The 55471-nt window shown below is 68.3% G+C and carries 59 protein-coding genes, 3 tRNA genes and 1 pseudogene; 49 read left to right on the top strand and 14 right to left on the bottom strand.

The window, feature by feature from the left end; translation table 11 throughout:
• The 3 genes from ACFVDM_RS17935 to ACFVDM_RS17925 form a co-directional block, all read right to left on the bottom strand.
• Window positions 1–1343, bottom strand: a 1343-nt coding sequence (locus ACFVDM_RS17935; RefSeq protein WP_383640109.1) for an ATP-binding protein, incomplete at its 3' end; no start/stop codon positions are given.
• A 2-nt stretch (window positions 1344–1345) separates the two neighbouring features.
• The gene (locus ACFVDM_RS17930; protein WP_383640106.1) at window positions 1346–2173 is read right to left on the bottom strand and encodes a bifunctional DNA primase/polymerase; all 828 of its coding nucleotides are present in this window, start codon (window positions 2171–2173) and stop codon (window positions 1346–1348) included.
• Window positions 2170–3255 (bottom strand): DNA cytosine methyltransferase, encoded by a 1086-nt coding sequence (locus tag ACFVDM_RS17925; RefSeq protein ID WP_383640103.1) that lies wholly within the window; start codon window positions 3253–3255, stop codon window positions 2170–2172. Before ACFVDM_RS17925 ends, ACFVDM_RS17930 begins: the two co-directional genes overlap by 4 nt.
• Here ACFVDM_RS17925 and ACFVDM_RS17920 point away from each other — a divergent pair.
• Window positions 3152–3964 carry an endonuclease domain-containing protein gene (locus tag ACFVDM_RS17920; RefSeq protein WP_383640101.1) on the top strand — a complete coding sequence of 271 codons (813 nt, stop codon included), beginning with the start codon at window positions 3152–3154 and terminating at the stop codon, window positions 3962–3964. The genes ACFVDM_RS17925 and ACFVDM_RS17920 overlap by 104 nt on opposite strands.
• Window positions 3965–4045: 81 nt before the next feature.
• Here the strand turns inward: ACFVDM_RS17920 and ACFVDM_RS17915 are convergent, their stop codons facing one another.
• Window positions 4046–4465, bottom strand: coding sequence for an NUDIX domain-containing protein (locus ACFVDM_RS17915; protein WP_383640098.1), 420 nt, complete (start codon window positions 4463–4465; stop codon window positions 4046–4048).
• On the opposite strand from ACFVDM_RS17915, the gene ACFVDM_RS17910 reads away from it, so the two are divergent.
• The gene (locus tag ACFVDM_RS17910; protein ID WP_383640095.1) at window positions 4464–4790 is read left to right on the top strand and encodes an AAA family ATPase; all 327 of its coding nucleotides are present in this window, start codon (window positions 4464–4466) and stop codon (window positions 4788–4790) included. The two genes, ACFVDM_RS17915 and ACFVDM_RS17910, sit on opposite strands and share 2 nt — an antisense overlap.
• A gap of 46 nt (window positions 4791–4836) precedes the next feature.
• On the opposite strand, the gene ACFVDM_RS17905 is transcribed toward ACFVDM_RS17910, so the two are convergent.
• Both ACFVDM_RS17905 and ACFVDM_RS17900 read right to left on the bottom strand, forming a co-directional pair.
• Entirely contained in the window at window positions 4837–5877 is a 1041-nt protein-coding gene (locus ACFVDM_RS17905; RefSeq protein ID WP_383640092.1) for a ComEC/Rec2 family competence protein, read from the bottom strand.
• 2164 nt (window positions 5878–8041) lie between these two features.
• Window positions 8042–8665, bottom strand: a complete 624-nt coding sequence (locus tag ACFVDM_RS17900; RefSeq protein ID WP_383640090.1) for a hypothetical protein — start codon at window positions 8663–8665, stop codon at window positions 8042–8044.
• A 140-nt stretch (window positions 8666–8805) separates the two neighbouring features.
• On the opposite strand from ACFVDM_RS17900, the gene ACFVDM_RS17895 reads away from it, so the two are divergent.
• Window positions 8806–9255 (top strand): DUF523 domain-containing protein, encoded by a 450-nt coding sequence (locus ACFVDM_RS17895; protein ID WP_383640087.1) that lies wholly within the window; start codon window positions 8806–8808, stop codon window positions 9253–9255.
• A gap of 34 nt (window positions 9256–9289) precedes the next feature.
• Here ACFVDM_RS17895 and ACFVDM_RS17890 read toward each other — a convergent pair whose 3' ends face one another.
• The gene (locus ACFVDM_RS17890; protein ID WP_383640084.1) at window positions 9290–9946 is read right to left on the bottom strand and encodes an SDR family oxidoreductase; all 657 of its coding nucleotides are present in this window, start codon (window positions 9944–9946) and stop codon (window positions 9290–9292) included.
• 34 nt (window positions 9947–9980) lie between these two features.
• Window positions 9981–11246: an amidohydrolase family protein gene (locus tag ACFVDM_RS17885; protein ID WP_383640081.1), complete on the bottom strand. Its 1266-nt coding sequence runs from the start codon at window positions 11244–11246 to the stop codon at window positions 9981–9983.
• Between the two features lie 278 nt (window positions 11247–11524).
• Here ACFVDM_RS17885 and ACFVDM_RS17880 point away from each other — a divergent pair.
• The 8 genes from ACFVDM_RS17880 to ACFVDM_RS17845 all read left to right on the top strand — a co-directional run bounded on the left by ACFVDM_RS17880 (window position 11525) and on the right by ACFVDM_RS17845 (window position 16306).
• Window positions 11525–11597 (top strand) — tRNA-Thr (locus ACFVDM_RS17880).
• A 45-nt stretch (window positions 11598–11642) separates the two neighbouring features.
• A tRNA-Met gene (locus ACFVDM_RS17875) sits at window positions 11643–11715 on the top strand.
• 88 nt (window positions 11716–11803) lie between these two features.
• Window positions 11804–11968 carry a 50S ribosomal protein L33 gene (gene rpmG, locus ACFVDM_RS17870; protein ID WP_003956487.1) on the top strand — a complete coding sequence of 55 codons (165 nt, stop codon included), beginning with the start codon at window positions 11804–11806 and terminating at the stop codon, window positions 11966–11968.
• A 117-nt stretch (window positions 11969–12085) separates the two neighbouring features.
• The gene (locus ACFVDM_RS17865; RefSeq protein WP_383640078.1) at window positions 12086–12538 is read left to right on the top strand and encodes a MaoC family dehydratase N-terminal domain-containing protein; all 453 of its coding nucleotides are present in this window, start codon (window positions 12086–12088) and stop codon (window positions 12536–12538) included.
• Window positions 12538–12966: a MaoC family dehydratase gene (locus ACFVDM_RS17860; protein ID WP_383640075.1), complete on the top strand. Its 429-nt coding sequence runs from the start codon at window positions 12538–12540 to the stop codon at window positions 12964–12966. The genes ACFVDM_RS17865 and ACFVDM_RS17860 overlap by 1 nt, the downstream gene beginning before the upstream one ends.
• 128 nt (window positions 12967–13094) lie before the next feature.
• Window positions 13095–13652, top strand: coding sequence for a TetR/AcrR family transcriptional regulator (locus ACFVDM_RS17855; protein ID WP_383640072.1), 558 nt, complete (start codon window positions 13095–13097; stop codon window positions 13650–13652).
• 75 nt (window positions 13653–13727) lie between these two features.
• On the top strand, window positions 13728–15173 hold the full coding sequence (locus ACFVDM_RS17850; RefSeq protein WP_383640068.1) for a DHA2 family efflux MFS transporter permease subunit: 1446 nt from the start codon (window positions 13728–13730) through the stop codon (window positions 15171–15173).
• Window positions 15174–15250: 77 nt separating this feature from the next.
• Complete coding sequence (locus ACFVDM_RS17845) at window positions 15251–16306, top strand: UDP-N-acetylmuramate dehydrogenase (RefSeq protein ID WP_383640065.1); 1056 nt, start codon at window positions 15251–15253, stop codon at window positions 16304–16306.
• Between the two features lie 16 nt (window positions 16307–16322).
• Here the strand turns inward: ACFVDM_RS17845 and ACFVDM_RS17840 are convergent, their stop codons facing one another.
• A complete protein-coding gene (locus ACFVDM_RS17840) occupies window positions 16323–16958 on the bottom strand; it encodes an NAD(P)-dependent oxidoreductase (protein ID WP_383640062.1) in 636 nt (211 codons plus the stop codon).
• 88 nt (window positions 16959–17046) lie between these two features.
• Between ACFVDM_RS17840 and ACFVDM_RS17835 the strand changes: the two genes are divergently transcribed.
• On the top strand, window positions 17047–17652 hold the full coding sequence (locus ACFVDM_RS17835; protein ID WP_383640059.1) for a TetR/AcrR family transcriptional regulator: 606 nt from the start codon (window positions 17047–17049) through the stop codon (window positions 17650–17652).
• Between the two features lie 22 nt (window positions 17653–17674).
• Here ACFVDM_RS17835 and ACFVDM_RS17830 read toward each other — a convergent pair.
• A pseudogene (locus ACFVDM_RS17830) lies at window positions 17675–18696 on the bottom strand (adenosine deaminase).
• A 130-nt stretch (window positions 18697–18826) separates the two neighbouring features.
• Window positions 18827–20053 (bottom strand): pyridoxal phosphate-dependent aminotransferase, encoded by a 1227-nt coding sequence (locus ACFVDM_RS17825; protein WP_383640056.1) that lies wholly within the window; start codon window positions 20051–20053, stop codon window positions 18827–18829.
• Between the two features lie 236 nt (window positions 20054–20289).
• On the opposite strand from ACFVDM_RS17825, the gene ACFVDM_RS17820 reads away from it, so the two are divergent.
• From ACFVDM_RS17820 to tuf, 14 genes are all read left to right on the top strand, one after another.
• Window positions 20290–20362 (top strand) — tRNA-Trp (locus tag ACFVDM_RS17820).
• Window positions 20363–20468: 106 nt separating this feature from the next.
• Window positions 20469–20756 carry a preprotein translocase subunit SecE gene (secE, locus tag ACFVDM_RS17815; protein WP_383640053.1) on the top strand — a complete coding sequence of 96 codons (288 nt, stop codon included), beginning with the start codon at window positions 20469–20471 and terminating at the stop codon, window positions 20754–20756.
• 76 nt (window positions 20757–20832) lie between these two features.
• Window positions 20833–21711 carry a transcription termination/antitermination protein NusG gene (nusG, locus tag ACFVDM_RS17810; RefSeq protein WP_383640050.1) on the top strand — a complete coding sequence of 293 codons (879 nt, stop codon included), beginning with the start codon at window positions 20833–20835 and terminating at the stop codon, window positions 21709–21711.
• Between the two features lie 177 nt (window positions 21712–21888).
• Entirely contained in the window at window positions 21889–22323 is a 435-nt protein-coding gene (gene rplK / locus ACFVDM_RS17805; RefSeq protein ID WP_073786749.1) for a 50S ribosomal protein L11, read from the top strand.
• Between the two features lie 82 nt (window positions 22324–22405).
• Window positions 22406–23128: a 50S ribosomal protein L1 gene (gene rplA, locus ACFVDM_RS17800; RefSeq protein ID WP_383640045.1), complete on the top strand. Its 723-nt coding sequence runs from the start codon at window positions 22406–22408 to the stop codon at window positions 23126–23128.
• Window positions 23129–23288: 160 nt separating this feature from the next.
• A complete protein-coding gene (locus ACFVDM_RS17795) occupies window positions 23289–24215 on the top strand; it encodes a hypothetical protein (protein WP_383640042.1) in 927 nt (308 codons plus the stop codon).
• Between the two features lie 272 nt (window positions 24216–24487).
• Window positions 24488–25018 carry a 50S ribosomal protein L10 gene (gene rplJ, locus ACFVDM_RS17790; RefSeq protein WP_383640039.1) on the top strand — a complete coding sequence of 177 codons (531 nt, stop codon included), beginning with the start codon at window positions 24488–24490 and terminating at the stop codon, window positions 25016–25018.
• A 111-nt stretch (window positions 25019–25129) separates the two neighbouring features.
• A complete protein-coding gene (gene rplL, locus ACFVDM_RS17785; RefSeq protein WP_383640036.1) occupies window positions 25130–25513 on the top strand; it encodes a 50S ribosomal protein L7/L12 in 384 nt (127 codons plus the stop codon).
• A 595-nt stretch (window positions 25514–26108) separates the two neighbouring features.
• Complete coding sequence (gene rpoB / locus ACFVDM_RS17780; RefSeq protein WP_383640032.1) at window positions 26109–29594, top strand: DNA-directed RNA polymerase subunit beta; 3486 nt, start codon at window positions 26109–26111, stop codon at window positions 29592–29594.
• Between the two features lie 128 nt (window positions 29595–29722).
• Window positions 29723–33622, top strand: a complete 3900-nt coding sequence (locus ACFVDM_RS17775; protein WP_383640029.1) for a DNA-directed RNA polymerase subunit beta' — start codon at window positions 29723–29725, stop codon at window positions 33620–33622.
• Between the two features lie 464 nt (window positions 33623–34086).
• Window positions 34087–34458: a 30S ribosomal protein S12 gene (rpsL, locus tag ACFVDM_RS17770; protein WP_003948652.1), complete on the top strand. Its 372-nt coding sequence runs from the start codon at window positions 34087–34089 to the stop codon at window positions 34456–34458.
• 2 nt (window positions 34459–34460) lie between these two features.
• Window positions 34461–34931: a 30S ribosomal protein S7 gene (rpsG, locus tag ACFVDM_RS17765; RefSeq protein ID WP_014154599.1), complete on the top strand. Its 471-nt coding sequence runs from the start codon at window positions 34461–34463 to the stop codon at window positions 34929–34931.
• A gap of 38 nt (window positions 34932–34969) precedes the next feature.
• Window positions 34970–37099, top strand: coding sequence for an elongation factor G (gene fusA / locus ACFVDM_RS17760; protein ID WP_383640024.1), 2130 nt, complete (start codon window positions 34970–34972; stop codon window positions 37097–37099).
• A gap of 162 nt (window positions 37100–37261) precedes the next feature.
• Window positions 37262–38455, top strand: a complete 1194-nt coding sequence (gene tuf, locus ACFVDM_RS17755; RefSeq protein WP_383640021.1) for an elongation factor Tu — start codon at window positions 37262–37264, stop codon at window positions 38453–38455.
• A 95-nt stretch (window positions 38456–38550) separates the two neighbouring features.
• On the opposite strand, the gene ACFVDM_RS17750 is transcribed toward tuf, so the two are convergent.
• From ACFVDM_RS17750 to ACFVDM_RS17740, 3 genes are read right to left on the bottom strand one after another with little or no spacing between them, the layout of a single operon-like run.
• Window positions 38551–39018, bottom strand: a complete 468-nt coding sequence (locus tag ACFVDM_RS17750) for a GNAT family N-acetyltransferase (RefSeq protein ID WP_383640018.1) — start codon at window positions 39016–39018, stop codon at window positions 38551–38553.
• 13 nt (window positions 39019–39031) lie between these two features.
• On the bottom strand, window positions 39032–41305 hold the full coding sequence (locus tag ACFVDM_RS17745) for an RNA repair domain-containing protein (RefSeq protein ID WP_383640015.1): 2274 nt from the start codon (window positions 41303–41305) through the stop codon (window positions 39032–39034).
• Window positions 41305–42966 (bottom strand): RNA ligase family protein, encoded by a 1662-nt coding sequence (locus ACFVDM_RS17740; protein WP_383640012.1) that lies wholly within the window; start codon window positions 42964–42966, stop codon window positions 41305–41307. Before ACFVDM_RS17740 ends, ACFVDM_RS17745 begins: the two co-directional genes overlap by 1 nt.
• 506 nt (window positions 42967–43472) lie before the next feature.
• On the opposite strand from ACFVDM_RS17740, the gene rpsJ reads away from it, so the two are divergent.
• The 23 genes from rpsJ (at window position 43473) to ACFVDM_RS17625 (ending at window position 55355) form a co-directional block, all read left to right on the top strand.
• On the top strand, window positions 43473–43781 hold the full coding sequence (rpsJ, locus tag ACFVDM_RS17735; RefSeq protein WP_003948644.1) for a 30S ribosomal protein S10: 309 nt from the start codon (window positions 43473–43475) through the stop codon (window positions 43779–43781).
• 13 nt (window positions 43782–43794) lie between these two features.
• Complete coding sequence (gene rplC / locus ACFVDM_RS17730) at window positions 43795–44439, top strand: 50S ribosomal protein L3 (protein WP_383640009.1); 645 nt, start codon at window positions 43795–43797, stop codon at window positions 44437–44439.
• A gap of 4 nt (window positions 44440–44443) precedes the next feature.
• Complete coding sequence (gene rplD, locus ACFVDM_RS17725; RefSeq protein WP_383640005.1) at window positions 44444–45094, top strand: 50S ribosomal protein L4; 651 nt, start codon at window positions 44444–44446, stop codon at window positions 45092–45094.
• Window positions 45094–45417 (top strand): 50S ribosomal protein L23, encoded by a 324-nt coding sequence (rplW, locus tag ACFVDM_RS17720; protein ID WP_003966958.1) that lies wholly within the window; start codon window positions 45094–45096, stop codon window positions 45415–45417. Before rplD ends, rplW begins: the two co-directional genes overlap by 1 nt.
• A 38-nt stretch (window positions 45418–45455) precedes the next feature.
• On the top strand, window positions 45456–46292 hold the full coding sequence (gene rplB / locus ACFVDM_RS17715) for a 50S ribosomal protein L2 (protein ID WP_383640002.1): 837 nt from the start codon (window positions 45456–45458) through the stop codon (window positions 46290–46292).
• Between the two features lie 12 nt (window positions 46293–46304).
• On the top strand, window positions 46305–46586 hold the full coding sequence (gene rpsS, locus ACFVDM_RS17710; RefSeq protein WP_093540761.1) for a 30S ribosomal protein S19: 282 nt from the start codon (window positions 46305–46307) through the stop codon (window positions 46584–46586).
• A 42-nt stretch (window positions 46587–46628) separates the two neighbouring features.
• Window positions 46629–46976, top strand: coding sequence for a 50S ribosomal protein L22 (gene rplV, locus ACFVDM_RS17705; protein WP_004571827.1), 348 nt, complete (start codon window positions 46629–46631; stop codon window positions 46974–46976).
• Entirely contained in the window at window positions 46976–47812 is an 837-nt protein-coding gene (rpsC, locus tag ACFVDM_RS17700) for a 30S ribosomal protein S3 (RefSeq protein ID WP_148020233.1), read from the top strand. Before rplV ends, rpsC begins: the two co-directional genes overlap by 1 nt.
• 5 nt (window positions 47813–47817) lie before the next feature.
• Window positions 47818–48237 carry a 50S ribosomal protein L16 gene (gene rplP / locus ACFVDM_RS17695; protein ID WP_018101222.1) on the top strand — a complete coding sequence of 140 codons (420 nt, stop codon included), beginning with the start codon at window positions 47818–47820 and terminating at the stop codon, window positions 48235–48237.
• The gene (rpmC, locus tag ACFVDM_RS17690; protein ID WP_014047786.1) at window positions 48237–48461 is read left to right on the top strand and encodes a 50S ribosomal protein L29; all 225 of its coding nucleotides are present in this window, start codon (window positions 48237–48239) and stop codon (window positions 48459–48461) included. The genes rplP and rpmC overlap by 1 nt, the downstream gene beginning before the upstream one ends.
• Window positions 48461–48745 carry a 30S ribosomal protein S17 gene (gene rpsQ / locus ACFVDM_RS17685; protein ID WP_383639998.1) on the top strand — a complete coding sequence of 95 codons (285 nt, stop codon included), beginning with the start codon at window positions 48461–48463 and terminating at the stop codon, window positions 48743–48745. The genes rpmC and rpsQ overlap by 1 nt, the downstream gene beginning before the upstream one ends.
• 109 nt (window positions 48746–48854) lie before the next feature.
• Complete coding sequence (gene rplN / locus ACFVDM_RS17680) at window positions 48855–49223, top strand: 50S ribosomal protein L14 (RefSeq protein ID WP_003966950.1); 369 nt, start codon at window positions 48855–48857, stop codon at window positions 49221–49223.
• A 2-nt stretch (window positions 49224–49225) separates the two neighbouring features.
• Window positions 49226–49549, top strand: coding sequence for a 50S ribosomal protein L24 (rplX, locus tag ACFVDM_RS17675; RefSeq protein WP_111337423.1), 324 nt, complete (start codon window positions 49226–49228; stop codon window positions 49547–49549).
• Window positions 49549–50106 carry a 50S ribosomal protein L5 gene (gene rplE, locus ACFVDM_RS17670; RefSeq protein WP_018550615.1) on the top strand — a complete coding sequence of 186 codons (558 nt, stop codon included), beginning with the start codon at window positions 49549–49551 and terminating at the stop codon, window positions 50104–50106. Before rplX ends, rplE begins: the two co-directional genes overlap by 1 nt.
• 2 nt (window positions 50107–50108) lie before the next feature.
• Window positions 50109–50294: a type Z 30S ribosomal protein S14 gene (locus tag ACFVDM_RS17665; protein ID WP_003948630.1), complete on the top strand. Its 186-nt coding sequence runs from the start codon at window positions 50109–50111 to the stop codon at window positions 50292–50294.
• Between the two features lie 224 nt (window positions 50295–50518).
• A complete protein-coding gene (rpsH, locus tag ACFVDM_RS17660; protein WP_005313538.1) occupies window positions 50519–50917 on the top strand; it encodes a 30S ribosomal protein S8 in 399 nt (132 codons plus the stop codon).
• 21 nt (window positions 50918–50938) lie between these two features.
• On the top strand, window positions 50939–51478 hold the full coding sequence (gene rplF / locus ACFVDM_RS17655) for a 50S ribosomal protein L6 (protein WP_383639993.1): 540 nt from the start codon (window positions 50939–50941) through the stop codon (window positions 51476–51478).
• A 2-nt stretch (window positions 51479–51480) separates the two neighbouring features.
• On the top strand, window positions 51481–51864 hold the full coding sequence (gene rplR / locus ACFVDM_RS17650; RefSeq protein WP_111337428.1) for a 50S ribosomal protein L18: 384 nt from the start codon (window positions 51481–51483) through the stop codon (window positions 51862–51864).
• 46 nt (window positions 51865–51910) lie between these two features.
• Complete coding sequence (rpsE, locus tag ACFVDM_RS17645) at window positions 51911–52516, top strand: 30S ribosomal protein S5 (protein WP_018101216.1); 606 nt, start codon at window positions 51911–51913, stop codon at window positions 52514–52516.
• Entirely contained in the window at window positions 52516–52698 is a 183-nt protein-coding gene (gene rpmD, locus ACFVDM_RS17640) for a 50S ribosomal protein L30 (protein ID WP_003966943.1), read from the top strand. Before rpsE ends, rpmD begins: the two co-directional genes overlap by 1 nt.
• Window position 52699: 1 nt before the next feature.
• A complete protein-coding gene (rplO, locus tag ACFVDM_RS17635) occupies window positions 52700–53155 on the top strand; it encodes a 50S ribosomal protein L15 (RefSeq protein ID WP_383639990.1) in 456 nt (151 codons plus the stop codon).
• Between the two features lie 224 nt (window positions 53156–53379).
• Window positions 53380–54699, top strand: coding sequence for a preprotein translocase subunit SecY (gene secY, locus ACFVDM_RS17630; protein WP_383639987.1), 1320 nt, complete (start codon window positions 53380–53382; stop codon window positions 54697–54699).
• Window positions 54699–55355 carry an adenylate kinase gene (locus ACFVDM_RS17625; RefSeq protein WP_383639984.1) on the top strand — a complete coding sequence of 219 codons (657 nt, stop codon included), beginning with the start codon at window positions 54699–54701 and terminating at the stop codon, window positions 55353–55355. The genes secY and ACFVDM_RS17625 overlap by 1 nt, the downstream gene beginning before the upstream one ends.
• Window positions 55356–55471 lie beyond the last annotated feature (116 nt).

Raw genomic sequence — 55471 nt, 5'->3', positions numbered from 1 at the left:
CGGTCGGAGAGCACCTTGCCGGTGGTCGGCCACCCCTTGGGCAGGGGACGGAGTTCGTCGCCGCTGTAGAGGCGGCTGAGGTGGTGCAGCCACTCCGTGGACGTCATCCGCTGCTCACCGCCCGGGGCGATGTCCTCGGCGTGCCTGAGGACCGTCTGCGCGAGCAGGTCGCCTTCGATGACGTCGTCGTTGAGGTCGTCCAGGCTGGCCCGGTATGCGGCGAGCGCTCCGAGGCCGGTGGCGGTGTCGAGCTGGGCGCAGAGGTGCGCGAAGTCGGCCATCCGCAGATCGGTCGGCGTCTCGGCCTCGGCGGCCCGGACGTTGACCGTGAGGTCGAGGAGCGAGCCGAGGATGACCGGCAGGGCCTCTTCGAACTCGCTCCACAGCTCCGCCTCGGTCCGCCGCACGGTCGGGCGTTCCAGCCGCAGGGGCAGGAGGCGTTCGGCGAGGTCGGGGCGGATGACGCCGACGTCGATGCCGGTCAGGAGCAGGGGGCGGCGGTAGCGGGCCCGGTGCACGTCCCCGTCGGTGAACAGCGCGCGCTTCACGGACTCGGCTCCGGTGACGATGCAGCACATCGCGTCGGAGAGGTCCGGCGTCATGTGGGAGAGGTTGTCCAGCGCGGTCACCCAGCCCGCCGCGACGGCGGCGATCAGGTTCTCCTCGTCCTTCGGGGCCCGGCGCAGGTCCCCGCTCATGCCCTCCACGATGCGTACGAGCATCCGCCCGCCGGTCGACTTCCCCGCCCCCTGCGGCCCGGTCAGGAACGGTGCCGGGACGGGCACGGAGGGGCCGAGGCAGCCGACGAGCCAGGCGATGGCCAGGCACTCGGTCTCGGCGGTGGCGAAGTTGCACAACCTGAGCAGGAGGTCGATGCCCTTGCCCTGCGTGTCCTTGGCCGGTAGCGGGAGTTCGCCGGTGAGCTGGGTGCGCCGCCAGCACACCTCCCGGGGGTCGGGGACGGTGATGTCCCAGCCGGTGGGGTGGATGCGGACGGACTTCCCGTCGGCCCGTCCGAGGTCCAGCCACGTGGCGCCGTCGAAGCCGGGGGCGACGCGGATGTGCACGGGCTGGGTGGTCTCGGTGAGGGCGAGTGCTTCGATCAAGTCGAGTGCCTCCTTGAGGGCGGTGCCGTTGAAGACGCCGGTTCCGTCCTTGAACATGCCGACCATGAGTTCCTGGCGGTGGCTGCCGGTGGTGCCCTGGGAGCGGATGGGGCGGGCGACGGGATGGCCGTTGCGCTGGGCGTAGACGGTGCCGTCGGCGGTCCGGAAGTACCGGAAGTGGGACTGCGCGTAGTCGGTGATGACCTCGCGGGCGGGGTTCTTCTCGTCGTCGGACACGGTCACATCCCCAGTCGGGCGAGGGCGTTGCCCCAGGCGTCAGCGCAGTGCCGGGCGGACTCACCCTTGGTCTGGGCGGCGGTGAACAGGCGCTGCATGTGGGAGTCGGTCAGGCAGCCGCACCCGCCGTGCGTGGAGAGCACGGCGAGGAAGGTGCGGTAGACGGTGGCATGCACGGCGGTGGTGGCGGCAGTGATGCGCTGCTCGGCCATGGCGATGCCGCGGTCCAGGTACGCGGGGGAGCGGTGACGGCACTCGCCGCCCCTGGCTGGCACGGGTGCGGTGACGGGCCGAACCGGCGACGGCTTGCTTGCGACCAGGGCACGGACGGTCTCGGGGAGCGGGACCGCGGTGCCGATGCCGGGACCCAGCCACCGGGCATAGGACATCGTGGACTTGATGTCGACGCCGGGCCGCACACCGTTCGCGGACTGCATAGCGCCCCGGTAGATCCAGTGTTCGCCCCGCGTGGTGGACACGGTGTGGGTGGCGGGGAGCGTCGCACGGGCCCACGCGATGGCGCTGGTGTCGTCCAGGTCGACCACAGTCAGTTCGACGCCACCAGGGTGGTAGGCCACGGCACCGGCCTGCCGCCAAGCCGACGCCCATCCGGCCCCGGTCAAGGTGGTGCGGTCGGTCGTGGCGGCGGCCCAGGCGTGGCACGGGCGCGAGCACTCGCAGGGGCCGGGGGTCTTCATGCTCGGCCGGCCGCCGCAGGCGTTGTTCCGGCAGGCTCGGCAGTTCCCGAATGGGACCTTTCCTGCTCGCAGCGGCAGTACCGGAACGCCGCGTGCGGCCAGGCCGAGGGCTGCGGTCAGGTGGGTGTTCATGCGGCCTCCACCAGGGGGATGGTGGTGTTCCACGGGGCCGGTGCGGCTCCGAGAAGTTGGGCGTAGGCGTAGTGGGCCTGGCGGGGGATGACACCGTTGCCGAGGATGCGGAGCTGTTCCTTGCGAGGAATGCCGGGGACAGCGGTGACCCAGCCGGCCGGCAAGCCCATGAGCCATTCCGTGAACAGCGGCGACAGGCGCCGGTTGCCCCGGGTGCCGGGTTCGGTGGGGCAGGGCGCCGCCCGGCCGGTGATCTGCTCCCAGCGGCGGATGGCAGGCCCGTAGTCGATGCCGTCCGTGGAGACCCAGTGCTCGCTGTAGGGGAGCCGGTTGACGACGAACTCGTTGAGCGGGCGTGCGTTGCGGTCGAGCAGGTTGGAGGCGCCCGATCGCCAGTCCCGAGCAGCCGGTGTCGGGACCAGGCTCAGGACTCGGGCGGGGGCGCCGGCAGCCGGGTCACGGCGGTGCGCAGGTTCAGCCCGCCCCGTCGTTTCGGGCTGGTGCCAGGTCCGCCAGTGCCGTCGGAGGTGGTGGGGGTCGGCATCAGCGGGATGGGCGACGGCGAACCAGCGGTCGCGTTCGTGCGGGGCGCCGGTTTCGGGGTCACCAGCTCGTAGACATGTCCACCGGATGTCATACTCGATCGCGGCCAGGTCCTGGGCGACGACGTCCAGCCCCCGCGAGCGGAGCGCCGCCACGTTTTCCAGGAAGACGTAGCGGGGTCGAACGACGCCCACAGCTTCAGCCACGTTCTTCCAGACCTTCGACCACTGGCCACTGATCCCGTCCTTCCGTCCGGCGTTGCTGATGTTGCGGCAGGGAAAACCGGCACCGATCACGTCCGGCGCGTACAGGTCCCGCACCTGCTCCCAGTCGGTGCGGGTGATGTCACCGAGGTTCGGCACCCCGGGGTGATGCGCGGCGAACACGGTCGCCGCGTAGGGGTCGTTCTCGGCGTAGGCGACCGGCACCGCGCCGATGCCGGCACCGAGCGCGGTCTCCAGACCGCCGTACCCGGCGCACAGGGCAACAGCCCGCACGGCTTGGCCCGGCACTCGCCGGATGGGGATGGGTTGGGTCATGCTGGATGCCTCCAGTTCTGCGTTGAGTGCTGGCAGACGAAGGCGGCCCCAGACTTTGGCGAGCGGGGCCGCTTTCGGCGTGTCTGCGTGGGATCGCGATAAGACGTCGACCGGCTGGTGTGACGGCCGAGGGCGAGTGGCCGTGAGCGGTCGAAGCGATGTCAGAGCTTCCGGCTACCGTCGTGGGATGAGCAGTTACGGGATCCCCATATCGCGCGAAACGCTGTGCGCGTGTGCAGGGTGCGGTGTCACCGTCACGTACCGAGAAGAAGGTGGACGCAAAGGGGGGCACTGCCCTAGCTGTAGCCGGATAGCTCGCCAAGGCCGCCGGTACAACCTCACAGCGAGCGACGTGATAGCCATCCTGGATTTCCAAGGAGGCGTTTGCGCCCTATGCGGGAGCGGTCCCCAGGGACAATCAACCGTCTCCTACTGGCACATCGATCATGATCACAAATGCTGTTGGCCTTCTGACGCAGCATGGGCCATTGGTGGCGGGTGCGTCCGGGGCCTGCTGTGCAACGGATGCAATTCCCGGGGCGTTGCTTGGTACGAAGACCTTCCCGAGGACCGCATGGACTGGCAGCGCATGAACGACTACTTGAGCGATCCACCGGCCCGTCGCCTGAACGCTGCCGGACGGCTGAAGTTCCTCATATCTGACTTCGCACTTGACTGTGAGGAGCGCAGGCGTCTCGAACTCTCGTGAGTACTGGTAGACGACGGCGGCCCCGGTTCTTGGTCGGATGGGGGCCGCCGTCGGCGTGCTGGCGGGGTGTTCTCCCGCGCGCTACTGGGTGTGGGTGGTGGTGCGGATGATGTCGGCGTGGTCGAAGGCGAGCGGGGGCAGGGAGTTCAGGGGCCACCACTGGGCCTGGCGGGCGTCGGTGCCGGCTTTGATGGGCGTTCCGGGGAGGACGGTGAGGTGGTAGGCGACGGTGACGTACCGGCCGCGGGGGTCGCGGCCGGGCTGGTCGAACGTGCCGACCTGTACCAGTTCCTGCGGCGAGGCGTGAACGCCGGCCTCTTCCGCGAGTTCGCGGGCGGCGGCGGTGCGGCTGGTCTCGCCGGGGTCGACGTGTCCGCCGGGCAGGGCCCAGTGGCCCTCGTAGGGGTCCCAGCCCCGCTGGATGAGGAGGACGTGCCCGTCGGTGGTGGTGACGACGGTGTCGGCGGTGTAGCGGATGGTCTCGAACACCTCGGTGGTCATGGCTTCCTCAGCCGGACACGATGTCGTAGTCGACCACGGCTTCTGGACTCCCGAGGACCGCGCCAAGTGGCAAACCATTGCCACCGACGCTGGCGCGGCCCCCGTGCTCGTCTACCTCGCAGCCACCCATGAAGAACTCTGGGAGAGGGTCAGCAAGCGAAACGAGTTCCACGCGAATGACCCGAACGCGATCTACTTCGCGGAAAGCGACCTCCAGCGCTACCGCACCAGGTTCGAGCCGCCCACGCCTGAAGAGCCGCACTTGCTCTACGAGGGCGACCCGGTCACCGTCCTCGCAATCTTGCAAGCGTCTCACCGCGCATAAATGAATGCCCTGCGGCGAGGCGACTCTACTAGCCATTATGCGATGGCTAGTCGTCATCCTCGGCGAGGGGGGCGAACGGGACCAAGGCCGTCCAGTTCTGTCGTGTTGGGGCATCGTTCGAGTGATGCGATATGGTGCGACCCTCAGTTGCGAAAACCTGGCAGCCTCGCCGACTGAGAGCATTTACCACCTTAGGTGATGGGTGCTTCTCTGAAATCTTCGCCGAACTAATGAACGAAGTGACTTCAGAGTGGGGCGCCCCGCGCTCCCCGAGGATTCTGTCTAGCGCCGATGGGCTAAGGTTCCTGCGACTTCCGTGGTGTGGTGCTTGAAAAAAGTTGAGCGGCATGGCGGAGAAGGCCCCCACGAGACGTTCGTACTCCGTGCATGCCGCACCGAGGGCCGAGATGCCGGCATCTCCTGTGAACATCAGCCTGTCGCCCCCTGCGCGTAGAAGGCTGATTACGGAAGTGTTGTTCCGTGGGCTTGTCTCCCCGTCTTCACCCAGCGTCTCAATCGGCAGGTAAGACAGCGTCTTCGAGAGTAGGCCCCGGACCGCTGAGCTGAAACTCGTCTTTGAGGAGTGAGATAGGCCGCCTTGTGCCTCGGCCAAGTGCTGCTCTAGTAGCTCCTCGTAGTAGTGAAGCGTAGGGCCGAGTACTGAAAACTGCCCGTCGAATCGACTTAGACCAGTGAACGGCTCAGTGATTTTAACACCGCGAGATTTGGCCAGCGAAATCAAGGAGTCCAGGGCCTCCAAATTGCTGAAATCGCTCACATCGCGCGTATGCACCCTGGGTTGATGGATCAAAAGCTCTTTTGCCTGCACTTTTTCAATCAGTGTTGAGAGCCCGTTTAGGTGGTCAGCGTCCGGGTGGGTTGAGATCACGAGGTCGACAACGTCTGTTTCGTAGTACTTGTTAATGTGGTTGGCCAAGTTTTCGCCAATATGAGAGAAGCCGCCGTCGATCACTACCACGGCGTTTCTCTGCTCGGATTCTACGGTGAATCGTGTGGCGATGGCGTCGCCACTCTTTGATCCGGGCCCCGATTCACTTTCTACTGGCAGGAAATCAACTTCGTACATACTGAATGCCCCTTTCTCGTTTCAGCTAGGTGACCTGATTTAATTGCTGCCCGGTGGGTCCTCTTGTATGGAAAGTGGGAGTACGTCTAGGGCGTCAAGAAGGCGTTCGGCGTAATCATCGGCCGCCGACCTGACCCACTTAGTGCTTACGATCTTCCACCAGAACAAGGTAAGCACCAGACTGGCGCAAGACACCAGGGCAAAACCGGGTTGCCAAATCAGTAGTCCGTAACGCGAGGCCGCGACTCCGGCTGATCCTGCGACGCAGACGGCCAATGAGATCGACAATCCGATTGTGCGCATGCCAAGCATGTTGCGTCTGAATCCGTAGTGACAGTTTTCGAGAAATATGAGCCGAAACTTGGTGGTGTCTCGGGTCTGGGATATCAGGTACCTGATGGCGGCCTCGTATACCTCATCCGCCTTGGCTGGATTGCGGACTTCCTGCCTCTTGGAGGGCATTTGTTGGTCTAGAAGGGTGCTGAGTTTCTGGTGTCGGCGGATCAGCAGAGTATTATTCTTCGCCCCGTTATGCCGCAAGGCCAGGGTTGTTGGAGGGCCGCCCCAAGAGGACCAAAGGGTGGGCTGGATGGCGCGTCCGCGATCCCTCACCAACTGGTCCACGAGAATCACTACACCGCTGGCCACCACGATGAGCCATAGCCTTTTCCAATTCACCAAATTCGGGGTTAGTGCAAGGCATACGAGTATCAGTGGAAAGGAGCCTATGAGTGCCGGGGTGAGGCGCGCTTTGCGGCTGTACCCGTCAAAAATATGTCCTATGTTAGAACCCAATCCGGACAAGGGACCCCACATTTCGAAGATAGCGCCTATCATCTGGGGGAACTGGTGTTCCCGCGTCAGAGAGTCACCGGTGGGGCGGCAGCTTTCCGGACTCACATGCTGAAGCATCGGACCAGCAATTGGTAGTCGTTTGCGTGACTTCGATCGCGGGGACTGCCAGTCCGCGGCCAAGATCAGAGGAAGTGCGCAGTACCGGTCCGCGCACCCAGCAGGATGCCTAGCTGTCCCGGCGCGCGGACTGAGGTCGGAGTGGGCGCTCCAGCGAGGTAGTTCTGGCCAGGCTGGGGCGCTGGGGCTTCCGGCGGAACAAGGGGCTGCCGATGCTCTGTTGACGGTCTAGGTGCGCCCTGATGTCCGCCAGCACTACGGGGGTATACCTTGGCGGCGCTGATGGTCGCGTCCCGCCCGGCGGCTGGGCTAGGAGCGGAAGCGTTGGGCCTGGAGACAGGGCTGAGGGCCTGCCTCAGACTGACGCAGGTGAAGGATGAACCGCTGGAAGATGCGTACCACAGTTGGAGGACATCGCTGGCAAGGCTGCTAGCCGATGCCTCGCTTCTGGCTCGTTGGCAGGAGCGCCGGTTTCAGTTCGCGCACCGAGTCGGAGGTCTCCTGACCGAGGCTCATGCCGGGGAGCCTCCGATAGCTGGGCCCGTGCTATACGGGGTGTTCGCCTCTGGCGTGGGGCTTTGCTACGTCGGGCAGACGCAGGAGGCTGAGCGTCGTTTGAGGGATCTCCCTGTAGGCGAAAGCCATCACTTGGCCAACACAGTGCCGCCCGAACTCTGGGAGCGAGTGGTCGTGCTTCGCTGGCCCCTGTTGCTCCCCGCGGCTCCCGAGGAGGAGCAGTCGCTGGCCGCGGCAAGGGGCTCGGGAGTCTGCGGACTCGCCTTGGAACATGCATTGCAGATCGAGACCGCCCCGCCCCTGAACAGCCGCCGGCGACACGCTACGGGCGACTGGCGGCCGCGGAACCTCGCGCAAAGCCGCTCACGTGGCGCGGTTCACTCACGATCCATGCCTGGCCTGAGCCAGCTGGCCCTTGCGACTTGGAAGGAACTCTCAGAGGTGCCTTCGCCGGAAGACTCGGCAACCGTTGATACCGGAATCGGCAGGGTGGTGTTCCCGTCGACGCTGCATGAGTCGCCCGCCAGCTGAGGAGATCACTTCAGAGACTTCCCCCGGGTGTGCCCCAACGCCGCCCATGTGCGGGAAAACACCAGGTGAGACGGGGCAGACGCGGCCCGCTGTAAATCTGCCGGCTTCGCCTACCCAGGTTCGAACCCTGGCGCCGCCACTGGAAGTGAAACCCCTTCCGATCTGCTGTAACAGCAGATCGGAAGGGGTTTCACTTTTGTCCGGGTCAGCAGTCGAACCAGACGACCAGACGGACTCCCTCGTCGCCGTGCAGGTCCGCCAGCGTGCGCATGACCGACCAGACGGCGCGCCATTCGCTGTCGGGTACGGCGTCCTTCCGGCGCAGGCGGCCAACGCGGAAGAGGCGGTCGCCGTCCGGCCACTCGGTGTTCTCCGGGTAGGCCGTGCCCGCCCAGTGGAGCCGCTGGGCATCGGTGAAGCCCGAGAGTTCGACAAAGCGGGTGAGGTCGGTGTTCCGCCCGTGCATCTTCCAGCTGCCGTCAGTGTTCCGGCGGTACTCGTGAATGCAGCTGTCGACCTCGTTCGCGACCTCGTCCCAGTCGGCGGCCGTCAGCTCCGCCCAGGTGATCCAGGACTCGCTGTGCAGCTCATCACTCCACGGCTCGAAGTCGGCGCGGACTTCCTTCGACACGTCAGGGGGGAGACCGCGGTGATCGGCGAGTGGGCGGAACGAGGTGGTGTCCCGAACGCCGAACAGGGATCCGAAGGCGGTGTAGTCGCGCCCGTTGTAGAGGTGCGTGAGGTCGATGGCCGGAAACCACACGCGATCGTCCTCGTCCAGCCAGCGGTCCCAGCGGCACTCGATGAAGCCGTGAATGTCTGTCCCCATGCCCGGCATTGTTCGCCGCCGGCGCGAGTGGAGGCGAAGGATTTTCAGGCCTCGTGTCCGGCTCCCGGCGCCGCCACAATAGAAGGCCCCCTTCCTTCGGAAGGGGGCCTTCTCTGTTTCCGTACGACGAGGAACACGCCATGGAATCCGTACTGGTCAGCGCCTGTCTGCGCGGTGTGCCCTGCCGTTTCGACAGGCGGGGCAAGGCCTCGGCGGGGGTGGCGGAGGCGCTGGAGGGACGGCGGGTGGTGGCGTTCTGTCCGGAGGTCGCCGCCGGGCTGGCGACGCCGCGGCGGCCCGCCGAGATCGTCGGGGGCGACGGGCACGACGTGCTGGACGGGCGGGCCCGGGTCGTGGACGACACCGGGCGGGACGTGACCGACGCGTTCCTGGACGGGGCCCGCAGGGCGCTGGCGGCGGCACGGGCGGGCGGGTGCGCGGAGGCGGTGCTGATGGCGCGCAGCCCCTCGTGCGGGCGCGGCGCGGTCTACGACGGGACGTTCGGCGGGGTGCTGCGGGAGGGCGACGGGGTCACCGCGGCGCTGCTGGAACGCCACGGGATCACCGTCCGGCCGGCCACGGGGGACTGACCGGACGCCCTCCCGGGACTCCGCCGACGCGGAGTCAGTTCCCGGCCACGTCCTTCACCGCGACGGTCACCGGCACGTTGCCCGCGATGAGTTCGAGTGTCAGACCGGCCGTCGCCGGGGTGTCCAGCAGCTCCACCAGGGCGGCCGCCACGTCGTCGCGCGGGACCGGACCGCGGCCGGTGGACGCCGCCAGCAGGACCTGTCCGGTGCCCGCGTCGTTCGTCAGCATGCCGGGGCGCAGGATCGTCCAGTCGAGCGCGGGCCGGGAGCGTACGTACGCGTCCGCCGCACCCTTGGCCCGCAGATAGACGTCGAACACCTCGTCGCCCGGGTGGTCCGGGTCGGCACCCATGGACGAGACGACGACGTAGCGTCGCACCCCCGCCCGCTCGGCCGCGTCCGCGAACAGCACCGCGGCGCCCTTGTCCACGGTGTCCTTGCGGCCCGCACCGCTGTCGGGGCCCGCGCCGGCCGCGAACACCGCCGCGTCCGCGCCGCGCAGCACCTCGGCGGCCTCCTCCACGGTGGCCGATTCGAGGTCCAGGACCACGGCCTCGGCGCCCGCCTCCCGTAGGTCCTCACGCTGTGCCGGATTCCGGATGACGCCCACGGCTTCGTCCCCGCGCGCGGCGAGCAACCGCTCCAGCCGCAGCGCGATCTGACCATGTCCACCTGCGATGACAATGCGCATACCGCCGACGGTACGCCGGACGGAGCCCGGACGCTCACGGCCCGCCGGGGGAGTCCGGTCTTCCCTGGCGCGGCAGCCCGAACGGGCCGCCGGTCCCCGGTGCGTCGTGGTCGCGGTACTCGCGCACGGCGCTGGTCCTGGCCACCACCCGGCCCCGGTGCACGACGACCCGGCTGTACCCGAGCGACAGCACCCCGGCGAGCGTCTCGCCGCGGACCGCGAGCAGTTCGGCGGGGAAGCCCGCCTCCACCCGCACCTCGGGCAGCCCCATCGCCCGTCTGGCCTCCGCGGCGACGGCCTCGTAGGCCTGCCCCGGGGACAGCCCTACCTGCGAGGCGAGCAGGTAGGCGGCCTCCAGGGGGTCGCCGCGGCCCACCGGGTTGCCGGGATCGCGCAGCGCCCCGCTGCCCGCCGCGACCCGTACCCCGGACGCGCGCAGCAGCCGTACGGGGGCGGTGCCCCGCAGCCCGGACCCGCAGCAGCCCCCCTGCGGCAGGCAGACGACCGTCACACCGGCCTCCGCGAGCCGGTCGGCGGTGCGGGCCACGACGTCCTCCGGAAGCCGCGAGAGGCCCGCACAGGGGCCCATGGCGACCTCCTGGCGCAGCCCGCCGGCCATCGCGGCGAACCGCGCGAGCCGGCCGGGGTCGTCGCCGTCGGTGTGCAGGTCGACGGGGCAGCCGTGCTCGGCCGCGACCTCCAGGACGGCCTCCGTGTAGCCGGTGGGGTCCGGATCGAGGTCCGGGCGGCCGCCGACGGCGTCGGCACCCATCTTCAGCGCGTCCCGGAGCATCGCCAGGTTCTCGGCGCCGGCGACCCCGGTGAGCAGCCGGGGGACGGCCACGGCGGTCAGATCGGCGAGTCCGCGCAGCGAGCGGCGGGCCTGGAGGACCGCTTCGAGGGCGGTGAGGCCCTGTATGTCGCCGATCCGGATGTGCGAGCGCAGGGCGGTGGCGCCGTGGCCGAGCTGGAGCAGCGCCGCCTCCGTGGCGCGGCGCCGGATGTCCTCGGGGCGCTGCGAGGCGGGTCCGGCGCCGTCGGCGGTGAGCGCGGTGTCGCCGTGGGCGTGCGGTTCGGCGGGGGCGGGGAGCAGCAGATGGCCGCGCAGGTCCACGCGGGAGCCGGGGGCGACCAGGCTGCCGGCGGTACCGACGGCCTCGATGCGTCCGGCGCCGAGCCGTACGTCCACGAGGCGGCCGTCGGTGAGACGGGCGCCGCAGAGGGTCAGCGCGGCCTGCTCGGGGCCGCCCGCCGTACCCGCCGGGCGGTCGTCCGGCGGCCGCGGCTGGCTGTCGGGCATCGCGGCTCCTGGGAGGGGAGGAGGACCGTGCGGAGATCACGCGGAGTGGGTCGAGCCTAGGGGCGTGCCCGGCCGCCTTCGAGGAGGAGCGCAATAGTCGTACCGGCGTGGCCGTACGGGGTCCCGGGGTGCGGTGGCCGGGGCGGACGCGTCGCTGATCAAGGGGTGTGCGGCGGTCCGGGACGCGGGCCCGGGGCCGTGCCGGACAGGGGCCGGCGAGGGGGTGCCGAAACGGATTTGGGCGATCGGCGACAGACCGTGTAATGTCTTCATCGCTCGCCCCAATAGCTCAGTCGGTAGAGCGTCTCCATGGTAAGGAGAAGGTCTGCGGTTCGATTCCGCATTGGGGCTCTGGTGATCGGGAAACCCCGCTTCGGCGGGGGGACTCGTCATCAAAGCGGTGTAGCTCAGTCGGTAGAGCAAGCGGCTCATAATCGCTGTGTCACCGGTTCAAGTCCGGTCACCGCTACTAACAGTAGCCGATTGTGGGGTCGGTCCTTCGATCGGCTACTCTTTTTTGCGTTCATCCGTCCATCGTCCGTCCAAGGAGCACTCACGTGGCTGCCACCGACGTCCGCCCGAAGATCACGCTGGCCTGCGTGGAGTGCAAGGAGCGGAACTACATCACCAAGAAGAACCGGCGTAACAACCCGGACCGTCTTGAGATGAAGAAGCACTGCCCGCGCTGCAACTCGCACACTGCGCACCGCGAAACGCGCTGAATCAGGCTCGTACACGAGGCCGCCCCCGTTGGGGGCGGCCTCGTGTCGTTGTACAGGTCGGTATGTCGTACCGGGCCGCGCCGGCCCATTCGTCTTTCCATAGGAGGTTGCGAGCTCATGGCGCTCGACCAGTCCTTCGTGGGGCGGACCTATCCGCCCACCGCGCCGTACGAGGTCGGCCGGGAGAAGATCCGCGAGTTCGCCGAGGCGGTGAACGACGCGAATCCCGCGTACGTCGACCCCGAGGCGGCCAAGGCGCTCGGGCACACCGATGTGATCGCTCCGCCGACCTTCGTGTTCTCGATCACCTTCAAGGCGGCCGGGCAGGTCATCGAGGACCCGCAGCTGGGCCTGGACTACAGCCGGGTGGTGCACGGCGACCAGAAGTTCGCGTACGTGCGTCCGGTGCGGGCGGGCGACCGGCTCACGGTCACCTCGACCATCGAGACCGTCAAGACCATGGCGGGCAACGACATCCTGGACATCCGCGGCGAGGTCCACGACGAGTCCGGTGAGCTCGTCGTGACGGCGTGGACGAAGCTCGTGGCGCGCGGCGCCGAGGAGGCGTGATGGCGGCGAAGGTGAGCTACGACGCGGTCGAGGTCGGCACGGAGCTTCCGGCGCAGTCCTTTCCGGTGACCCGAGAGACCCTCGTGCGGTACGCGGGCGCCTCCGGCGACTTCAATCCGATCCACTGGAACGAGAAGTTCGCCCGTGAGGTCGGTCTGGAGGACGTGATCGCCCACGGCATGTTCACCATGGCCGAGGCGGTCCGGGTCGTCACGGACTGGGCCGGTGACCCGGGCGCGGTCGTCGAGTACGGCGTGCGGTTCACGCGTCCCGTCGTGGTGCCCAACGACGACAAGGGCGCGCTGATCGAGGTCACCGGCAAGGTGGCCGCCCTGCTGGACGACCGGCAGGTGCGGGTCGACCTGACGGCGACGAGCGACGGCAAGAAGGTGCTGGGCATGTCCCGCGCCGTGGTGCGGCTCGGCTGAGACGCCGACGGCACGGAGTGCGCGTAAGGGGCACGGTCCATGGGGCCGTGCCCCTTACGCATGCGCCCTGCGAAGGCGGTCGCGCGGACCGCTTGCGCAAGTTAGTGATTGAGTACTAACTTATGGGCATGGCAAGGATGAGTGCGGACGAGCGGCGCGGTTGCGTCATCCGCGAGGCGGTCACGAAGTTCGCCCGCGGTGGGTACAGCGCGACGTCCACCGAGGCGATCGCGAAGGCCGTCGGTGTCTCGCAGCCCTATCTGTTCCGCCTCTTCCCCAACAAGAAGGCGATCTTCCTCGCCGCCTCCGAACGGTGTCTGCGTGACATCCGGCAGGTGTTCGAGGAGGCCACCGAGGGGCTGGAGGGCCAGGAGGCGCTGCACGCCATGGCCACCGCCTACCAGAAGATGCTCGTCTCGGACCCCGACAAGCTGCTCATGCAGATGCAGATGTACGCGGCCGTCGCCGCCGCGGAGGCGGCCGGGGACCACGAGTTCGGCGCCACGCTCCGGGCCGGGTGGATGGAGTGGTTCGACTCGGTCCACCTCGCCCTCGGCGCCGACGTCAGCGAGACCACCCAGGTCCTCGCGTACGGCATGCTCGTCAACACGCTCACCTCGATGGGCTTCCCGGCCGACCACCGCATCTGGACCGGCCTCTACGACTCGGCCAGGCCGACGACCTGAACGGCACCACCCGGGCCCGGCCCGGTTTTCTGCGCACGAAAGTTAGTCATCAATTACTAACCCGCAGGGGGAGCAGTGGACCAGCACACCACAGGCCGCCGGGGGGCGGCCTGGGCCCTCGTCATCACCAGCGTCGCCGGCTTCATGGCGGCCCTCGACAACCTCGTCGTCACCACCGCCCTGCCGTCCATCCGCACCAGCCTCGGCGGCGGACTCGAAGAGCTCGAATGGACGGTCAACGCCTACACGCTCACCTTCGCCGTCCTGCTGATGCTCGGCGCCTCGCTCGGCGACCGGTTCGGCCGCCGCCGGCTCTTCCTCGGCGGGCTCGCCGTCTTCACCGGCGCCTCCGCCGCGGCCGCCCTCTCCTCCGGCATCGGCGAGCTGATCGCCTTCCGCGCGCTCCAGGGGGTCGGCGCGGCCGTCATGATGCCCCTGACCCTCACCCTGCTCACCGCCGCCGTACCGCCGGCCCGGCGCGGCGCCGCCCTCGGCATCTTCAGCGCCGCCACCGGGATCGCGGTCGCCAGCGGCCCGCTCATCGGCGGCAGCCTCACCGAGCACATCTCCTGGCAGTGGATCTTCTGGCTGAACGTCCCGATCGGACTCGCCCTCCTGCCGCTCGCCCGGACACGCCTGGCCGAGTCGTACGCCCCCGACGCCCGGCTCGACATCCCCGGCACCCTCCTGGTCAGCGGCGGACTGTTCGGCATCGTCTACGGACTCGTCAACGCCAACGCCAAGGGCTGGACCAGCGCCACCGTCCTCACCGCGCTCACCGTCGGCGCGCTGCTCATCGCCGCGTTCGTCCGCCACGGCTTCCGCGCCTCCCACCCGATCCTGCCGATGCGCCTCTTCAAGGACCGGGCCTTCTTCGGCATCAACATGGCCAGCCTGCTGATGTTCCTCGGCATGTTCGGCTCGATCTTCCTGCTCAGCCAGTACCTCCAGGGCGCCCTGGGCTACTCGCCCACCGAGGCCGGACTGCGGATGCTGCCGTGGACCGGGATGCCGATGCTCGTCGCCCCCGTCGCCGGGGTGCTCGCCGACCGGTTCGGCGGTCGGCCCGTCGTCGTCACGGGGTTGGCGCTCCAGGCCGCCGGACTCGCCCTGTTCGCCCTGGCCCTCGACCCCGGCGCAAGCTACGCCGCCCAGCTGCCCGGACTGATCGTCAGCGGCACCGGCATGGCCCTGTACTTCGCACCCGCCGCCGGACTGGTGATGTCGTCCGTCCGCCCGGCCGAACAGGGCATCGCCTCCGGCGCGAACAACGCCCTGCGGGAGGTCGGCGGCGCCCTCGGGGTCGCCGTGCTCGCCACCGTCTTCTCGGCGCAGGGCGGCATCGGCAGCCCGGACGCCTTCACCGACGGAACCGTGCCCGCCGTGTGGATCGGCGCCGGCGTGGTCGGCGTGGCCGCACTCGTCGCCCTGATGATCCCGGGCCGGCGCACCGTCCCGGCCGCCCCGGAGAGCGCGGCGGCCGCCGGACCGGCGGAGGCCCGCGTGGCCGTGCCCGCCTGAGGCCCGTACGACCCGCGCGCGACCACGGTCCGCGGCCCCGCCCGGGAGGCGGGGGCGCGGACCGTAGTCTTGTTCCCGTGCAGGAACTCCACGACGCGCCCCTCGCCCCCCTGACCACCTTCCGGCTGGGCGGCCCCGCCACCCGTCTGATCACCGCGACGGCCGACGCCGAGGTGATCGACGCCGTCCGCGAGGCCGACGACAGCGGCACCCCGCTCCTCGTCATCGGCGGCGGAAGCAACCTGGTCATCGGCGACAAGGGCTTCGAAGGCACCGCCCTGCGCATCGCCACCCGCGGTTTCGCGCTCGACGGCACCCGCCTCGAACTGGCCGCCGGCGAGGTCTGGACGGACGCCGTCGCCCGCACCGTCGAGGCCGGGCTCGCCGGACTCGAATGCCTGGCGGGCATCCCCGGCTCCGCCGGCGCGACCCCCATCCAGAACGTCGGCGCGTACGGGCAGGAGGTCTCCGCCACCCTCACGGAGGTCGTCGCCTACGACCGGCGCACCCGCGAGACGGTCACCGTCCCGAACGAGGACTGCGCCTTCTCCTACCGCCACAGCCGCTTCAAGGCCGAACCCGACCGCTACGTGGTGCTGCGCGTCCGCTTCGCCCTGGAGGACGCGGGCGGGCTGTCCGCCCCGCTCAAGTACCCCGAGACCGCCCGCGCCATGGGGGTGGGGGAGGGGGAACGCGTTCCCCTCGCGGAGGCCCGCGAAACCGTGCTCCGGCTCCGGGCGGGCAAGGGCATGGTGCTCGACCCCGAGGACCACGACACCTGGTCCGCCGGCTCCTTCTTCACCAACCCGATCCTGGACCCGGAGCAGTTCGAGGCGTTCACCGCCCGGGTCGCCGACCGGCTCGGCCCGGACGTCGCGCCCCCCGCCTTCCCCGCGGGCGGGGGACGCACCAAGACCTCGGCGGCCTGGCTCATCGACCGGGCCGGATTCACCAAGGGATACGGCTCGGGCCCGGCCCGCATCTCCACCAAGCACACCCTCGCCCTCACCAACCGGGGCGAGGCCACCACCGAGGACCTCCTCGCCCTGGCCCGCGAGGTCGTCGCCGGCGTCCACGAGGCCTTCGGCGTCACCCTCGTCAACGAACCGGTGACCGTCGGCGTGAGCCTGTAGGACTGCCGGCCCCGGTTCAGTACGCCACGCCCACGCCCTGCTTCACCGACGCCGGATCGTCGATCAGCGCCAGCATCGCGTGGGCCACGTCCGCGCGGGAGATCGAACGGCCCGCGCGCGGGCTGCCGCCCACCACCGTGCGGTAGCGGCCCGTCAGCGGGCCGTTGGTGAGCTTGGGCGGCCGTACGGACGTCCAGTCCGTCGCGGAGGCCGCCAGAGCCGCCTCCATCGCCGTGAGGTCCGCGTAGACCTCCTTGAGGACCGCACCGATCAGCGAGAGCATCATCCGGTCGAGCGCCCCCGGGTTCTCCGGCGGCGGTCCCACCGGGGCCGCGCTCACCACGAGCAGGCGCCGCGTGCCCTCCGCCTCCATGGCCGACAGCACGCCCCGGGTCAGCCGCTCCGCGATCCCGTCCGCCTTCCGGCCGCGCGAACCGAGACCGGAGAGCACCGCGTCACGGCCCGCCACCGCCTCGCGCAGCGATTCGGGCTCGTCGATCCGCGGCGCCGTGTACACCGTGACGTCCTTGAGCGGGACCGACAGCCGCGCGGGATCGCGCACCACCGCCGTCACCTCGTGCCCCGCCTTCACCGCCTGGGCGACGATCTCCTGCCCGATGCCACCCGTCGCGCCGAACACCGTGAGTTTCATGGCACACCCCTTCTAGAGTGGGTAAGTATTCACTCACCTCTAGGGTGAGTGGGCACTCACTCACCCGTCAAGCTTTGTTGGAGAGCACATGGAACAGAAGCCGGCCCGCGCCCGCATCATCGACGCCGCCCACCGGCTGATGCTCACCATCGGCCTGGCCCGCGCCACCACCAAGGAGATCGCACGGGAGGCCGGCTGCTCGGAAGCCGCGCTCTACAAGCACTTCCCCAGCAAGGAAGAACTCTTCGTCGTCGTGCTCAGGGAACGGCTGCCCAAGGTGGAGAGCATCCTGGAACGGCTGATGACCGCCCCCGGGAACGGCGAGCGCACGGTGGAGGAGAACCTCACCGAGATCGCCCGCCAGGCCGCCCTCTTCTACGAACAGAGCTTCCCGATCGCCGCCTCCCTGTACGCCGAACCGAAGCTCAGGGAGCGCCACAACGACGCCATGCGCGAACTGGGCGCCGGCCCCCACATGCCCATCAGGGGCGTCGCCGCCTATCTGCGCGCCGAACAGTCGGCCGGCCGCGTCCGCCCCGACGCCGACCCCTACGCGGCCGCCTCCCTGCTCGTGGGGGCCTGCGCCCAGCGCGCCTTCGCCTACGCCGCCACACCCACCGGCGCCCCGCCGCAGTCCCTCGACGACTTCGCCGCCTCCGTCGCCCGGACGCTGCTCGGGGGACTCACCGGATAGCCCCCGCCCCGCCGGGGCCGGGTCAGGCCACCGGAGAGGCCAGCCAGGCGTCCACGCCCGCCAGCAGCTCCGTCCTGACCGCCTCGGGCGCCGCCGAGCCCCGCACCGACTGACGCGCCAGCTCCGCCAGCTCCTCGTCGGTGAACGCGTGATGGCGCCGCACCAGGTCGTACTGCGCCGCCAGCCGCGACCCGAAGAGCAGCGGATCGTCCGCACCCAGCGCCATCGGCACACCCGCGTCGAACAGAGTGCGCAGGGGGACGTCCGAGGGCTTCTCGTAGACGCCCAGCGCCACGTTCGACGCCGGGCACACCTCGCACGTCACCCCGCGCTCCGCCAGCCGGCGCAGCAGCCGCGGATCCTCCGCGGCCCGCACCCCGTGCCCGACCCGGGCCGCGTCGAGATCGTCCAGGCAGTCGCGCACGCTCGCCGGACCGGACAGCTCCCGCCGTGCGGCGCCGCCAGCAGACCGCCCTCCCGGGCGATCGCGAAGGCCCGGTCGAAGTCGCGGGCCATGCCGCGCCGCTCGTCGTTGGAGAGCCCGAAGCCGACGACGCCCCGGTCCGCGTACCGCACCGCGAGCCGGGCCAGCGTGCGGGCGTCCAGCGGGTGCTTCATCCGGTTCGCCGCGATCACCACCCGGATCGGCAGCCCGGTCGACTCCGACGCGCTGTCCACCGCGTCCAGGATGATCTCGATCGCCGGGATCAGGCCGCCCAGCAGCGGCGCGTACGAGGTCGGGTCGACCTGGATCTCCAGCCAGCCCGAACCGTCCGCCACGTCCTCCTGCGCCGCCTCGCGCACCAGCCGCTGGATGTCCTCGGGCTCCCGCAGACAGGACCGGGCGATGTCGTAGAGGCGCTGGAAACGGAACCAGCCGCGCTCGTCCGTCGCGCGCAGCCGGGGCGGCTCGCCGCCGGTCAGGGCCTCGGGCAGCCGCACGCCGTACTTGTCGGCGAGTTCGAGCAGCGTCGTGGGCCGCATCGAACCCGTGAAGTGCAGGTGCAGGTGGGCCTTGGGCAACAGACGTACATCACGCTCCATTCCAAGATCCTGCCGCACGGACGGGGCCTCGCGGTAGCCGCTTTCCCCATCGGGTTGTCCGTCGAACGCGTACGCGAACAAAAAGCGACCCCCGGCCGGGCCGGGGGTCGCTTCTCGGGATCGGTGGCGCTTACGCCTTGGCCTCGCCCAGCAGCTTCTGGAGCCGCGAGACGCCCTCGACCAGGTCGTCGTCGCCCAGCGCGTAGGACAGCCGCAGATAGCCCGGCGTACCGAAGGCCTCGCCCGGCACGACCGCGACCTCGGCCTCGTCCAGGATGAGCGCCGCCAGCTCGACCGAGGTGGCCGGGCGCTTGCCGCGGATCTCCTTGCCGAGCAGCTCCTTCACCGAGGGGTACGCGTAGAACGCGCCCTCGGGCTCCGGGCAGAGCACGCCGTCGATCTCGTTGAGCATCCGCACGATCGTCTTGCGGCGCCGGTCGAAGGCGGCGCGCATCTCCGCGACCGCGTCCAGGCTGCCCGAGACGGCGGCCAGCGCGGCCACCTGTGCGACGTTGGAGACGTTCGAGGTGGCGTGCGACTGGAGGTTGGTCGCCGCCTTCACCACGTCCTTGGGACCGATGATCCAGCCCACGCGCCAGCCGGTCATCGCGTACGTCTTGGCGACCCCGTTGACCACGATGCACTTGTCACGCAGCTCGGGCACGATCGCCGGCAGCGAGGTGAACGTCGCGTCGCCGTAGACGAGGTGCTCGTAGATCTCGTCGGTCAGCACCCACAGGCCGTGCTCGACGGCCCAGCGGCCGATCGCCTCGGCGTCGGCCTCGCTGTAGACCGCGCCGGTCGGGTTCGACGGGGAGACGAACAGGACGACCTTCGTACGCTCCGTACGGGCCGCCTCCAGCTGCTCCACGGAGACCCGGTACCCGGTGGTCTCGTCGGCGACGACCTCCACCGGGACACCGCCTGCCAGCCGGATCGACTCCGGGTAGGTGGTCCAGTACGGCGCCGGGACGATGACCTCGTCGCCCGGGTCGAGGATCGCGGCGAAGGCCTCGTAGATGGCCTGCTTGCCGCCGTTGGTCACCAGGACCTGGGAGGCGTCGACCTCGTAGCCGGAGTCGCGCAGCGTCTTCTCGGCGATCGCGGCCTTGAGCTCGGGGAGCCCGCCCGCGGGGGTGTAGCGGTGGTACTTCGGGTTGCGGCAGGCCTCGACCGCGGCGTCGACGATGTAGCCGGGGGTCGGGAAGTCGGGCTCGCCGGCGCCGAAGCCGATCACCGGACGGCCGGCGGCCTTGAGGGCCTTGGCCTTGGCGTCGACGGCGAGGGTGGCGGACTCGGAGATGGCACCGATGCGGGCGGATACCCGGCGCTCGGACGGAGAAGTGGCAGCGCTCATGACCCCCATGCTCCCAGACCGGAATCCCCGTCGGCACACGGGTTTCAGGGACCGGACAGCACCTGGACACCATCCGGACAGGCAAGCGGACGCCATCGGTCAGGAGCGGTCGGGAGCTATCTGTTCGACGCCGGGCCGCTGAGCACGTACACTCACCTGTCGTTGGCCTTCACCAGCCGCACCGTTCCTGCACTCGGGACTTCCGGGAACATGCGGTAGGTTGGTGGAAACCACAAAGGGTCGTAGCTCAATTGGTAGAGCACTGGTCTCCAAAACCAGCGGTTGGGGGTTCAAGTCCCTCCGGCCCTGCTACACACTCCTTCGCCAGGATGTGTGCGCATGTACGTACTTCAATGCACTGCCGTGCGGCTCCACCGGGCGCGGCACGGCCATGACCCGGAATCAGGTGAGAAGCGTGACGGACGCCGTGGGCTCCATCGACATGCCTGATGCCGAGGATGAAGTCCCCGAGTCGAAGAAGAAGGCCCGGAAGGGCGGCAAGCGCGGCAAGAAGGGCCCCCTGGGCCGTCTCGCGCTCTTCTACCGCCAGGTCGTGGCGGAGCTTCGCAAGGTCGTCTGGCCGACACGCAGCCAGCTGACGACGTACACCTCCGTGGTGATCGTGTTCGTCGTCGTCATGATCGGCCTTGTGACCGTGCTCGACTTCGGATTCCAGCGGGTCATCAAGTACGTCTTCGGCTGATCCCCGCGGAGGGCGCCTCATGGGCGCCCCTTTCGCATGTTCCACCCATTTGTACATCCAGGAAGAAGCAGCCACCGTGTCTGACCCGAACCTGAACGACGCCGTCGAGCCGACGGCGGGCGCCTTCGAGTCCGCCGAGGACGAGCTCGACATCGTCGAGGCGGCGGACGCCGAGGAGCCGGACCAGGCCGAAGCTGCCGACGCCGCCGCGGGCGAGCCCGCCGAGCAGGCCGCTGTGCACACCGAGGACGGCGAGGACGCCGAGGACGCCTCCGACGAGGAGGCTGCCGAGGCCGAGGCCGAGGCCGAGGCGGAGGAGGCCGAGCCGGCCGAGCCCGTCGACCCCGTCACCGCCCTCCGCGAGGAGCTGCGCGGTCTCCCCGGCGACTGGTACGTCATTCACACCTACGCCGGTTACGAGAAGCGTGTGAAGGCCAACCTGGAGCAGCGCGCCGTCTCGCTGAACGTGGAGGAGTTCATCTATCAGGCCGAGGTGCCTGAGGAGGAAATCGTCCAGATCAAGAACGGCGAGCGCAAGAACGTCCGTCAGAACAAGCTCCCGGGCTACGTCCTGGTGCGCATGGACCTGACGAACGAGTCCTGGGGCGTCGTCCGCAACACCCCCGGTGTCACCGGCTTCGTGGGCAACGCCTACGACCCGTACCCGCTGACGCTGGACGAGATCGTCAAGATGCTCGCCCCGGAGGCCGAGGAGAAGGCCGCCCGCGAGGCCGCCGAGGCCGAGGGCAAGCCGGCTCCGGCCCGCAAGGTCACCGTCGAGGTCCTCGACTTCGAGGTCGGCGACTCGGTCACCGTCACCGACGGCCCGTTCGCGACGCTGCAGGCGACGATCAACGAGATCAACGCCGACTCGAAGAAGGTCAAGGGCCTCGTCGAGATCTTCGGCCGCGAGACCCCGGTCGAGCTCAGCTTCGACCAGATCCAGAAGAACTAGCTCTTTCGGCTCGTTCCTGGACACATGCCCAACGAGCAGGTCAGACCGGCTGTCGCAGCTGGTCTGACCTGCTCGGTTTTTGGTCGCGCAGCTATACCCGTTATCGTTGTGCGGTATGCCTGCATCCGGATGACCGGATGAAGGCGAAACACTCTCACTAGGACCCGGAGAGAGCACATGCCTCCCAAGAAGAAGAAGGTCACGGGGCTTATCAAGCTCCAGATCAACGCCGGTGCGGCCAACCCGGCCCCGCCGGTCGGCCCCGCGCTCGGTCAGCACGGCGTCAACATCATGGAGTTCTGCAAGGCCTACAACGCCGCGACCGAGTCGCAGCGCGGCATGGTCGTGCCGGTGGAGATCACGGTCTACGAGGACCGCTCCTTCACCTTCGTGACGAAGACCCCGCCGGCCGCCAAGCTGATCCTCAAGGCCGCGGGTGTGGAGAAGGGCTCCGGCGAGCCGCACAAGACCAAGGTTGCCAAGCTGACGGCCGCCCAGGTCCGCGAGATCGCCACGACGAAGCTCCCCGACCTGAACGCCAACGACCTCGACGCCGCGTCGAAGATCATCGAAGGCACCGCCCGCTCCATGGGCATCACGGTCGAAGGCTGATTCAGCCCCCACCCCTCTCAGTGGTAGGGCCAAGCGCTGGTCCGCACCACGACTCCACACTCTGAAACCATCAGGAGTAGAAGTGAAGCGCAGCAAGAACCTCCGCGCTGCGGACGCCAAGGTCGACCGGACGCGTGTGTACGCGCCGCTCGAGGCCGTCCGTCTCGCCAAGGAGACCGCCTCCACGAAGTTCGACGGCACCGTCGAGGTCGCCTTCCGCCTGGGTGTCGACCCGCGCAAGGCCGACCAGATGGTCCGCGGCACCGTGAACCTCCCGCACGGCACCGGCAAGACCGCCCGGGTCCTGGTCTTCGCGACCGGTGACCGTGCTGCGGCCGCGGAAGCCGCCGGAGCCGACATCGTCGGCGCCGACGAGCTCATCGACGAGGTGGCGAAGGGCCGTCTGGACTTCGACGCCGTCGTCGCGACCCCGGACCTCATGGGCAAGGTCGGCCGCCTCGGCCGCGTGCTCGGTCCGCGTGGTCTGATGCCGAACCCGAAGACCGGTACGGTCACCCCGGATGTCGTGAAGGCTGTCAACGACATCAAGGGCGGCAAGATCGAGTTCCGCGTCGACAAGCACTCGAACCTGCACTTCATCATCGGCAAGACCTCGTTCGACGAGACCAAGCTGGTGGAGAACTACGCGGCGGCGCTGGAGGAGATCCTCCGTCTGAAGCCGTCCGCCGCCAAGGGCCGCTACATCAAGAAGGCCGCGCTGGCCACCACGATGGGCCCCGGCATCCCGCTGGACGCCAACCGCACCCGTAACCTCCTCGTCGAGGAGGACCCGGCCGCCGTCTGAGCCCCCGTGCTCGTACGACCGCCGTGTCACGTGTGACATGGGACGGGCCCCGCAACCTTTCGAGGTGCGGGGCCCGTCCTCGTACACAGACAACCCGGCTGTCGGAGTGGTGCGTTAGCGTGCGCATGACGAGAGAGCCGAACGAGGGGTGGAAGCGGACATGAGGACCAGTACCGTACGACGCGTGGGTCTGGCCGTGGCTGTGGCAGCGGCGCTGACGTCGGTCGGGGCCTGCGGCGGGGCGGACGAGGACGGCGGGAGCGGCAAGCCGGCCGCCGAGGAGAAGAGCGGCGGCACCTCGGTGCTGAAGGCCGACACGATCGCCGCGCTGCTCGACGTACAGAAGAAGACCGGCTCGGCGAGCTCCGCCAAGGTCGAGGGCACCACGGTCATGGGCAGCACGATGTCCCTGAAGCAGACCGGGTCCCTGGACTGGAGCGACGGGATCACCGGCACCATGAGCATCACCTACACCGGTGGCGCCATGGCCGACACCCTGAAGCAGGCGGGCGGCAGCGGCACCATGGAGGCCCGCTACTTCAAGGACGGCTACGCGGCCGACATGGGCCCGGTGCTCGCCCGGCAGACCGGCGGGAAGCGCTGGATCAGCTACTCCTACGACGATCTGGCCCAGGTCGGCGGCGCCTCCGGCGCGGCGATGAAGGAGCAGATGCAGAACACCACCCCCGAGCAGGGCGTGAAGTCGCTGCTGGCCTCCGGGGACGTGAAGGAGGTCGGCAAGGAGCAGGTCCGCGGGGTCGCCACCACGCACTACTCCGGCACGGTCGACGTCGCCGAACTGACCGCCAAGACCTCGAAGCTCGACGCGGACCAGCTCGAAGCGCTGAAGAAGCAGCTCAACGACGCCGGGATCACCACCGAGAAGGTCGACATCTGGGTCGACGAGAACGATCTGCTGGTGAAGAAGACCGAACGCGGCCGGATGAAGACCGGCGAGCTGAACTCGACGGTGTTCTACAGCGACTACGGCGTCAAGGTCACGGTCGAGCAGCCGCCGGCCTCCCAGACCATCGGCTTCGCCGACCTGCTCAAGCAGCAGCAGTCGGCCGCCGGCACCGGCGCCTGACCGGCCCGGACCGTACGGAACCGGACGGATTTGCCCCGCGCGACCCCGGTCGCGTACTCTTCTGCAGAAGCCAAAGACCGCTGGTCGTTGCCCGGATCCCGCAAGGGGGAGGGCAACCGAAGGATCCGTTGAGACGGGCGACCTGCGCAGGTGACTGTGGAAAGCTCCCGACTCGTTTCGGTCGAGCTACGCCCTGGCGCCTGCGCCGGGGCGTTTCGTCTTTCCCGGCCCCTTGTGAGCGGTCCTCATCACCCGGAAGGAGGCCGACGCTCATGGCAAGGCCCGACAAGGCTGCAGCGGTAGCCGAGCTCGCGGACCAGTTCCGCAGCTCGAACGCCGCCGTGCTGACCGAGTACCGGGGTCTCACCGTGGCACAGCTCAAGCAGCTGCGCCGTTCGCTCGGTGAGAACGCCCAGTACGCCGTGGTGAAGAACACGCTGACCAAGATTGCGGCCAACGAGGCCGGGATCGACGCGCTGGACGACCTGTTCGCAGGTCCGACGGCGGTTGCCTTCGTCACCGGTGACCCGGTGGAGTCGGCGAAGGGTCTTCGTGACTTCGCCAAGGACAACCCCAACCTCATCATCAAGGGCGGTGTCCTTGACGGTAAGGCGCTGTCCGCCGATGAGATCAAGAAGCTCGCGGACCTCGAGTCCCGCGAGGTTCTGCTCGCCAAGCTGGCCGGCGCCATGAAGGGCAAGCAGACTCAGGCTGCACAGCTCTTCCAGGCTCTGCCGACGAAGTTCGTCCGTACCGCGGAAGCGCTTCGTGCCAAGAAGGCCGAGCAGGGCGGTGCCGAGTAATTCGGCTCGCGCACTGATCGCCGCCCCCTAGGGCGACGGTCACAGCGGGCCGAATGTACGCCCGCCTTCATATACACCCGGCACCTGCCGATTTAGTGGAAGGACGCCATCATGGCGAAGCTCAGCCAGGAAGACCTGCTCGCCCAGTTCGAGGAGCTCACGCTCATCGAGCTCGCCGAGTTCGTGAAGGCCTTCGAGGAGAAGTTCGACGTCACCGCCGCCGCGGCCGTCGCCGTCGCCGGCCCCGCGGGCCCGGGCGCCGTGGCCGAGGCCGTCGAGGAGAAGGACGAGTTCGACGTCATCCTCACCGGTGCCGGCGACAAGAAGATCCAGGTCATCAAGGTCGTGCGCGAGCTGACCTCCCTGGGTCTGAAGGAGGCCAAGGACCTCGTGGACGGCGCTCCGAAGCCGGTCCTCGAGAAGGTCGCCAAGGACGCCGCCGAGAAGGCCGCCGAGTCCCTCAAGGGCGCCGGCGCCTCCGTCGAGGTCAAGTGACCTCGCGAGTCGTCTGACTCGACTGCCGCGCCCTGAGGGCGTGGACGTCACATCGCGAAAGGCGATCACCCGTACGGGTGGTCGCCTTTCGGCGTACTCGCGGCGGGTGCCTTGCTCTTCCCGGCGCGACGAGTATGGTGATCATCGCCGTGCGCCTCTCCGGGGGCGCGGGCCGGTGGCCGGGTGACGGCGGGACAGGGGTCCCGGGGACCCGCACCGGCTGGGGGGCCTTGACGAACCGCAGCAGGCGCGCAATTCTCAAGGCGCGTCGTCACATCGATCCGAATCCGAGGCATGGATCGGCGGCGAAGAGGGCAGTAAAGAAGAGCGCAGCTCACGCAGGGCCAGACAAAGGTGTTGAGAACAGCTGTTGACAGCGACGCGGGTCTCTGAGAACCCCGACTGGACATCAGTGTGCCACTTGGCTACACTGACCCTTTGCGCTGCCTGTTAGCTGCCTCCTGCCCGTCACCAGGGGCATACCCATTTTGTGCACCGTGGATCGCAACGTCTCTCACCAGGGATTTTCTGTCCACCTGTCCAGTTTGGGACCGGTACGCGCGTAGTGAGTCCGAGCCCTCGGAAGGACCCCCTCTTGGCCGCCTCGCGCAACGCCTCGACCGCGAATACGAACAACGGCGCCAGCACCGCCCCGCTGCGCATCTCTTTTGCAAAGATCAAGGAGCCCCTCGAGGTTCCGAACCTCCTCGCGCTGCAGACCGAGAGCTTTGACTGGCTCCTCGGCAATGCCGCCTGGAAGGCTCGCGTCGAGGCTGCTCTGGACAGTGGACAAGACGTCCCCAGGAAGTCGGGTCTGGAGGAGATCTTCGAGGAGATCTCCCCGATCGAGGACTTCTCCGGGTCGATGTCGCTCACGTTCCGCGACCACCGCTTCGAGCCCCCGAAGAACTCGATCGACGAGTGCAAGGAGCGCGACTTCACGTACGGCGCCCCGCTCTTCGTCACGGCCGAGTTCACCAACAACGAGACCGGCGAGATCAAGTCCCAGACGGTCTTCATGGGCGACTTCCCGCTCATGACCAACAAGGGCACCTTCGTCATCAACGGCACCGAGCGTGTCGTGGTGTCGCAGCTGGTCCGCTCGCCGGGTGTCTACTTCGACTCGTCGATCGACAAGACGTCCGACAAGGACATCTTCTCCGCCAAGATCATCCCCTCCCGGGGTGCCTGGCTGGAGATGGAGATCGACAAGCGCGACATGGTCGGTGTCCGCATCGACCGCAAGCGCAAGCAGTCGGTCACCGTCCTCCTGAAGGCGCTCGGCTGGAGCACCGAGCAGATCCTTGAGGAGTTCGGCGAGTACGAGTCCATGCGCGCCACCCTGGAGAAGGACCACACCCAGGGCCAGGACGACGCGCTGCTCGACATCTACCGCAAGCTCCGTCCGGGCGAGCCGCCCACCCGCGAGGCCGCTCAGACGCTGCTGGAGAACCTCTACTTCAACCCGAAGCGCTACGACCTCGCGAAGGTCGGCCGCTACAAGGTGAACAAGAAGCTCGGCGCCGACGAGCCGCTGGACGCCGGGGTGCTCACCACCGACGACGTCATCGCGACCATCAAGTACCTGGTCAAGCTGCACGCCGGTGAGACCGAGACGATCGGCGAGTCCGGCCGGGAGATCGTCGTCGAGACCGACGACATCGACCACTTCGGCAACCGTCGTCTGCGCAACGTCGGCGAGCTCATCCAGAACCAGGTCCGCACGGGTCTGGCGCGTATGGAGCGCGTCGTGCGCGAGCGCATGACCACCCAGGACGTCGAGGCGATCACGCCCCAGACCCTGATCAACATCCGGCCGGTCGTCGCCTCCATCAAGGAGTTCTTCGGCACCAGCCAGCTGTCGCAGTTCATGGACCAGAACAACCCGCTGTCGGGTCTGACCCACAAGCGCCGTCTGTCGGCGCTCGGCCCGGGTGGTCTCTCCCGTGAGCGCGCCGGCTTCGAGGTCCGTGACGTGCACCCGTCCCACTACGGACGCATGTGCCCGATCGAGACCCCCGAAGGCCCGAACATCGGTCTGATCGGTTCGCTCGCCTCGTACGGCCGCGTCAACGCGTTCGGCTTCATCGAGACGCCGTACCGCAAGGTCGTCGACGGCCAGGTCACCGACGAGGTCGACTACATCACCGCCGACGAGGAGGACCGCTTCGTCATCGCCCAGGCGAACGCGACCCTCTCCGACGAGCTGCGCTTCACCGAGCCGCGCGTCCTGGTCCGCCGCCGCGGGGGAGAGGTCGACTACGTCCCCCCGTCCGAGGTCGACTACATGGACGTCTCGCCGCGCCAGATGGTGTCCGTCGCCACCGCGATGATCCCCTTCCTGGAGCACGACGACGCCAACCGTGCCCTCATGGGCGCGAACATGATGCGCCAGGCGGTTCCGCTCATCAAGAGCGAGGCCCCGCTGGTCGGCACCGGCATGGAGTACCGCTGCGCCACCGACGCCGGTGACGTGCTGAAGGCCGAGAAGGACGGTGTGGTCCAGGAGGTCTCCGCGGACTACATCACCGTGACGAACGACGACGGCACGTACACCACGTACCGCATCGCCAAGTTCATGCGCTCCAACCAGGGCACCTCGGTCAACCAGAAGGTCGTCGTCTCCGAGGGCGACCGGGTCATCGAGGGCCAGGTCCTCGCCGACGGTCCGGCCACCGAGTTCGGTGAGATGGCGCTCGGCAAGAACCTCCTCGTGGCGTTCATGCCGTGGGAGGGCCACAACTACGAGGACGCGATCATCCTGTCGCAGCGCCTCGTGCAGGACGACGTCCTCTCCTCGATCCACATCGAGGAGCACGAGGTCGACGCCCGTGACACCAAGCTCGGCCCCGAGGAGATCACCCGGGACATCCCGAACGTCTCCGAGGAGGTCCTCGCGGACCTCGACGAGCGCGGCATCATCCGCATCGGTGCCGAGGTCGTCGCCGGCGACATCCTCGTCGGCAAGGTCACGCCCAAGGGCGAGACCGAGCTGACTCCCGAGGAGCGTCTGCTCCGCGCGATCTTCGGTGAGAAGGCGCGCGAGGTCCGCGACACCTCGCTGAAGGTGCCGCACGGCGAGATCGGCAAGGTCATCGGCGTCCGCGTCTTCGACCGCGAAGAGGGCGACGAGCTGCCGCCGGGCGTGAACCAGCTGGTCCGCGTCTACGTCGCGCAGAAGCGCAAGATCACCGACGGTGACAAGCTCGCCGGCCGTCACGGCAACAAGGGCGTCATCTCGAAGATCCTCCCGATCGAGGACATGCCGTTCCTGGAGGACGGCACCCCGGTCGACATCATCCTCAACCCGCTGGGTGTCCCGTCCCGAATGAACCCGGGACAGGTCCTGGAGATCCACCTCGGCTGGCTCGCCAGCCGCGGCTGGGACGTCTCCGGCCTCGGTGACGAGTGGGCCAAGCGCCTGCAGGCCATCGGCGCCGACCAGGTCGCCCCCGGCACCAACGTCGCCACCCCCGTCTTCGACGGTGCGCGCGAGGACGAGATCTCCGGTCTCTTCGAGGCCACGATCCCCAACCGCGACGGCGACCGCCTGGTGCAGCCCTCCGGCAAGGCCAAGCTGTTCGACGGCCGCTCCGGCGAGCCGTTCCCGGACCCGGTCTCGGTCGGCTACATGTACATCCTCAAGCTGCACCACCTGGTCGACGACAAGCTCCACGCCCGTTCGACCGGCCCGTACTCGATGATCACGCAGCAGCCGCTGGGTGGTAAGGCGCAGTTCGGTGGTCAGCGATTCGGTGAGATGGAGGTGTGGGCCCTTGAGGCATACGGCGCCGCATACGCCCTCCAGGAGCTCCTGACGATCAAGTCCGACGACGTCACCGGCCGAGTGAAGGTCTACGAGGCGATCGTCAAGGGCGAGAACATCCCCGAGCCGGGCATTCCCGAGTCCTTCAAGGTGCTCATCAAGGAAATGCAGTCGCTCTGCCTCAACGTGGAGGTGCTGTCCTCGGACGGCATGTCCATCGAGATGCGCGACACGGACGAGGACGTCTTCCGCGCGGCGGAGGAGCTCGGTATCGACCTGTCCCGGCGCGAGCCGAGCAGCGTCGAAGAGGTCTGACGGGTTGGCCGGCCGGATCCCCGTGATCCGGCCGGCTCTCCCCGGACCCGTTCAGACCATTGCTGAAGTGCCCCGATTTCTCGCATGAGCGAGGGGGCTCGAACCCCCGAAAGAGGGATTGACGACAAGTGCTCGACGTCAACTTCTTCGACGAGCTGCGGATCGGCCTTGCCACCGCGGACGACATCCGGACCTGGTCCCACGGCGAGGTCAAGAAGCCGGAGACCATCAACTACCGCACCCTCAAGCCCGAAAAGGACGGACTCTTCTGCGAGAAGATCTTCGGTCCGACCCGGGACTGGGAGTGCTACTGCGGCAAGTACAAGCGTGTCCGCTTCAAGGGCATCATCTGTGAGCGCTGTGGCGTCGAGGTCACGCGCGCCAAGGTGCGCCGCGAGCGCATGGGTCACATCGAGCTCGCCGCTCCCGTCACCCACATCTGGTACTTCAAGGGCGTCCCGTCGCGCCTGGGCTACCTGTTGGACCTCGCGCCGAAGGACCTCGAGAAGGTCATCTACTTCGCCGCGTACATGATCACGTTCGTCGACGAGGAGCGCCGCACCCGCGACCTCCCGTCGCTGGAGGCGCACGTCTCCGTCGAGCGCCAGCAGATCGAGAACCGCCGCGACTCCGACCTGGAGAACCGGGCCAAGAAGCTGGAGTCCGACCTCGGCGAGCTGGAGGCCGAGGGCGCCAAGGCCGATGTGCGCCGCAAGGTGCGCGAGGGCGCCGAGCGCGAGATGAAGCAGCTGCGCGACCGCGCCCAGCGCGAGATCGACCGCCTCGACGAGGTGTGGAGCCGCTTCAAGAACCTCAAGGTCCAGGACCTGGAGGGCGACGAGCTGCTCTACCGCGAGCTGCGCGACCGCTTCGGCACGTACTTCGACGGCTGCATGGGCGCCGCCGCGCTGCAGAAGCGCCTGGAGTCCTTCGACCTCGACGAGGAGGCCGAGCGCCTCCGAGAGATCATCCGTACCGGCAAGGGCCAGAAGAAGACCCGTGCGCTCAAGCGCCTCAAGGTCGTCTCCGCGTTCCTGCAGACCAGCAACAAGCCCAAGGGCATGGTGCTCGACTGCGTGCCGGTCATCCCGCCGGACCTGCGTCCGATGGTGCAGCTGGACGGTGGCCGCTTCGCGACCTCCGACCTGAACGACCTGTACCGCCGCGTGATCAACCGCAACAACCGCCTGAAGCGGCTTCTCGACCTCGGCGCGCCCGAGATCATCGTGAACAACGAGAAGCGCATGCTCCAGGAGGCCGTGGACGCCCTCTTCGACAACGGTCGTCGCGGTCGCCCGGTCACCGGCCCCGGCAACCGTCCCCTGAAGTCCCTCAGCGACATGCTGAAGGGCAAGCAGGGCCGTTTCCGCCAGAACCTCCTCGGCAAGCGCGTGGACTACTCCGCGCGTTCCGTGATCGTCGTCGGTCCGCAGCTCAAGCTGCACCAGTGCGGTCTGCCGAAGGCGATGGCGCTGGAGCTCTTCAAGCCGTTCGTGATGAAGCGCCTGGTCGACCTGAACCACGCGCAGAACATCAAGTCGGCCAAGCGCATGGTCGAGCGCGGCCGCACCGTGGTGTACGACGTCCTCGAAGAGGTCATCGCCGAGCACCCGGTGCTGCTGAACCGTGCGCCCACGCTGCACCGCCTCGGCATCCAGGCCTTCGAGCCGCAGCTGGTCGAGGGCAAGGCCATCCAGATCCACCCGCTCGTCTGCACCGCGTTCAATGCGGACTTCGACGGTGACCAGATGGCCGTGCACCTGCCGCTCTCCGCGGAGGCGCAGGCCGAGGCCCGCATCCTGATGCTGTCCTCGAACAACATCCTGAAGCCGGCCGACGGCCGTCCCGTCACCATGCCGACGCAGGACATGGTGCTGGGTCTGTTCTTCCTCACCACGGACGGCGACCTCCGTGACACCAAGGGCGAGGGCCGCGCGTTCGGCTCCACGGCCGAGGCGATCATGGCGTTCGACGCCGGTGAGCTGGCGCTCCAGTCGCCGATCGACATCCGCTTCCCGGTGGGCACCATCCCGCCGCGCGGCTGGGTGCCGCCGGTCGCCGAGGAGGGCGAGCCCGAGTACCAGCCGGGTGACACCTTCCGGCTGCGCACCAGCCTGGGCCGCGCGCTCTTCAACGAGCTGCTGCCCGAGGACTACCCGTTCGTCGACTACTCCGTCGGCAAGAAGCAGCTCTCCGAGATCGTCAACGACCTCGCCGAGCGCTACCCCAAGGTCATCGTGGCGGCGACGCTCGACAACCTGAAGGCGGCCGGCTTCCACTGGGCGACGCGCTCCGGCGTCACCGTGGCCATCTCCGACGTCGTCGTGCCCGAGGCCAAGAAGGCCATCGTCAAGGGCTACGAGGAGCAGGACGAGAAGGTCCAGAAGCAGTACGAGCGCGGTCTGATCACCAAGGACGAGCGCACGCAGGAGCTCATCGCGATCTGGACCAAGGCGACCAACGAGGTCGCCGAGGCGATGAACGCGAACTTCCCCAAGACGAACCCCATCTTCATGATGGTTGACTCGGGTGCCCGAGGAAACATGATGCAGATGCGTCAGATCGCCGGTATGCGTGGTCTGGTGTCCAACGCCAAGAACGAGACGATCCCGCGTCCCATCAAGGCGTCCTTCCGCGAGGGCCTCACCGTTCTGGAGTACTTCATCTCCACGCACGGTGCCCGTAAGGGTCTGGCGGACACCGCCCTGCGTACCGCCGACTCGGGTTACCTGACCCGTCGTCTGGTGGACGTCTCGCAGGACGTGATCATCCGCGAGGAGGACTGCGGCACCGACCGCGGCCTCAAGCTGAAGATCGCGGTCAAGGGCGCCGACGGTGTCCTGCGCAAGACGGAGGACGTCGAGACCTCGGTCTACGCCCGCATGCTGGCCGAGGACGTCGTCGTCGACGGCAAGGTCATCGCGCCGGCCAACGTCGACCTCGGTGACGTCCTGATCGACGCCCTGGTGGGCGCCGGCGTCGAAGAGGTCAAGACCCGCTCGGTCCTGACCTGTGAGTCCGCGGTCGGCACCTGTGCCTTCTGCTACGGACGCTCGCTCGCCACCGGCAAGCTGGTCGACATCGGTGAGGCGGTCGGCATCATCGCCGCCCAGTCCATCGGTGAGCCCGGTACCCAGCTGACGATGCGTACCTTCCACACCGGTGGTGTGGCCGGTGACGACATCACCCAGGGTCTGCCCCGTGTCGTCGAGCTCTTCGAGGCCCGTACGCCCAAGGGTGTCGCCCCGATCTCCGAGTCCGCGGGCCGGGTCCGCATCGAGGAGACCGAGAAGACCAAGAAGATCGTCGTCACCCCGGACGACGGCAGTGACGAGATCCCCTTCCCGATCTCCAAGCGCGCCCGTCTCCTGGTCGGCGAGGGCGACCACGTCGAGGTGGGCCAGAAGCTCACCGTGGGTGCCACCAACCCGCACGACGTGCTCCGGATCCTCGGTCAGCGCGCGGTCCAGGTCCACCTGGTCGGCGAGGTCCAGAAGGTCTACAACTCGCAGGGCGTGTCGATCCACGACAAGCACATCGAGATCATCATCCGGCAGATGCTCCGCCGCGTGACGATCATCGAGTCCGGCGACGCGGAGCTGCTGCCGGGCGAGCTCGTCGAGCGCTCGAAGTTCGAGACCGAGAACCGTCGTGTGGTCACCGAGGGCGGTCACCCCGCCTCCGGCCGTCCGCAGCTGATGGGTATCACCAAGGCCTCGCTGGCGACGGAGTCGTGGCTGTCCGCGGCCTCCTTCCAGGAGACGACCAGGGTCCTGACGGACGCGGCGATCAACGCCAAGTCCGACTCCCTGATCGGCCTCAAGGAGAACGTCATCATCGGTAAGCTCATCCCGGCCGGTACGGGCCTGTCCCGCTACCGCAACATCCGGGTCGAGCCGACCGAGGAGGCCAAGGCCGCCATGTACTCGGCCGTCGGCTACGAGGACATCGACTACTCGCCGTTCGGCACGGGCTCCGGCCAGGCCGTTCCGCTGGAGGACTACGACTACGGTCCGTACAACCAGTAGGCGAGTCGCTTGACGTGATCTGAGGGCGGTCATCCCGGGGACGGGGTGGCCGCCCTCAGGCGTGTGATACGTCACGTCGACGCACGGAGGGGGGGACGGTTCCCCGGAGGCGCGACGGCGGGACGGGGCCGGTGGGGCCTTGTACGGGCCTCTGGAGCGGCCTCAGGGCGGCCTGCGGCATGCGCACGGGGCGGGACGGACCGGGCGGCGGGCGGCAGGGGCCGGGCTGGACACCATTTGTTTTGACCCAGCTCGGTGAGGTAGGTACGCTCAGACCTTGTGCCTGGGGTGTGCCTGGGCTCGTGTGCGTGTCCTCAACCGCACGGCGAGTCCGTTACTGGCCACCGCGATCTGTGCTTCCACTGCTCCCGGGGAGTGGCCCGCAGTATCCGACACACCCGACCGCGTGGGTCGGTGGCGTTCCAGGTTAGTTTCACCGACGGCACACAGAAACCGGAGAAGTAGTGCCTACGATTCAGCAGCTGGTCCGGAAGGGCCGGCAGGACAAGGTCGAGAAGAACAAGACGCCCGCACTCGAGGGTTCGCCCCAGCGCCGCGGCGTCTGCACGCGTGTGTTCACGACCACCCCGAAGAAGCCGAACTCGGCGCTCCGGAAGGTCGCGCGTGTGCGTCTGACCTCCGGTATCGAGGTCACGGCCTACATCCCGGGTGAGGGACACAACCTGCAGGAGCACTCCATCGTGCTCGTGCGTGGTGGCCGTGTGAAGGACCTGCCGGGTGTTCGTTACAAGATCATCCGCGGCTCGCTCGACACCCAGGGTGTCAAGAACCGCAAGCAGGCCCGCAGCCGCTACGGCGCCAAGAAGGAGAAGTAAGAATGCCTCGTAAGGGCCCCGCCCCGAAGCGCCCGGTCATCATCGACCCGGTCTACAGCTCTCCTCTTGTCACCTCGCTGATCAACAAGATCCTCCTGGACGGCAAGCGTTCCACCGCCGAGCGGATCGTGTACGGCGCCATGGAGGGTCTTCGTGAGAAGACCGGCGCCGACCCGGTCATCACGCTGAAGCGCGCGCTGGAGAACGTCAAGCCCTCGCTCGAGGTCAAGTCCCGCCGTGTCGGTGGCGCCACCTACCAGGTGCCGATCGAGGTCAAGCCCGGTCGTGCCGCCACCCTCTCGCTGCGCTGGATCGTGGGTTACTCCCGCGCCCGTCGTGAGAAGACGATGACCGAGCGCCTCATGAACGAGCTGCTCGACGCCTCCAACGGTCTTGGCGCTGCCGTCAAGAAGCGCGAGGACACCCACAAGATGGCCGAGTCCAACAAGGCCTTCGCGCACTACCGCTGGTAGTCGCTCACCCCATCGAGACCGAGAGAAGATTGAGCCTTATGGCCACCACTTCGCTTGACCTGGCCAAGGTCCGCAACATTGGGATCATGGCCCACATCGACGCGGGCAAGACGACCACCACTGAGCGGATCCTCTTCTACACCGGCGTTTCGTACAAGATCGGTGAAGTCCACGACGGCGCTGCCACGATGGACTGGATGGAGCAGGAGCAGGAGCGCGGCATCACGATCACGTCGGCCGCGACGACCTGCCACTGGCCGCTCAACGATGTTGACCACACCATCAACATCATCGACACCCCGGGTCACGTCGACTTCACCGTCGAGGTGGAGCGTTCGCTCCGCGTCCTCGACGGCGCCGTCACCGTGTTCGACGGTGTGGCGGGCGTCGAGCCGCAGTCCGAGACCGTGTGGCGTCAGGCGGACCGCTACGGCGTTCCGCGTATCTGCTTCGTCAACAAGCTCGACCGCACCGGTGCCGACTTCCTGCGCTGCGTCAACATGATCGTGGACCGCCTCGGCGCCACCCCGATCGTGATGCAGCTGCCGATCGGTGCCGAGGCCGACTTCACGGGCGTCGTCGACCTCGTGTCGATGAAGGCCTTCGTGTACCCGGAAGAGGCCGCCAAGGGCGAGATGTACAACATCGTCGACATCCCGGAGAACCTCCAGGAAGCGGCCGACGAGTGGCGCGGCAAGCTCCTTGAGGCCGTCGCCGAGAACGACGACGCCATGATGGAGCTGTACCTGGAGGGCACCGAGCCCACCCAGGAGCAGCTGCACGAGGCGATCCGTCGCATCACCCTGGCCTCCAAGGGCGGCGCCGACTCCGTCACCGTCACCCCGGTGTTCTGTGGCACCGCGTTCAAGAACAAGGGCGTCCAGCCCCTGCTCGACGCGGTCGTGCGCTACCTGCCCTCCCCCCTGGACGTCGAGGCCATCGAGGGCCACGACCCCAAGGACCCCGAGAGCGTCATCAAGCGCAAGCCCTCGGACGACGAGCCGCTGTCGGCTCTGGCGTTCAAGATCGCGAGCGACCCGCACCTCGGCAAGCTCACCTTCGTCCGGATCTACTCCGGTCGCCTGGACGCCGGCACCGCGGTGCTGAACTCCGTCAAGGGCAAGAAGGAGCGCATCGGCAAGATCTACCGCATGCACGCGAACAAGCGTGAGGAGATCGACTCGGTGGGCGCCGGCGACATCATCGCCGTCATGGGCCTGAAGCAGACCACCACCGGTGAGACGCTGTGCGACGACAAGAACCCGGTCATCCTGGAGTCCATGGACTTCCCGGCGCCGGTCATCCAGGTCGCCATCGAGCCCAAGTCCAAGGGTGACCAGGAGAAGCTGGGTGTCGCCATCCAGCGCCTCTCCGAGGAGGACCCGTCCTTCCAGGTGCACTCCGACGAGGAGACCGGCCAGACCATCATCGGTGGTATGGGCGAGCTTCACCTCGAGGTGCTCGTCGACCGCATGAAGCGCGAGTTCCGCGTCGAGGCGAACGTCGGCAAGCCGCAGGTCGCGTACCGCGAGACGATCCGCAAGGCCGTCGAGCGCATCGACTACACGCACAAGAAGCAGACTGGTGGTACCGGCCAGTTCGCGAAGGTGCAGATCGCCATCGAGCCCATCGAGGGTGGCGACGCGTCCTACGAGTTCGTCAACAAGGTCACCGGTGGCCGCATCCCCCGGGAGTACATCCCCTCGGTGGACGCGGGTGCGCAGGAAGCCATGCAGTTCGGCATCCTGGCCGGCTACGAGATGGTGGGCGTCCGCGTCACCCTTCTCGACGGTGGCTACCACGAGGTCGACTCCTCGGAGCTCGCCTTCAAGATCGCCGGTTCGCAGGCGTTCAAGGAGGGTGCCCGCAAGGCGTCCCCCGTGCTCCTGGAGCCGATGATGGCCGTCGAGGTCACCACGCCCGAGGACTACATGGGCGATGTCATCGGCGACCTCAACTCCCGCCGTGGCCAGATCCAGGCCATGGAGGAGCGCAGCGGCGCTCGCGTCGTGAAGGGCCTCGTGCCCCTCTCGGAGATGTTCGGCTACGTCGGAGACCTCCGCAGCAAGACCTCGGGTCGCGCAAGCTACTCGATGCAGTTCGACTCCTACGCCGAGGTTCCGCGGAACGTCGCCGAGGAGATCATCGCGAAGGCCAAGGGCGAGTAACTCTCCCGAGCTCACGCTTTAGGCTTGTCACCGGAGCCCCGTGGGGCATTCGTCGCAGAGCGGAAGCTTTGCGGAGAATGCCCCCGGGCCCCGGCATCCCAGCAAAGATCACCCTGGCGCCGATGAAGCAAGGCGTACAGAACCACTCCACAGGAGGACCCAGTGGCGAAGGCGAAGTTCGAGCGGACTAAGCCGCACGTCAACATCGGCACCATCGGTCACATCGACCACGGTAAGACGACCCTCACGGCCGCCATTACCAAGGTGCTGCACGACGCGTACCCGGACCTGAACGAGGCCTCGGCCTTCGACCAGATCGACAAGGCTCCCGAGGAGCGCCAGCGCGGTATCACCATCTCGATCGCGCACGTCGAGTACCAGACGGAGTCGCGTCACTACGCGCACGTCGACTGCCCGGGTCACGCGGACTACATCAAGAACATGATCACCGGTGCCGCGCAGATGGACGGCGCCATCCTCGTGGTCGCCGCCACCGACGGCCCGATGCCGCAGACCAAGGAGCACGTGCTCCTGGCCCGCCAGGTCGGCGTTCCGTACATCGTCGTCGCCCTGAACAAGGCCGACATGGTGGACGACGAGGAGATCCTGGAGCTCGTCGAGCTCGAGGTCCGCGAGCTGCTCTCCGAGTACGAGTTCCCGGGCGACGACCTGCCGGTCGTCAAGGTCTCGGCGCTCAAGGCCCTTGAGGGCGACAAGGAGTGGGGCAACACCGTCCTCGAGCTGATGAAGGCCGTGGACGAGTCCATCCCGCAGCCCGAGCGCGACGTCGACAAGCCGTTCCTGATGCCGATCGAGGACGTCTTCACGATCACCGGTCGTGGCACCGTCGTCACCGGTCGTATCGAGCGTGGTGTCCTCAAGGTCAACGAGACCGTCGACATCGTCGGTATCAAGAACGAGAAGACCACCACCACGGTCACCGGCATCGAGATGTTCCGCAAGCTGCTCGACGAGGGCCAGGCCGGTGAGAACGTCGGTCTGCTCCTCCGTGGCATCAAGCGCGAGGACGTCGAGCGCGGCCAGGTCATCATCAAGCCCGGTTCGGTCACGCCGCACACCGAGTTCGAGGCCCAGGCCTACATCCTGTCGAAGGACGAGGGTGGCCGTCACACCCCGTTCTTCAACAACTACCGCCCGCAGTTCTACTTCCGTACCACGGACGTGACCGGCGTCGTGACCCTCCCCGAGGGCACCGAGATGGTCATGCCGGGCGACAACACCGTCATGTCGGTCGCGCTGATCCAGCCGGTCGCCATGGAGGAGGGCCTGAAGTTCGCCATCCGTGAGGGTGGCCGGACCGTGGGCGCCGGCCAGGTCACCAAGATCAACAAGTAATCACTTGTTCGTCTGACCTGGTTGCTCCGCACAGAGCACCGAGAAGGGCCCCGTCCCACCGTTCACGCGGTGGGGCGGGGCCCTTCGCCTTTCGCTCAGACCGCCGTCGGCCGCGGGTGGCGGACCATGAACACGTCCACCGGGTCCTCCCGCTCGGTCAGGAAGCCGTGCCGTTCGTACAGCCGCCGGGCCGCGCTGCCCCGGAGGACGTTGAGCCGGACGGTCAGCCCGTCCGCGTCGGTACGGGCCAGCAGGGTGTCCAGCACGCCCGAGCCGATGCCCCGCCCGTGCAGGCCCGCGTCGAGGAAGAAGCTCTCCAGACACCGGCCGTCCCCGTCCGGCCGCAGCGTCACACAGCCTGCGAAGCGCCCGTCGACGACGATCACCGAGGTGTGCTCGGGGACGTACGAGTCGCGCATCCTCCGGCGCACCCGGTCCTCGTCGAAACGGCCGAGGCGGACGAGATCGGGCCGCATCACGACGGCCCGCAGCTCGACTATGGCGTCCAGGTCGTCCGGGGTGGCCGGGCGCAGCGCCCAGTCCTGAGTGGTACGTACACGCATGGGCGGGAGTCTGTCACTCCCACCCGGCCCCGGGCGACGCGGCCGGGGCCTCGGCCGGTGCCAGCGACGCGTCCCGGATCCCGCGCAGCACCTGGGCCCCGATCTCCGCCAGCCGTACGGCGTCCGGCGGGGTCGCGCCCAGCCCGATCGCGTACCCCGTGCGGCCGCCGGCCCGGACCGGGCGCGGCCAGACGCGGACGTCGGGCGCACCCGCCTCGCCGAGCGCGGCGGTCAGCGCCAGCAGCCGGCCCCGCAGCCGGCCCTCGTCCGGACCGCCGGAGGGTACGGAGGCGAGGGCCCAGGACGGATGCGCGGCGGCGAGGTGCGGGGGCGCGCACAGGGCCGTACGGGGACCGGCGCCCTCCTCGGCGGCCTCCAGGAGCTCCCAGGCGCGGAACAGCTCCGCCGTGAGCAGGTCCCGCCCGGCCGGGGAGACCTGGGTGGTGCAGGAGCGGACGGGGTGGGTCGGGGTGTACACCGTGACGGGGTCGCCGGTCGCCGGGCCCTCGCCCACCGGGTCGCGCCAGTCCCAGGCGGCCCAGGTCGCGAAGAAGTCGCGCAGGCCGCCCCCCTCGTGCGCGGTGCGGGCGGCCAGGACCGTCCAGGCGAGGCCCGGCAGACCGCCGCAGGGTGCGGCGTCGAGCCCCCGCGCGGCCGCCCAGGCCTTGACGTCCCGGGCGAGCCCGGCGAACGCGGCCCGGTGCGGGTCCGCCGCCGCGAGGACCGCCTCGGCGTCGCTCACCGCGCTCAGCGCCACGGCCGCCGCCCCGCCCAGAGCGGCGCGGCGGTCCACCGCGTCGGCCGGGCCGAGGGAACCGGTCGCCACGGTGACGAGATCGATCCGGAGCCCGTCCACCGACCAGCGCAGACCGGGGACGCGGGCGCCCGTCACCTCGGCCAGGTCCCGCGCCTCCGGGAAGGCCGCCGCCAGCCGGGCGCGCACCCCCGCCGGATCGGGGGCGCCGGGCAGCGCGGCCACCAGGTCCAGATCGGCGCCGGGCGCGGCGCAGGCCATGCGGCGGGAGCCGACGACGTGGACGCGGGCCCCGGGGAGCGCGGCGGTCACGCGGGCGGTCGCCTCCTCGGCCGCGCGGTCCGTCTCCGTGCGCTCCCCGGCCCCGGGGAGCACCGCCGCGACCCCGTCCGCGATCTCGTCGGCCCGCGCGGAGGGCGGGGCCAGCCCGACCCGTACTCCGTAGTGGTCGGAGACGTACAGCCCGCCGGGGCCGGGGGTGTCGCCGGTGAGCGTGGCGGACCGGGGGCGCAGCCGGCGGGTGCGGAGCAGAACGCGGTCCAGCCGGGACACGCGCCCGGAGAGGGAGGAGACCGCCGCCAGGGGGTTCACGGACGGGTCGAAGGTGGGGGTGGTGTCGGCGGGGCCGCGCACCTCGCTCCACGCGTCCGTCATCGCCAGCCGGGTCTGCGGATGGTCGCCGCCGTCGTTGAAGTCGCCCACCAGCACCAGTTCGCCCTCCACCCCGCTCAGGCCCGACGCCAGATCGGCGAGTTCGCCGTCGCGGCGGGCGGCGCCGTCGGGGGAGTGGTCGCTGCTGAGGTGGGTGACGGCCACGGTGACGGGGCCGTCCGCCGTCTCGACGACGGCGGCGCTCACGGCCTTGTGCGGACCGAGCGCGTGCAGTCCCGCCTCGCGCACGGGGAGCCGGCTGAGCAGCAGCAGCCCGTGGTCGGCCACGTCACGACGAGACGGTTCCGTCGCGACGCTGTAGTTCTTTCGCACCCAGTCGCAGGCCAGGACAAGCGAAAGCAGCGCAGGCTCCGTCTCCTGGAGAGCGATCACGTCCGCGTCCGCCGCGCGCAGGGCGTCCAGCAGCAGCGGGCGGCGCCGGGCCGTGTCGATGCGGTCGGCGTCGTAGCGGTCCCACAGGGTGTTCCAGGTCAGGACCGTCAGCCCGGGGGCGGAGGGAGCGGGAGCGGCGGAGGGGGCCGGGGCGCCCGGCCGCACCGGCTCCCAGGTGCCCGAGGCCGGGGAGAAGGAGTGCGGCGTACGGGAGACGAAGTACGGGGCGGGGAGCGCGCGCGGGGTGCGGATGCGGCCGGCGTCGGTCGTGTCGATCCGGTCGGTGCCCGTGGCCCGGTCCCAGACCAGTTCGCCGTCCGCCTCGACGAACAGCACCCGGTGCCACGGGATGTCGCCGCCCGGGGTGAAGTGGTCGAGCCGGACCCGTTTCGGCTCCCGGCCGCGCTGCGCCACCCCCAGCACGAAGCGCGCCGGATCGAAGCGGGCGTCCCAGCGGACCTGGTGGTAGAGCTGCTCACTTGTACGCATCAGGCCCGGTCCTCCACGGTTCCGCTGCTGCCGATGTACCAGGTGCGGTGCGCCTGGCCGGGGTACGGGGGGACGAAGCGGTGCAGCTGGGAGGCGAGGACCTCCGGGGGCACCGGATGCGCGCGCCGGCGGTTGCGCGCGGTCAGCTCCTCCTCGCCGATCCACGCCACCGCGTGGGTGAGCAGCGCGTCCCTGCGGTGGGCGACGCCGTGGACCAGGGAGCGCTGGTGCGCGTTGAGCGAGGTGGCGTCCCAGACCACGGTGGCGCCCGGCACCAGCGCGTCGTCGAGCCGGCGCAGCCCCTCGCGCAGCACCTCCCCGTTGGCCCCCTGATCGGCGCGCGAGCCCCGGGCCTCACGCAGATCGTCCAGCGAGACGTACGTCGCGACCCCCGGCAGCCCCCGCCCGAACGTGCTCTTGCCGCTGCCCGAGGGACCGGCCAGCTGGACCAGGCGCGGGAAGTCCCCGGACCGCCACCGCCAGGTCGCGGCGACCGCCTCCTCGGCGGTGGCAATGCGTCCGGCCGCGTACGCCTCCCGGGCCTGCGCCAGGCAGCGCGCGGCGGCCTCCGCGTCCAGCCCGGCGAACGCCCCGGCCAGCCCGTCCGGCTCCCGCACCTCCTCCGTGTGCAGGGCCGACCACTCGACCTGCTCCCGCGCCTCGGGGGAGTCCGCCAGCGCCCCGGCCACCGCGTGCAGCACGGGCAGGTCGGCGGCGAGCGCCATCCGGGCGAGCCCGGCGCGCCGCTCCTCGTCCGGGTGGGGGCGGTGCAGTGCGGGGGCCAGCCCGACGAGGTCGGCGACGCGACGGGCCTGCGGCATGCCGAGGGCGGGGGCCAGCAGCGGGGCGAGGGCGGAGCGGCGGGTGCCGTGGTGGAGGGCGGCGAGGACGCCGGTGAGCCGGTCGTCGCCCGTCCGGCCCAGCGCGTCGAGCGCGTCGGCGGCGGCCAGGGCGGCCCGGCCGTCGCCCTGCCCGGGACCGGTGGCGGCCGCCAGCGCCGCGGGGTCGACGGGGGCACCGGAGCGGACGGCCCAGAGCGCGGCGGACGGGCCGAGTCCGTTCTCCACGACCTCGGCGTGCATCCAGTGGGTGCCCGTCGTCACGTGGTCCGGCCGCACCCACTTGCCGACGACCCGCCCGAACAGGGCCGCCGGGAACGCCGCCGCAGGCCGCACGACGTACCCCTCCTGACGCCCGGTGTCCGGTCGCAGCGCGCGCAGCGCCTTTGCGTCGAACACGCCGCGCCACAGCACCGGCGGCACCGGGACGCCGAGCCCGCGCAGGAAGTCCGCGGTCCGGTCCCATCCCAGGCACCGGTCGCCGTCCCAGACGGAGAAGCCGTAGAAGTGGGCCGCCAGGTCCTCGTACGCGATCGAGTGGCGGGCGAACACGTTCTCGCCGCAGATCCGCCACCCCTCGGGGATACGGGGGCCGATGCCGCTCTGGAGCGCCTTGACCCGGGCCCGGGAGGGATGGTGCGCGGAGTCGAGGGAACGGGCGTGCAGCCCGTCCGCGTACAGCGTGGTGTTCTCGCCGTCCATCTTCTCGGTCACGACGACCTCGGTACCGGCGAGCAGCGCCAGGTCCGTCATGCGCACGTCGTCCGAGGTGGCCCCGGGCGACCAGGGCAGATGGGGTGTCCGCGGATAGTGCGTACGCATGATTCGTGCCCCCGTGAGTCGCCGTTCCGGCGGGTCACTGTAGGGGCGTTCGTACGTCCCGTTCGACCGGTTTTCCCAGGTGCGGTGGGGGCGGGAAGCGCCGTGGGGGCGTGGCCGCGTTTGACGCGGCGGGCGGCCGGGGTAAGATCCTCGGCCCGATTGGCCAGGCTCAGTGCCCGTATGGCACACTAGCCAGGTTGCTCGGTTGAGTGTCAATGCTGCGCGCCTCCCGCCGGGAGGACCGGAAGCGAGTCCCACAGTACTCGTCGGCCCCTGGGGCCGGACGTACGGGAATCTTTCGGGAAGCGTATGTGTGGCACCGGCCAGGCGCCCGGTGGGTTTCACCCCCGGCACCGCGGACCTGGGCCCGCACCCCCTTGGTTGGGAAATCCTTCGGGAGTTCTTCGTAGAGGGGATGCGACACGCCCGACCGCGTGGGTCGGAGGCGGAGTTGTCAGAACACCGGGTCCCAGAGCGTTAAACGAGAGACAGGACTACTAGTAGCCATGGCGGGACAGAAGATCCGCATCCGGCTCAAGGCCTACGACCACGAGGTCATCGACTCCTCGGCGAAGAAGATCGTCGAGACGGTGACCCGCACTGGTGCGTCGGTCGCGGGCCCGGTGCCGCTGCCCACTGAGAAGAACGTGTACTGCGTCATCAAGTCGCCGCACAAGTACAAGGACTCGCGCGAGCACTTCGAGATGCGCACGCACAAGCGCCTCATCGACATCCTCGACCCCACGCCGAAGACGGTTGACTCGCTGATGCGTCTCGACCTGCCGGCGGGCGTCGACATCGAGATCAAGCTCTGAGGTGACGCGCGAGATGGCTAAGAACATTAAGGGCGTCCTGGGCGAGAAGCTCGGCATGACCCAGGTCTGGGACGAGAACAACCGGGTCGTCCCGGTGACCGTCGTCAAGGCCGGGCCCTGCGTCGTCACCCAGGTCCGCACCAACGACAGCGACGGCTACGAGTCGGTCCAGATCGCCTTCGGCGAGATCGACCCGCGCAAGGTGAACAAGCCCCTCAAGGGCCACTTCGCCAAGGCCGACGTCACCCCGCGCCGCCACCTGGTGGAGATCCGCACCCCGGACGCGTCCGAGTACACGCTCGGCCAGGAGATCACCGCCCAGGTGTTCGAGTCCGGTGTGAAGGTCGACGTCACCGGCAAGAGCAAGGGCAAGGGCTTCGCCGGTGTCATGAAGCGTCACAACTTCAGGGGCCTCGGCGCCGGCCACGGCGTCCAGCGCAAGCACCGTTCCCCCGGTTCGATCGGTGGCTGCGCCACCCCTGGGCGTGTCTTCAAGGGCATGCGCATGGCCGGTCGGATGGGTAACGAGCGCGTCACCACCCAGAACCTGACCATCCACGCGGTTGACGCGGAGAAGGGTCTGCTGCTCATCAAGGGCGCGGTCCCCGGTCCGAACGGCGGCCTCGTCCTGGTCCGTACCGCGGCCAAGGGGGCTTGAGGTAATGAGCACCATTGACATCCTTTCGCCGGCAGGCGACAAGGCCGGTACCGTCGAGCTCCCCGCGGAGATCTTCGACGCGAAGACCAGCGTTCCGCTGATCCACCAGGTCGTCGTCGCCCAGCTGGCAGCTGCCCGTCAGGGCACGCACAAGACCAAGACCCGCGGCGAGGTCCGTGGTGGTGGGCGCAAGCCGTACCGCCAGAAGGGCACCGGCCGCGCGCGTCAGGGCTCGACCCGCGCTCCGCAGTTCGTCGGCGGTGGCGTCGTCCACGGCCCGCAGCCGCGTGACTACTCGCAGCGCACCCCGAAGAAGATGAAGGCCGCCGCCCTGCGCGGTGCCCTCTCCGACCGGGCGCGTCACTCCCGCATCCACGTCGTCACCGGCGTGGTCGAGGGTGGGATCTCCACGAAGGCCGCCAAGACGCTGCTCGGCAAGATCTCGGAGCGCAAGAACCTGCTCCTGGTCGTCGACCGCGCCGACGAGGCCGCGTGGCTCTCCGCACGCAACCTGCCCCAGGTGCACATCCTGGAGCCGGGCCAGCTGAACACGTACGACGTGATCGTCTCTGACGACGTGGTCTTCACCCAGGCCGCCTTCGAGTCCTTCGTGTCTGGCCCCCAGACCGCTGAGACCGAAGGGAGCGACGCCTGATGAGCGAGGCGACCGTTACCAGCAAGACCTACTCCGACCCGCGCGACGTTCTCGTCAAGCCGGTTGTCTCGGAGAAGAGCTACGCGCTGCTCGACGAGAACAAGTACACGTTCATCGTCGCGCCCGGCTCCAACAAGACCCAGATCAAGCAGGCCGTGGAAGCGGTCTTCTCGGTCAAGGTCACCGGGGTCAACACGATCAACCGTCAGGGCAAGCGCAAGCGCACCCGGACCGGTTTCGGCAAGCGCGCTGACACCAAGCGCGCCATCGTGACCCTCGCTGAGGGCGACCGTATCGACATCTTCGGCGGCCCGACCTCCTAGTGAGGCCGAGTCGTCCGGAATCGGACGAGGACTGAGAAATGGGTATCCGCAAGTACAAGCCGACGACCCCGGGCCGTCGTGGCTCCAGCGTCGCCGACTTTGTCGAGATCACGCGGTCCACGCCGGAGAAGTCGCTGGTCCGCCCCCTGCACAGCAAGGGCGGCCGTAACAACACCGGTCGTGTGACCGTTCGCCACCAGGGTGGTGGCCACAAGCGCGCCTACCGCGTGATCGACTTCCGTCGTCACGACAAGGACGGCGTGCCGGCCAAGGTCGCGCACATCGAGTACGACCCCAACCGCACCGCGCGCATCGCGCTCCTGCACTACGCGGACGGCGAGAAGCGCTACATCATCGCCCCGCGTGGTCTGGTGCAGGGCGACCGTGTCGAGAACGGCCCGGCCGCCGACATCAAGCCCGGCAACAACCTGGCTCTGCGCAACATCCCGGTCGGTACGACCATCCACGCCATCGAGCTGCGGCCCGGCGGCGGCGCGAAGTTCGCCCGCTCCGCGGGTGCCTCCGTGCAGCTGCTGGCGAAGGAGGGCACCATGGCCCACCTTCGTATGCCGTCGGGTGAGATCCGCCTGGTCGACGCCCGCTGCCGCGCCACCATCGGCGAGGTCGGCAACGCCGAGCAGTCGAACATCAACTGGGGCAAGGCCGGCCGCATGCGCTGGAAGGGCGTCCGCCCGACCGTCCGTGGTGTCGTCATGAACCCGGTCGACCACCCGCACGGTGGTGGTGAGGGCAAGACCTCCGGTGGCCGTCACCCGGTTTCGCCGTGGGGTAAGAAGGAAGGTCGTACTCGTTCGCCCAAGAAGGCGTCGAACAAGTACATCGTCCGCCGCCGCAAGACGAACAAGAAGCGCTAGGAGCGGGTTTAGATGCCGCGCAGTCTCAAGAAGGGGCCCTTCGTCGACGGCCACCTCATCAAGAAGGTGGAAGTTCAGAACGAGGCAGGCACCAAGAACGTCATCAAGACCTGGTCCCGTCGCTCGATGATCGTCCCGGCCATGCTGGGTCACACCATCGCGGTGCACAACGGCAAGATCCACGTCCCGGTGTTCGTCACCGAGTCGATGGTCGGCCACAAGCTCGGCGAGTTCTCGCCGACTCGCACCTTCCGCGGCCACGTCAAGGACGACCGGAAGTCGAAGCGCCGCTAACCGCGGAGTGGAACGACTATGACTTACACCGAAGGGACAACCATGGAAGCCAGGGCCCAGGCGCGGTACATCCGCGTCACGCCCATGAAGGCCCGCCGCGTGGTGGACCTCATCCGTGGCATGGATGCCACGGAGGCTCAGGCGGTCCTGCGTTTCGCCCCGCAGGCCGCGAGCGTGCCGGTTGGCAAGGTGCTGGACAGCGCCATCGCCAACGCTGCACACAACTACGACCACACCGACGCCTCTTCGCTGGTCATCAGCGAGGCGTACGTGGACGAGGGCCCGACCCTGAAGCGGTTCCGTCCGCGTGCCCAGGGCCGTGCCTACCGGATCCGTAAGCGGACCAGCCACATCACCGTGGTCGTCAGCAGCAAGGAAGGAACCCGGTAATGGGCCAGAAGGTAAACCCGCACGGGTTCCGACTCGGCATTACCACGGACTTCAAGTCCCGTTGGTACGCCGACAAGCTGTACAAGGACTACGTCAAGGAAGACGTCGCCATTCGTCGCATGATGACGAAGGGCATGGAGCGGGCCGGCATCTCCAAGGTGGAGATCGAGCGCACCCGCGACCGCGTCCGCGTTGACATCCACACCGCGCGTCCGGGCATCGTCATCGGCCGCCGCGGCGCCGAGGCCGACCGCATCCGCGGCGAGCTGGAGAAGCTGACCGGCAAGCAGGTCCAGCTGAACATCCTCGAGGTCAAGAACCCCGAGGTGGACGCTCAGCTGGTGGCCCAGGCCGTCGCCGAGCAGCTCTCCTCCCGCGTCTCCTTCCGTCGGGCCATGCGCAAGAGCATGCAGAGCTCGATGAAGGCCGGCGCCAAGGGCATCAAGATCCAGTGCGGTGGCCGCCTCGGCGGCGCCGAGATGTCCCGCTCGGAGTTCTACCGCGAGGGCCGTGTGCCCCTGCACACCCTCCGCGCGAACGTGGACTACGGCTTCTTCGAGGCCAAGACGACCTTCGGCCGCATCGGTGTGAAGGTCTGGATCTACAAGGGCGACGTCAAGAACATCGCCGAGGTCCGCGCCGAGAACGCTGCTGCCCGCGCGGGCAACCGCCCGGCCCGTGGCGGCGCTGACCGTCCGGCCGGCCGCGGTGGCCGCGGTGGCGAGCGTGGCGGTCGCGGCCGCAAGCCGCAGCAGTCGGCTCCGGCCGCCGAGGCCCCCAAGGCCGAGGCGTCCGCCGCTGCTCCGGCTGCTGAGAGCACCGGAACGGAGGCCTGACCGAAATGCTGATCCCCCGTAGGGTCAAGCACCGCAAGCAGCACCACCCGAAGCGCAGCGGTATGTCCAAGGGTGGCACGCAGGTTGCGTTCGGCGAGTACGGCATCCAGGCGCTGACCCCGGCGTACGTGACGAACCGTCAGATCGAGTCCGCTCGTATCGCGATGACCCGTCACATCAAGCGTGGCGGCAAGGTCTGGATCAACATCTACCCGGACCGTCCCCTCACCAAGAAGCCCGCCGAGACCCGCATGGGTTCCGGTAAGGGTTCCCCGGAGTGGTGGATCGCCAACGTCAAGCCCGGACGCGTCATGTTCGAGCTGTCGTACCCCAACGAGAAGATCGCCCGTGAGGCGCTGACCCGTGCGGCCCACAAGCTGCCGATGAAGTGCCGGATCGTCAAGCGCGAGGCAGGTGAAGCGTGATGTCGGCCGGTACCAAGGCGTCCGAGCTGCGCGAGCTGGGCAACGAGGAGCTCCTCAACAAGCTCCGCGAGGCCAAGGAAGAGCTGTTCAACCTCCGCTTCCAGGCGGCGACCGGGCAGCTCGAGAACCACGGTCGGCTCAAGTCCGTCCGTAAGGACATCGCCCGGATCTACACCCTGATGCGCGAGCGCGAGCTCGGCATCGAGACGGTGGAGAGCGTCTGATGAGCGAGAACACTGTGACTGAGACCAAGACCGAGCGCGGCTTCCGCAAGACCCGCGAGGGCCTCGTCGTCAGCGACAAGATGGACAAGACCGTCGTCGTCGCCGTCGAGGACCGCGTCAAGCACGCGCTGTACGGCAAGGTCATCCGCCGTACGAACAAGCTCAAGGCCCACGACGAGCAGAACGCCGCCGGCGTCGGCGACCGCGTCCTCCTGATGGAGACCCGGCCGCTGTCCGCCACGAAGCGGTGGCGCATCGTCGAGATCCTCGAGAAGGCCAAGTAATTTCCTGAGGGGTTTCCCTCAGGTCAGTTCCGCCAGGCTCGGCGCGGGAGCCTCGTAACACGCTTACGGGGCTCCCCGCCGGGAACCGGCAGACGATCAGGAGATAGACGTGATCCAGCAGGAGTCGCGACTGCGCGTCGCCGACAACACGGGTGCGAAGGAAATTCTCACCATCCGTGTTCTCGGTGGCTCGGGTCGCCGCTACGCGGGCATCGGTGACGTCATCGTCGCCACCGTCAAGGACGCGATCCCCGGTGGCAACGTGAAGAAGGGTGACGTCGTCAAGGCCGTCATCGTTCGCACCGTCAAGGAGCGTCGTCGTCAGGATGGCTCGTACATCCGCTTCGACGAGAACGCCGCCGTCATTCTGAAGAACGACGGCGACCCCCGCGGCACCCGTATCTTCGGCCCGGTCGGCCGTGAGCTGCGCGAGAAGAAGTTCATGAAGATCATCTCGCTCGCGCCGGAGGTGCTGTAAGCATGAAGATCAAGAAGGGCGACCTGGTTCAGGTCATCACCGGCAAGGACAAGGGCAAGCAGGGCAAGGTCATCGTGGCCTACCCCGCTCAGGACCGCGTCCTCGTCGAGGGTGTCAACCGGGTCAAGAAGCACACCAAGGCCGGTCAGACCGCTCGCGGTTCGCAGACCGGTGGCATTGTGACGACCGAGGCGCCCGTCCACGTCAGCAACGTGCAGCTGGTTGTCGAGAAGGACGGCAAGAAGGTCGTCACTCGCGTCGGCTACCGCTTTGACGACGAGGGCAACAAGATCCGCGTTGCCAAGCGCACCGGTGAGGACATCTGATGACTACCACCACTGCGCCGCGTCTCAAGACGCGCTACCGCGAGGAAATCGCCGGCAAGCTGCGTGAGGAGTTCTCCTACGAGAACGTCATGCAGATCCCCGGTCTGGTCAAGATCGTGGTCAACATGGGTGTGGGCGACGCCGCCCGCGACTCCAAGCTGATCGACGGCGCCGTGCGCGACCTCACCACGATCACCGGTCAGAAGCCGGCCGTCACCAAGGCCCGCAAGTCGATCGCGCAGTTCAAGCTGCGCGAGGGGCAGCCGATCGGCTGCCACGTCACCCTCCGCGGTGACCGCATGTGGGAGTTCCTGGACCGTACGCTGTCGCTCGCGCTTCCGCGTATCCGTGACTTCCGCGGCCTGTCGCCGAAGCAGTTCGACGGCCGTGGCAACTACACCTTCGGTCTCACGGAGCAGGTCATGTTCCACGAGATCGACCAGGACAAGATCGACCGGGTCCGGGGCATGGACATCACCGTGGTCACCACGGCGACCAACGACGACGAGGGTCGTGCCCTTCTTCGTCACCTCGGCTTCCCGTTCAAGGAGAACTGACCGTGGCGAAGAAGGCTCTGATCGCTAAGGCCGCCCGCAAGCCGAAGTTCGGCGTCCGCGGGTACACCCGCTGCCAGCGCTGCGGCCGGCCCCACTCCGTCTACCGCAAGTTCGGCCTGTGCCGTGTGTGCCTTCGTGAGATGGCTCACCGCGGCGAGCTGCCGGGCGTGACCAAGAGCTCCTGGTAATTCTCCTTCGCCCTTTGGGCGTTGGGAATCACCGGAGACTCTCGGTAAGCATCTGGTCGGCAGGAGCCCGGCCCCGCATGCCGTAGGCTTGCAGGGTTGGGCGCCTGCCGCCCAAGACCGACTTACTACGCCGTAGGTCCCCGCGCCGCACCCGTCCCGCCTCTGAGTGGGGAGAGGGATGGCGCATACAGGAAACCCCGGCGAGAGAGGCCGAAGGCCAATTCATGACCATGACTGATCCGATCGCAGACATGCTCACGCGTCTGCGTAACGCGAACTCGGCGTACCACGACTCCGTCGTGATGCCGCACAGCAAGATCAAGTCGCACATCGCGGAGATCCTCCAGCAGGAGGGCTTCATCACCGGCTGGAAGGTCGAGGACGCCGAGGTCGGCAAGAACCTCGTCCTGGAGCTGAAGTTCGGCCCGAACCGCGAGCGCTCGATCGCCGGCATCAAGCGCATCTCGAAGCCGGGTCTGCGTGTGTACGCAAAGTCCACCAACCTGCCGAAGGTCCTCGGCGGCCTGGGCGTGGCGATCATCTCCACGTCCCACGGTCTCCTGACCGGCCAGCAGGCTCAGAAGAAGGGCGTAGGTGGGGAAGTCCTCGCCTACGTCTGGTAGTCGGGAACGGAGGAATAGCTCATGTCGCGTATCGGCAAGCTCCCCATCCAGGTTCCCGCCGGTGTGGACGTCACCATCGAGGGCCGCACGGTCGCGGTGAAGGGTCCCAAGGGCACCCTCACGCACACCGTGGCCGCGCCCATCGAGGTCACCAAGGGTGAGGACGGCGTCCTGAACGTCGTCCGCCCGAACGACGAGCGTCAGAACAAGGCCCTTCACGGCCTGTCCCGCACGCTGGTGGCGAACATGATCACCGGTGTGACCCAGGGATACATCAAGGCGCTCGAGATCAGCGGTGTCGGTTACCGCGTCCAGGCGAAGGGCTCCAACCTGGAGTTCGCCCTGGGCTACAGCCACCCGATCCTGATCGAGGCCCCGGAGGGCATCACCTTCAAGGTGGAGTCCCCCACGAAGTTCACCGTCGAGGGCATCGACAAGCAGAAGGTCGGCGAGACCGCGGCCAAGATCCGCAAGCTGCGGAAGCCTGACCCGTACAAGGCCAAGGGCGTCAAGTACGCCGGCGAGGTCATCCGCCGCAAGGTCGGAAAGGCTGGTAAGTAGCCATGGCATACGGCGTGAAGATCGCCAAGGGCGACGCCTACAAGCGTGCCGCCCGCAAGCGTCGCCACATCCGTGTCCGCAAGCACATCTCCGGTTCGCCGGAGCGTCCGCGCTTGGTCGTGACGCGGTCCAACCGCCACATGGTGGCTCAGGTCATCGACGACATCGCGGGCCACACGCTCGCGTCGGCGTCGACCCTGGACGTCTCCATCCGTGGTGGCGAGGGCGACAAGAGCAGCCAGGCCAAGCAGGTCGGCGCCCTGGTCGCCGAGCGTGCCAAGGCCGCAGGCGTCGAGGCCGTCGTGTTTGACCGCGGTGGTAACCAGTACGCCGGGCGGATTGCCGCTCTGGCTGACGCCGCCCGTGAAGCCGGGCTGAAGTTCTAGCCCCGGTTCCTACGCACAGCGGACGTAACAGAGAGAGGTAAATCCAATGGCTGGACCCCAGCGCCGCGGAAGCGGTGCCGGTGGCGGCGAGCGGCGGGACCGGAAGGGCCGTGACGGCGGCGCTGCTGCCGCCGAGAAGACCGCGTACGTCGAGCGCGTCGTCGCGATCAACCGTGTCGCCAAGGTTGTGAAGGGTGGTCGTCGCTTCAGCTTCACCGCGCTGGTCGTGGTGGGCGATGGTGACGGCACCGTCGGTGTCGGTTACGGCAAGGCCAAGGAAGTTCCCGCGGCCATCGCCAAGGGCGTGGAAGAGGCCAAGAAGAACTTCTTCAAGGTCCCGCGCATCCAGGGCACCATCCCTCACCCGATCCAGGGTGAGAAGGCCGCGGGCGTCGTCCTGCTCAAGCCGGCTTCCCCCGGTACCGGTGTGATCGCCGGTGGCCCGGTGCGCGCCGTCCTGGAGTGCGCCGGCGTCCACGACATCCTGTCGAAGTCGCTCGGGTCCTCGAACCCGATCAACATCGTGCACGCGACCGTGGCGGCCCTCCAGGGCCTGCAGCGTCCCGAGGAGATCGCGGCCCGCCGCGGTCTGCCCCTCGAGGACGTCGCCCCCGCGGCCCTGCTTCGTGCGCGTGCGGGAGCGGGTGCGTAATGGCTCGCCTCAAGATCACGCAGACGAAGTCGTACATCGGCAGCAAGCAGAACCACCGCGACACCCTGCGTTCGCTCGGGCTCAAGCGCCTGAACGACTCGGTTGTCAAGGAGGACCGCCCCGAGTTCCGCGGCATGGTGCACACCGTCCGCCACCTCGTGACGGTTGAGGAGGTCGACTGACATGGCGGAGAACAAGCCGCTGAAGGCCCATGACCTCCGGCCTGCCCCGGGTGCCAAGACCGCCAAGACCCGTGTGGGCCGTGGTGAGGCGTCCAAGGGTAAGACCGCTGGTCGTGGTACCAAGGGCACCAAGGCCCGTTACCAGGTTCCGGAGCGCTTCGAGGGTGGCCAGATGCCCCTCCACATGCGTCTCCCGAAGCTCAAGGGCTTCAAGAACCCGTTCCGCACCGAGTACCAGGTCGTGAACCTGGACAAGCTCGCGACGCTCTACCCCGAGGGTGGAGAGGTCACGGTGGCCGACCTGGTCGCCAAGGGCGCGGTGCGCAACAACCACCTCGTCAAGGTCCTCGGACAGGGCGAGATCTCCGTGGCGCTGACGGTGACGGTCGATGCCGTCTCCGGCTCCGCCAAGGAGAAGATTGCCGCCGCCGGCGGCACCGTCACCGAGCTCGTCTGAGACAACTCGGACCATTCGGTGGCCTGAACATCCGACCGGGGATGCCCTCTCATATGGGGCATCCCCGGTTGGTCGTTCCTAGGGGGGCATGTACGCCGGTAAGGTGGCGTCCGTTGCTGTGGTAACCCCTGGGCGCGTGCGTTCAGGGGCCTTTGGCTGTCACTTATTCGTCGATCCTCAAGACCGTCACCTCTACGCATTGCGCGGGGGTCGCAGGAGGCACCGTGCTCACCGCGTTCGCCCGGGCGTTCAAGACGCCCGACCTGCGCAAGAAGCTGCTCTTCACGCTCGGCATCATCGTGCTCTACCGGCTCGGGGCGCACATCCCCGTACCGGGCGTGAGCTACGAAAACGTTCAGACCTGTGTTGACCAGGCAAGCAAGGGCAACAACAGCCTGTTCGGCCTGGTGAACATGTTCAGCGGTGGTGCACTGCTGCAGATCACGATCTTCGCGCTCGGCATCATGCCGTACATCACCGCCAGCATCATCCTTCAGCTGCTCACCGTGGTCATTCCGCGACTTGAGGCGCTCAAGAAGGAGGGCCAGTCCGGCCAGGCCAAGATCACGCAGTACACGCGTTATCTGACGGTCGCGCTCGCCATCCTCCAGGGCACCGGCCTGGTGGCCACCGCCCGCAGCGGTGCGCTCTTCAGCGGCTGCCCGGTCGCCGACCAGATCGTTCCGAACCAGTCGCTGTTCACGACCATCGTGATGGTCGTCACGATGACCGCCGGCACCGCCGCCGTCATGTGGCTCGGTGAGCTCATCACCGACCGCGGCATCGGCAACGGCATGTCGATCCTGATGTTCATCTCGATCGCCGCCAGCTTCCCCGGCGCCCTGTGGGCCATCAAGACGAGCGGCAAGCTCGCGGACGGCTGGATCGAGTTCGGCACGGTCATCCTCATCGGATTCGTGATGGTGGGCCTCGTCGTCTTCGTCGAGCAGGCCCAGCGCCGCATCCCGGTGCAGTACGCGAAGCGCATGATCGGCCGCAGGTCGTACGGTGGCACGTCCACCTACATCCCGCTGAAGGTGAACCAGGCGGGTGTGATCCCCGTCATCTTCGCTTCTTCGCTGCTCTACATCCCGGCCCTGATCGTTCAGTTCTCCAACTCCAACGCGGGCTGGGCGACCTGGATCAAGGACAACTTCGTCAAGGGCGACCACCCCTACTACATCGCCACGTACTTCCTGTTGATCGTGTTCTTCGCCTTCTTCTATGTGGCGATCTCGTTCAACCCCGAGGAAGTCGCCGACAACATGAAGAAGTATGGTGGGTTCATCCCGGGTATCCGGGCAGGTCGACCTACTGCCGAGTACCTGAGCTACGTGCTCAACAGGATCACTTGGCCGGGCTCGCTGTATCTGGGTCTGATCGCTCTTGTGCCGACGATGGCGTTGGCAGGCTTCGGTGGAGCCAACCAGAACTTCCCGTTCGGCGGGACGAGCATCCTCATCATCGTGGGTGTGGGTCTGGAAACCGTGAAGCAGATCGAGAGTCAGCTCCAGCAGCGCAATTACGAAGGGTTCCTCCGCTGATGCGAATCGTCCTCGTCGGCCCGCCGGGTGCCGGCAAGGGAACGCAGGCCGCGTACCTTGCCAAGAACCTGTCGATTCCGCACATCTCCACGGGCGACCTCTTCCGCGCCAACATCAGCCAGGGCACTGACCTTGGCAAGCAGGCCCGCGCCTACATGGACGCGGGACAGCTGGTGCCGGACGAGGTCACGATCGGGATGGCCAAGGACCGCATGTCCCAGCCGGACGCGGTCAACGGCTTCCTGCTCGACGGCTTCCCGCGCAACGTGGGCCAGGCCGAAGCCCTTGATGTGATGCTCAAGGACGAGGGCGTCAAGCTGGACGCGGTCCTCGACCTCGAAGTTCCCGAGGACGAGGTCGTGAAGCGGATCGCGGGCCGCCGCATCTGCCGCAACGAGAGCGCGCACGTGTTCCACGTGACGTACAACCCGCCGAAGACCGAGGGCGTCTGCGACGTCTGCGGCGGCGAGCTGTACCAGCGCGACGACGACAGCGAAGAGACGGTCCGCACCCGGCTGGAGGTCTACCACACGCAGACCGAGCCGATCATCGACTACTACCGGTCCCAGGACCTGGTGGTCACCATCTCCGCGCTCGGCAAGGTCACCGATGTGACCGAGCGGGCCATGGAGGCGCTCAAGGCCGACCAGGGCTGAGCGCACCCGTAGAACCGTGCAGTGCAGTCGGCCGCGGGGGGGGCCGGCCCCCCGCCCCCCGGCGGGGGGCCGCCTGGTTGTAAAGGCCCCCCCCCCCCCCCCCTGACCAAAAGAGC

The organism is Streptomyces sp. NPDC057682 (assembly GCF_042799575.1).
Taxonomy (GTDB): Bacteria; Actinomycetota; Actinomycetes; order Streptomycetales; family Streptomycetaceae; genus Streptomyces.
The sequence above is the reverse complement of the archived record's forward strand: the minus strand, read 5'-3'. Positions and strand labels throughout refer to the sequence as shown.

Coding starts and splice junctions, on each gene's coding strand:
- ACFVDM_RS17625 (WP_383639984.1), top strand. CDS start 54,699: ATGCGAATCGTCCTCGTCGGCCCGCCGGGTGCCGGCAAGGGAACGCAG.
- rplR (WP_111337428.1), top strand. CDS start 51,481: ATGGCATACGGCGTGAAGATCGCCAAGGGCGACGCCTACAAGCGTGCC.
- rpmC (WP_014047786.1), top strand. CDS start 48,237: ATGTCGGCCGGTACCAAGGCGTCCGAGCTGCGCGAGCTGGGCAACGAG.
- rplJ (WP_383640039.1), top strand. CDS start 24,488: ATGGCAAGGCCCGACAAGGCTGCAGCGGTAGCCGAGCTCGCGGACCAG.
- ACFVDM_RS17895 (WP_383640087.1), top strand. CDS start 8,806: ATGGAATCCGTACTGGTCAGCGCCTGTCTGCGCGGTGTGCCCTGCCGT.
- ACFVDM_RS17740 (WP_383640012.1), bottom strand. CDS start 42,966: ATGCGTACGCACTATCCGCGGACACCCCATCTGCCCTGGTCGCCCGGG.
- rplP (WP_018101222.1), top strand. CDS start 47,818: ATGCTGATCCCCCGTAGGGTCAAGCACCGCAAGCAGCACCACCCGAAG.
- rpsE (WP_018101216.1), top strand. CDS start 51,911: ATGGCTGGACCCCAGCGCCGCGGAAGCGGTGCCGGTGGCGGCGAGCGG.
- rplO (WP_383639990.1), top strand. CDS start 52,700: ATGGCGGAGAACAAGCCGCTGAAGGCCCATGACCTCCGGCCTGCCCCG.
- ACFVDM_RS17745 (WP_383640015.1), bottom strand. CDS start 41,305: ATGCGTACAAGTGAGCAGCTCTACCACCAGGTCCGCTGGGACGCCCGC.
- ACFVDM_RS17890 (WP_383640084.1), bottom strand. CDS start 9,946: ATGCGCATTGTCATCGCAGGTGGACATGGTCAGATCGCGCTGCGGCTG.
- ACFVDM_RS17835 (WP_383640059.1), top strand. CDS start 17,047: ATGGAACAGAAGCCGGCCCGCGCCCGCATCATCGACGCCGCCCACCGG.
- ACFVDM_RS17885 (WP_383640081.1), bottom strand. CDS start 11,246: ATGCCCGACAGCCAGCCGCGGCCGCCGGACGACCGCCCGGCGGGTACG.
- ACFVDM_RS17795 (WP_383640042.1), top strand. CDS start 23,289: ATGAGGACCAGTACCGTACGACGCGTGGGTCTGGCCGTGGCTGTGGCA.
- ACFVDM_RS17930 (WP_383640106.1), bottom strand. CDS start 2,173: ATGAACACCCACCTGACCGCAGCCCTCGGCCTGGCCGCACGCGGCGTT.
- rpsS (WP_093540761.1), top strand. CDS start 46,305: ATGCCGCGCAGTCTCAAGAAGGGGCCCTTCGTCGACGGCCACCTCATC.
- ACFVDM_RS17825 (WP_383640056.1), bottom strand. CDS start 20,053: ATGAGCGCTGCCACTTCTCCGTCCGAGCGCCGGGTATCCGCCCGCATC.
- rplD (WP_383640005.1), top strand. CDS start 44,444: ATGAGCACCATTGACATCCTTTCGCCGGCAGGCGACAAGGCCGGTACC.
- rpsC (WP_148020233.1), top strand. CDS start 46,976: ATGGGCCAGAAGGTAAACCCGCACGGGTTCCGACTCGGCATTACCACG.
- rplV (WP_004571827.1), top strand. CDS start 46,629: ATGGAAGCCAGGGCCCAGGCGCGGTACATCCGCGTCACGCCCATGAAG.
- ACFVDM_RS17905 (WP_383640092.1), bottom strand. CDS start 5,877: ATGTACGAAGTTGATTTCCTGCCAGTAGAAAGTGAATCGGGGCCCGGA.
- rplE (WP_018550615.1), top strand. CDS start 49,549: ATGACTACCACCACTGCGCCGCGTCTCAAGACGCGCTACCGCGAGGAA.
- ACFVDM_RS17840 (WP_383640062.1), bottom strand. CDS start 16,958: ATGAAACTCACGGTGTTCGGCGCGACGGGTGGCATCGGGCAGGAGATC.
- rplL (WP_383640036.1), top strand. CDS start 25,130: ATGGCGAAGCTCAGCCAGGAAGACCTGCTCGCCCAGTTCGAGGAGCTC.
- ACFVDM_RS17910 (WP_383640095.1), top strand. CDS start 4,464: ATGGCTTCCTCAGCCGGACACGATGTCGTAGTCGACCACGGCTTCTGG.
- rplF (WP_383639993.1), top strand. CDS start 50,939: ATGTCGCGTATCGGCAAGCTCCCCATCCAGGTTCCCGCCGGTGTGGAC.
- ACFVDM_RS17920 (WP_383640101.1), top strand. CDS start 3,152: ATGCCGGCACCGAGCGCGGTCTCCAGACCGCCGTACCCGGCGCACAGG.
- rpsH (WP_005313538.1), top strand. CDS start 50,519: ATGACCATGACTGATCCGATCGCAGACATGCTCACGCGTCTGCGTAAC.
- ACFVDM_RS17915 (WP_383640098.1), bottom strand. CDS start 4,465: ATGACCACCGAGGTGTTCGAGACCATCCGCTACACCGCCGACACCGTC.
- ACFVDM_RS17925 (WP_383640103.1), bottom strand. CDS start 3,255: ATGACCCAACCCATCCCCATCCGGCGAGTGCCGGGCCAAGCCGTGCGG.
- rplW (WP_003966958.1), top strand. CDS start 45,094: ATGAGCGAGGCGACCGTTACCAGCAAGACCTACTCCGACCCGCGCGAC.
- ACFVDM_RS17865 (WP_383640078.1), top strand. CDS start 12,086: ATGGCGCTCGACCAGTCCTTCGTGGGGCGGACCTATCCGCCCACCGCG.
- rpmD (WP_003966943.1), top strand. CDS start 52,516: ATGGCTCGCCTCAAGATCACGCAGACGAAGTCGTACATCGGCAGCAAG.
- rpsQ (WP_383639998.1), top strand. CDS start 48,461: ATGAGCGAGAACACTGTGACTGAGACCAAGACCGAGCGCGGCTTCCGC.
- ACFVDM_RS17855 (WP_383640072.1), top strand. CDS start 13,095: ATGGCAAGGATGAGTGCGGACGAGCGGCGCGGTTGCGTCATCCGCGAG.
- rplB (WP_383640002.1), top strand. CDS start 45,456: ATGGGTATCCGCAAGTACAAGCCGACGACCCCGGGCCGTCGTGGCTCC.
- ACFVDM_RS17860 (WP_383640075.1), top strand. CDS start 12,538: ATGGCGGCGAAGGTGAGCTACGACGCGGTCGAGGTCGGCACGGAGCTT.
- rpsJ (WP_003948644.1), top strand. CDS start 43,473: ATGGCGGGACAGAAGATCCGCATCCGGCTCAAGGCCTACGACCACGAG.
- ACFVDM_RS17900 (WP_383640090.1), bottom strand. CDS start 8,665: ATGGGGACAGACATTCACGGCTTCATCGAGTGCCGCTGGGACCGCTGG.
- rplX (WP_111337423.1), top strand. CDS start 49,226: ATGAAGATCAAGAAGGGCGACCTGGTTCAGGTCATCACCGGCAAGGAC.
- rplC (WP_383640009.1), top strand. CDS start 43,795: ATGGCTAAGAACATTAAGGGCGTCCTGGGCGAGAAGCTCGGCATGACC.
- rplK (WP_073786749.1), top strand. CDS start 21,889: ATGCCTCCCAAGAAGAAGAAGGTCACGGGGCTTATCAAGCTCCAGATC.
- fusA (WP_383640024.1), top strand. CDS start 34,970: ATGGCCACCACTTCGCTTGACCTGGCCAAGGTCCGCAACATTGGGATC.
- ACFVDM_RS17750 (WP_383640018.1), bottom strand. CDS start 39,018: ATGCGTGTACGTACCACTCAGGACTGGGCGCTGCGCCCGGCCACCCCG.
- rpsG (WP_014154599.1), top strand. CDS start 34,461: ATGCCTCGTAAGGGCCCCGCCCCGAAGCGCCCGGTCATCATCGACCCG.